The organism is Herbidospora sakaeratensis (genome assembly GCF_001570525.1).
Taxonomy (GTDB): Bacteria; Actinomycetota; Actinomycetes; order Streptosporangiales; family Streptosporangiaceae; genus Herbidospora; species Herbidospora sakaeratensis.
Genome location: NZ_BBXC01000007.1, coordinates 214,619 through 272,289 on the forward strand (window position 1 = coordinate 214,619; position 57,671 = coordinate 272,289).

General features: G+C 73.3%; 40 protein-coding genes (2 of these 40 running past the window's edge). 30 read left to right on the forward strand and 10 right to left on the reverse strand.

The genetic code is table 11. The annotated features are described in order from the left end of the window. Window positions 1-1,579: the 3' portion of an FG-GAP-like repeat-containing protein gene (locus tag AW271_RS01080; RefSeq protein ID WP_157553847.1), read on the forward strand. 1,571 nt of this gene lie to the left of the window's left edge; the window shows 1,579 of its 3,150 coding nt (coding positions 1,572-3,150); its start codon lies off the left edge, out of view; the stop codon is at window positions 1,577-1,579. Window positions 1,580-1,625: 46 nt separating this feature from the next. On the opposite strand, the gene AW271_RS01085 is transcribed toward AW271_RS01080, so the two are convergent. Next, the gene (locus tag AW271_RS01085; RefSeq protein ID WP_275935745.1) at window positions 1,626-4,781 is read right to left on the reverse strand and encodes a GH92 family glycosyl hydrolase; all 3,156 of its coding nucleotides are present in this window, start codon (window positions 4,779-4,781) and stop codon (window positions 1,626-1,628) included. A gap of 284 nt (window positions 4,782-5,065) precedes the next feature. On the opposite strand from AW271_RS01085, the gene AW271_RS01090 reads away from it, so the two are divergent. Then, window positions 5,066-6,463 (forward strand): acyl-CoA carboxylase subunit beta, encoded by a 1,398-nt coding sequence (locus AW271_RS01090; protein ID WP_245652884.1) that lies wholly within the window; start codon window positions 5,066-5,068, stop codon window positions 6,461-6,463. A 10-nt stretch (window positions 6,464-6,473) separates the two neighbouring features. On the opposite strand, the gene AW271_RS01095 is transcribed toward AW271_RS01090, so the two are convergent. After that, window positions 6,474-9,167 (reverse strand): AAA family ATPase, encoded by a 2,694-nt coding sequence (locus tag AW271_RS01095; protein ID WP_062330424.1) that lies wholly within the window; start codon window positions 9,165-9,167, stop codon window positions 6,474-6,476. Between the two features lie 15 nt (window positions 9,168-9,182). Next, window positions 9,183-10,904, reverse strand: coding sequence for a 2-isopropylmalate synthase (locus tag AW271_RS01100; protein ID WP_062330426.1), 1,722 nt, complete (start codon window positions 10,902-10,904; stop codon window positions 9,183-9,185). 315 nt (window positions 10,905-11,219) lie between these two features. Here AW271_RS01100 and AW271_RS01105 point away from each other — a divergent pair, with 315 nt between their 5' ends. The 3 genes from AW271_RS01105 to AW271_RS01115 all read left to right on the forward strand — a co-directional run bounded on the left by AW271_RS01105 (window position 11,220) and on the right by AW271_RS01115 (window position 13,972). Further along, window positions 11,220-12,173, forward strand: a complete 954-nt coding sequence (locus tag AW271_RS01105) for a UbiA family prenyltransferase (protein WP_063817815.1) — start codon at window positions 11,220-11,222, stop codon at window positions 12,171-12,173. A gap of 442 nt (window positions 12,174-12,615) precedes the next feature. Next, window positions 12,616-13,323, forward strand: a complete 708-nt coding sequence (locus tag AW271_RS01110) for a sensor histidine kinase (RefSeq protein ID WP_218007909.1) — start codon at window positions 12,616-12,618, stop codon at window positions 13,321-13,323. Then, on the forward strand, window positions 13,304-13,972 hold the full coding sequence (locus AW271_RS01115) for a response regulator (RefSeq protein ID WP_062330432.1): 669 nt from the start codon (window positions 13,304-13,306) through the stop codon (window positions 13,970-13,972). The genes AW271_RS01110 and AW271_RS01115 overlap by 20 nt, the downstream gene beginning before the upstream one ends. On the opposite strand, the gene AW271_RS01120 is transcribed toward AW271_RS01115, so the two are convergent. Beyond that, window positions 13,948-14,862, reverse strand: a complete 915-nt coding sequence (locus AW271_RS01120) for an aldo/keto reductase (RefSeq protein WP_062330435.1) — start codon at window positions 14,860-14,862, stop codon at window positions 13,948-13,950. The genes AW271_RS01115 and AW271_RS01120 overlap by 25 nt on opposite strands. 278 nt (window positions 14,863-15,140) lie before the next feature. Here AW271_RS01120 and AW271_RS01125 point away from each other — a divergent pair, with 278 nt between their 5' ends. Further along, window positions 15,141-16,574 carry an AfsR/SARP family transcriptional regulator gene (locus AW271_RS01125; RefSeq protein WP_062332914.1) on the forward strand — a complete coding sequence of 478 codons (1,434 nt, stop codon included), beginning with the start codon at window positions 15,141-15,143 and terminating at the stop codon, window positions 16,572-16,574. Here AW271_RS01125 and AW271_RS01130 read toward each other — a convergent pair. Further along, on the reverse strand, window positions 16,555-18,105 hold the full coding sequence (locus AW271_RS01130) for an FAD-dependent monooxygenase (RefSeq protein WP_062330437.1): 1,551 nt from the start codon (window positions 18,103-18,105) through the stop codon (window positions 16,555-16,557). The two genes, AW271_RS01125 and AW271_RS01130, sit on opposite strands and share 20 nt — an antisense overlap. A 147-nt stretch (window positions 18,106-18,252) precedes the next feature. Here AW271_RS01130 and AW271_RS01135 point away from each other — a divergent pair, with 147 nt between their 5' ends. From AW271_RS01135 to AW271_RS01220, 18 genes are read left to right on the forward strand one after another with little or no spacing between them, the layout of a single operon-like run. Next, window positions 18,253-19,002, forward strand: a complete 750-nt coding sequence (locus AW271_RS01135) for a 3-oxoacyl-ACP reductase family protein (protein WP_063817816.1) — start codon at window positions 18,253-18,255, stop codon at window positions 19,000-19,002. Between the two features lie 21 nt (window positions 19,003-19,023). Further along, entirely contained in the window at window positions 19,024-19,314 is a 291-nt protein-coding gene (locus AW271_RS01140; protein ID WP_062330439.1) for an acyl carrier protein, read from the forward strand. After that, the gene (gene fabZ, locus AW271_RS01145) at window positions 19,311-19,784 is read left to right on the forward strand and encodes a 3-hydroxyacyl-ACP dehydratase FabZ (protein WP_062330441.1); all 474 of its coding nucleotides are present in this window, start codon (window positions 19,311-19,313) and stop codon (window positions 19,782-19,784) included. The genes AW271_RS01140 and fabZ overlap by 4 nt, the downstream gene beginning before the upstream one ends. Before the next feature lie 4 nt (window positions 19,785-19,788). After that, window positions 19,789-20,841: an aminomethyl transferase family protein gene (locus tag AW271_RS01150; RefSeq protein WP_062330443.1), complete on the forward strand. Its 1,053-nt coding sequence runs from the start codon at window positions 19,789-19,791 to the stop codon at window positions 20,839-20,841. Between the two features lie 28 nt (window positions 20,842-20,869). After that, complete coding sequence (locus AW271_RS01155) at window positions 20,870-23,110, forward strand: beta-ketoacyl-[acyl-carrier-protein] synthase family protein (protein ID WP_062330445.1); 2,241 nt, start codon at window positions 20,870-20,872, stop codon at window positions 23,108-23,110. Further along, window positions 23,107-23,829, forward strand: a complete 723-nt coding sequence (locus tag AW271_RS01160; RefSeq protein ID WP_062330448.1) for a nitroreductase family protein — start codon at window positions 23,107-23,109, stop codon at window positions 23,827-23,829. Before AW271_RS01155 ends, AW271_RS01160 begins: the two co-directional genes overlap by 4 nt. Then, window positions 23,826-25,055 carry an FAD-dependent oxidoreductase gene (locus AW271_RS01165; protein WP_062330450.1) on the forward strand — a complete coding sequence of 410 codons (1,230 nt, stop codon included), beginning with the start codon at window positions 23,826-23,828 and terminating at the stop codon, window positions 25,053-25,055. The genes AW271_RS01160 and AW271_RS01165 overlap by 4 nt, the downstream gene beginning before the upstream one ends. Then, the gene (locus AW271_RS01170; RefSeq protein ID WP_062330452.1) at window positions 25,052-25,921 is read left to right on the forward strand and encodes an alpha/beta fold hydrolase; all 870 of its coding nucleotides are present in this window, start codon (window positions 25,052-25,054) and stop codon (window positions 25,919-25,921) included. The genes AW271_RS01165 and AW271_RS01170 overlap by 4 nt, the downstream gene beginning before the upstream one ends. Continuing rightward, window positions 25,921-26,826, forward strand: a complete 906-nt coding sequence (locus AW271_RS01175; RefSeq protein WP_062330454.1) for an ACP S-malonyltransferase — start codon at window positions 25,921-25,923, stop codon at window positions 26,824-26,826. Before AW271_RS01170 ends, AW271_RS01175 begins: the two co-directional genes overlap by 1 nt. Then, window positions 26,823-27,239 (forward strand): holo-ACP synthase, encoded by a 417-nt coding sequence (locus tag AW271_RS01180; protein WP_062330456.1) that lies wholly within the window; start codon window positions 26,823-26,825, stop codon window positions 27,237-27,239. The genes AW271_RS01175 and AW271_RS01180 overlap by 4 nt, the downstream gene beginning before the upstream one ends. Beyond that, entirely contained in the window at window positions 27,239-28,078 is an 840-nt protein-coding gene (locus tag AW271_RS01185) for an ester cyclase (RefSeq protein ID WP_062330457.1), read from the forward strand. Before AW271_RS01180 ends, AW271_RS01185 begins: the two co-directional genes overlap by 1 nt. 11 nt (window positions 28,079-28,089) lie before the next feature. Continuing rightward, complete coding sequence (locus AW271_RS01190; RefSeq protein WP_062330458.1) at window positions 28,090-28,875, forward strand: alpha/beta fold hydrolase; 786 nt, start codon at window positions 28,090-28,092, stop codon at window positions 28,873-28,875. Next, window positions 28,872-29,303: a holo-ACP synthase gene (locus AW271_RS01195; RefSeq protein WP_062330459.1), complete on the forward strand. Its 432-nt coding sequence runs from the start codon at window positions 28,872-28,874 to the stop codon at window positions 29,301-29,303. The genes AW271_RS01190 and AW271_RS01195 overlap by 4 nt, the downstream gene beginning before the upstream one ends. Beyond that, window positions 29,300-30,298 (forward strand): right-handed parallel beta-helix repeat-containing protein, encoded by a 999-nt coding sequence (locus AW271_RS01200; protein WP_245652885.1) that lies wholly within the window; start codon window positions 29,300-29,302, stop codon window positions 30,296-30,298. Before AW271_RS01195 ends, AW271_RS01200 begins: the two co-directional genes overlap by 4 nt. Then, window positions 30,295-31,233 (forward strand): ABC transporter ATP-binding protein, encoded by a 939-nt coding sequence (locus AW271_RS01205; protein WP_062332921.1) that lies wholly within the window; start codon window positions 30,295-30,297, stop codon window positions 31,231-31,233. Before AW271_RS01200 ends, AW271_RS01205 begins: the two co-directional genes overlap by 4 nt. Before the next feature lies 1 nt (window position 31,234). Next, window positions 31,235-32,413 (forward strand): ABC transporter permease, encoded by a 1,179-nt coding sequence (locus AW271_RS01210; RefSeq protein ID WP_062330461.1) that lies wholly within the window; start codon window positions 31,235-31,237, stop codon window positions 32,411-32,413. Continuing rightward, the gene (locus AW271_RS01215) at window positions 32,410-33,552 is read left to right on the forward strand and encodes an ABC transporter permease (protein WP_062330462.1); all 1,143 of its coding nucleotides are present in this window, start codon (window positions 32,410-32,412) and stop codon (window positions 33,550-33,552) included. Before AW271_RS01210 ends, AW271_RS01215 begins: the two co-directional genes overlap by 4 nt. Window positions 33,553-33,566: 14 nt before the next feature. Continuing rightward, window positions 33,567-34,511 carry a hypothetical protein gene (locus AW271_RS01220; protein WP_062330464.1) on the forward strand — a complete coding sequence of 315 codons (945 nt, stop codon included), beginning with the start codon at window positions 33,567-33,569 and terminating at the stop codon, window positions 34,509-34,511. Window positions 34,512-34,561: 50 nt separating this feature from the next. Here the strand turns inward: AW271_RS01220 and AW271_RS01225 are convergent, their stop codons facing one another. Genes AW271_RS01225 through AW271_RS01235 form a run of 3 tightly spaced genes read right to left on the reverse strand, consistent with a single transcriptional unit; the run spans window position 34,562 to window position 38,176 of the window. Beyond that, window positions 34,562-35,716: a cysteine desulfurase family protein gene (locus tag AW271_RS01225; protein WP_062330466.1), complete on the reverse strand. Its 1,155-nt coding sequence runs from the start codon at window positions 35,714-35,716 to the stop codon at window positions 34,562-34,564. A 10-nt stretch (window positions 35,717-35,726) separates the two neighbouring features. Then, complete coding sequence (locus tag AW271_RS01230; RefSeq protein WP_062330468.1) at window positions 35,727-36,617, reverse strand: hypothetical protein; 891 nt, start codon at window positions 36,615-36,617, stop codon at window positions 35,727-35,729. Beyond that, window positions 36,614-38,176: a condensation domain-containing protein gene (locus AW271_RS01235; protein WP_083975912.1), complete on the reverse strand. Its 1,563-nt coding sequence runs from the start codon at window positions 38,174-38,176 to the stop codon at window positions 36,614-36,616. The genes AW271_RS01230 and AW271_RS01235 overlap by 4 nt, the downstream gene beginning before the upstream one ends. 191 nt (window positions 38,177-38,367) lie before the next feature. On the opposite strand from AW271_RS01235, the gene AW271_RS01240 reads away from it, so the two are divergent. From AW271_RS01240 to AW271_RS01250, 3 genes are read left to right on the forward strand one after another with little or no spacing between them, the layout of a single operon-like run. After that, a complete protein-coding gene (locus tag AW271_RS01240; RefSeq protein WP_062332924.1) occupies window positions 38,368-38,625 on the forward strand; it encodes a phosphopantetheine-binding protein in 258 nt (85 codons plus the stop codon). 3 nt (window positions 38,626-38,628) lie between these two features. Beyond that, a complete protein-coding gene (locus tag AW271_RS01245) occupies window positions 38,629-40,083 on the forward strand; it encodes an AMP-binding protein (protein WP_062330472.1) in 1,455 nt (484 codons plus the stop codon). Beyond that, entirely contained in the window at window positions 40,080-41,294 is a 1,215-nt protein-coding gene (locus AW271_RS01250; protein WP_062330475.1) for a pyridoxal-dependent decarboxylase, exosortase A system-associated, read from the forward strand. The genes AW271_RS01245 and AW271_RS01250 overlap by 4 nt, the downstream gene beginning before the upstream one ends. A 7-nt stretch (window positions 41,295-41,301) precedes the next feature. On the opposite strand, the gene AW271_RS01255 is transcribed toward AW271_RS01250, so the two are convergent. Together AW271_RS01255 and AW271_RS01260 are read right to left on the reverse strand one after the other, a co-directional pair. Then, the gene (locus AW271_RS01255; protein WP_062330477.1) at window positions 41,302-42,672 is read right to left on the reverse strand and encodes a condensation domain-containing protein; all 1,371 of its coding nucleotides are present in this window, start codon (window positions 42,670-42,672) and stop codon (window positions 41,302-41,304) included. Window positions 42,673-42,680: 8 nt separating this feature from the next. Next, window positions 42,681-43,241 carry a hypothetical protein gene (locus AW271_RS01260; protein ID WP_062330479.1) on the reverse strand — a complete coding sequence of 187 codons (561 nt, stop codon included), beginning with the start codon at window positions 43,239-43,241 and terminating at the stop codon, window positions 42,681-42,683. Window positions 43,242-43,563: 322 nt separating this feature from the next. Here AW271_RS01260 and AW271_RS01265 point away from each other — a divergent pair, with 322 nt between their 5' ends. The 3 genes in view from AW271_RS01265 to AW271_RS01275 are tightly spaced (at most 33 nt apart) and all read left to right on the forward strand, a layout consistent with a single transcriptional unit that may run on beyond the window. After that, window positions 43,564-51,912 (forward strand): SDR family NAD(P)-dependent oxidoreductase, encoded by an 8,349-nt coding sequence (locus AW271_RS01265; protein ID WP_063817817.1) that lies wholly within the window; start codon window positions 43,564-43,566, stop codon window positions 51,910-51,912. Further along, window positions 51,902-57,283: a type I polyketide synthase gene (locus AW271_RS01270; RefSeq protein ID WP_062330481.1), complete on the forward strand. Its 5,382-nt coding sequence runs from the start codon at window positions 51,902-51,904 to the stop codon at window positions 57,281-57,283. Before AW271_RS01265 ends, AW271_RS01270 begins: the two co-directional genes overlap by 11 nt. Window positions 57,284-57,316: 33 nt before the next feature. Beyond that, on the forward strand, window positions 57,317-57,671 hold the 5' end (the start) of the coding sequence (locus AW271_RS01275; RefSeq protein WP_062330484.1) for a type I polyketide synthase. It continues 5,042 nt past the right edge of the window; 355 of the gene's 5,397 nt are visible here — the first part of the coding sequence; it begins with the start codon at window positions 57,317-57,319; its stop codon lies off the right edge, out of view.

A 57,671-nucleotide genomic window follows, 5' to 3' on the forward strand; every position in this document is an offset into this window, starting at 1 on the left:
CTACCTGATCGTCCAGGACCTGGGGCAGGTGCGGGGCTGGCTGAACGGCGGCGACGGCCGGAGCTGGACCTGGCGCGGCGAACTGAACGCCGGCTACGGCTACCCGCGCGACTGGGTGCGGTTCGCCGACATGGACGGCGACAACCGGGACGACTACGTGATCCTCCAGGATCTCGGAGAGGTCCGGGCCTGGCTGAACAACGGCGTCGGGCAGAGCTGGACGTGGAAGGGCGAACTCGCGGGCTACGGCTATCCCCGTGACTGGGTGCGCCTGGAGGACGTCAACGGCGACGGCCTCGACGACTACGTCGTCATCCAGGATCGCGGCGAGCTCCGCGCCTGGCTCAACAACGGCCCGGGCAAGCCCTTCACGTGGCAGGGCGAGATCAACCCGGGCTACGGCTACCCGCGTGACTGGGTGCGCCTGGAGGACGTCAATGCCGACAGGAAGGTCGACTACCTGGTCGTCCAGAACAACGGGCAGGTCCGCGCCTGGCTCAACGACCTGGGCGGCCAAGGATGGATCTGGCAGGGCCAGATCATCGGCGACGTCGGCGTCGACCGGAACAACGTGAGACTGGCCGACGTCAACGGCGACCGGAAGACCGACTACCTCGGGATCGGCCCCCTGGGCCAGATCGGCGCCTGGTTCAACGACCGCTATCCCGGCGGCCCCACCCCCGGCAACCCGGCGCCGGTCGACCCCGGCCCCCCGCCCGCCAGCCCTTCGGAGGGCTGGAACCACGTCACCCAGATCTCCGCCGGCTACGCCTATCCGCGTGACTGGGTGCGCCTGGCCGACATGGACGGCGACCACCGGGACGACTACCTGATCCTGCAGGACCTGGGACAACTCCGGGGCTGGCGGAACGACGGCGACGGCCAGAGCTATACCTGGCAGGGCGAGCTCAACCCGGGCTACGGCTACCCGCGTGACTGGGTGCGCCTGGCCGACATGGACGGCGACGACCGGGACGACTACGTCGTCCTCCAGGACCTGGGCCAGTTGAGGGCCTGGCTGAACGACGGCGACGGCACAAGCTGGACGTGGCAGGGCGAGCTCAACCCGGGCTACGGCTATCCCCGCGACTGGGTGCGCCTGGAGGATGTCAACGGCGACGGCCTCGACGACTACCTGATCCTCCAGGACGAGGGCGAACTCCGCGCCTGGCTCAACAACGGCCCGGGCCGGGGCTGGACGTGGAAGGGCGAGATCAACCCCGGCTACGGCTACCCGCGTGACTGGGTGCGCCTGGAGGACGTGAACGGCGACCGCAAGGTCGACTACCTCGTGGTCCAGGACGACGGCCAGGTCCGCGCCTGGCTCAACGACCTGGGCGGCCGGGGATGGATCTGGCAGGGGCAGGTCATCGGCGACGTCGGCGTCGACCGGGACAACGTGCGGCTCCACGACGTGGACGGCGACCGGAAGGTCGACTACCTCGGGATCGGCCCGCTGGGTCAGCTCGGCGCCTGGTTCAACGTCCGTTACCCCGGCACCCCGGACAACCCTCCGGCCCCGGCCCCCGTCCCGCCCGACGAGTGGCCGCCGCTCTGCGTGGCCAACCGCTGCCCGTGACGTGAAAAAGGGCGCCCCGCTGCCCGCGGGGCGCCCTATCGGTGGGTTACCGGAACGCCCAGGTGAAGATGTGCAGGGTTCCGTCGTCCGACGGGCCGAACGTGAGGCTCTTCAGCTTCTTCGCCGGGTTCAGCGTGATCGGCTGCGCCGCGAACACGTGCGCCGGGATCGGCTGCATCGCCCACGAGCCGCCGTACAGCCGGTAGGGGCTGGAGGCGATGATCTCGTTGCCGTACTGGGGTGAGCCGCCGCCGAAGTCGAGCAGCCAGTCGCTCAGGCCGAGTTTCGCGGTGGTCGTGGTGCCGTCGGTGTAGGTGATCGTCACGTCCGACTCGGGGTAGCCGCCGGTGCCGCTGCCGAGGAAGGCGATCTTGGTGGCGCCGGTGGGGGCGGTGACGTCCAGGGGTTTGGGGCCGGGCTGGATGTCGTCCCATTCGCCGGGGGTGCGGTTCGGCCAGGTGAAGGTGAAGCCGTTCCAGGAGACCGTCGCCCCCGGGGTGAGGCCGGCCGCGGCGAGCGCCTGGGCGGAGTAGCTGAAGTTCGCGCCGTCGACGTTGGCGCTGCCGGGCTTGGTGTCGTCGCCGATGCTGGCGTTGTTGTGGTGCCAGGCGGGGGTGCCGGGCCTGGCCACGTTCAGCCGGATGCCCGCGAAGACCTGGCCGGAGCCGATGATCGGGATGCTGATCGTGCCGAGCGGGGTGCCGGCGGGCACGGTCACCGTGACGCGCTGGGAGGCGGCTGCTCCCGCGGCGGGACTGAGGGTGCCGCTGATCGGGGCGACCGAGATGCCCGGCGGGGGCTTGGCCTCCCACCGCACCGACGCGGCCGACCTGCCGGTCGAGCGGGCGGTGATCGTGGTCTCGAAGGTCCGGCCCGGCTCGGCCGGGCCGCTGCCGGGGTTCAGGCCCAGCAGGACCGGCTTGGCGCCGTCGTTGAAGGCGGGGGGCGCGTCGGCGAGGGCCGAGCCGAACGTGGTGTTCGGCACGGTCGAGGTGGTGAAGTCGAGCCGGCCGCCACGCTGCGCGATCGACTCCGGCACCCACGCCTTCGTGGTGGCCACGCCGTTGACCTTCAGGGTCTTGACGTACCGGTTGGCGGAGGAGGGCGCGTTGACGACCAGGTCGCCGGCCGGGCGCCTGATCGTGATCGAGTCGAACAGCGGCGTGTTGACCAGCAGTTCGGCCCTGCCGGGGATGGCCGGGAACAGGCCGATCGCCGACCAGACGTACCAGGAGCCCATCGCGCCGAGGTCGTCGTTGCCGACCAGGCCGTCGGGGGCCGAGGAGAACAGCTCCTTCTGGATGCGCCGGACCAGGTCCTGGGTCTTGTACGGCTGACCCGCCCACGCGTACAACCACGGCGTGGCGGCCGACGGCTCGTTGCCGAGGTAGGCGTACGGCTGGTTCGGGCCCGCGTTGAGGACCTTGAAGAACGTGTCCAGGCGCGCGGCCGCCGCCGTGTTGCCGCCCATCGAGTCGAACAGGCCGCGCACGTTGTGCGGCACCAGCCAGTGGTACTGCGCGCCGTTGCCCTCGATGTAGGAGTTCATCGTGCCCGGGTCGAACGGCGAGCGGAACGCGCCGTCGGCCATCTTCGGCTGGATCCAGGTGTTGGCCGGGTTGAAGGTGGCCTGCCAGGCCTGGGCGCGCTTCATGAACTCGGCCGCCAGCGTGGTGTCGCCCAGGCGGGCGGCCAGCTGGGCGATGCCGAAGTCGGCGATGCCGTATTCGAGGGTGGTCGACACGTCCATGGGGACGTGGCCCTTGGCCATGAAGTCGGTGTTGCCGGGGCGCTGGTCGTAGCCGAGCTGCGGGTGGCCGATGTCCTTGGGGCCCGCTCTCCGGGCCGATTCGGCCATCGCCTTCAGGGCGGAGGCGGCGTCGAAGCCGCGGGCGCCGAAGGCGTACACGCTGGCGAGGATCGAGTGGAACGGGTCGCCGACCATGACGCCGGTGATCGCGTTCTGGTGGGACCAGCGGTCCCAGACGTTGCCGACCGACTGCGCGTTGTCGTACATGGACTGGGCGATGTCGCCGGCCACGTCGGGGGCGAGCAGGGCGAGGAGCTGGACCTCGCTGCGGTAGATGTCCCATCCGGAGAACGTCGCGTAGTGGTGCCGTCCCGGCGCGACCTTGTACGTCTGGCCGTTCATGCCCGTGTAGGAGCCGTCGACGTCCTCGAAGACGTAGGGCTGGAGCAGCGCGTGGTAGAGGTTGCTGTAGAAGGTGCGCTGCTGCTCGATGGTGCCGCCGGTGACCCTGACCTGGCCGAGCCGGGTGTTCCAGGCGGCCCGCGCCTTGGCGGCGACCTGCTCGACGCCGTCCTGGCCGATCTCGGCGGCCAGGTTGGCCTTCGCGCCGGCCAGGCTCACGTACGACAGGCCCACCCGCATCTGGACGGGTTTCGCCGGGTCGAACTCCAGGTAGGCGCCCGAGCCGGGGCCGCTCACCGAGACGTCGCCCGGGGTGACGACCTCGGCGTTGGCGACCTTCGCCTCCGAGGCGTTGCGCACGGTCGCGCCTCCCGGCGTGACGGCGCCGTCCTTCCAGGTGCCGTAGCCGACGATCGGCTGGTCGAAGGTGGCGTGGAAGTAGACCTTGTAGCGCATCGGCGGGCCGCAGAAGCCGCCCGTCTGCACCCAGCCGGTGACCGTGTCGCCGCTGATCCTCGTCTCGCCGTCGTCCACGCCGTTGACCGAGCCGCTGGTGTTCAGCAGCAGCGTGCCGGGCTTGCCGGCCGGGAAGCCGAAGCGGGCCACGCCGCCGCGGGTGCTCGCCGACAACTCGGTCTTGACGCCCGTGTCGAGGACCGAGCTGTAGAAGCCGGGCGCGGCCCTCTCGTTCTCGTGCCTGAACGTCTGGACGTAGTCGGAGCCGTGGGTCGCGGGCGAGCGGCCGATCCGGCCGGAGATCGGGATCACGGGGAAGTCCTGCGCGCCGGTGCACCCGGGGCCGGAGATGTGGGTCATCGAGAAACCACGCAGGCGGTTGTCCTCCCACGCGTAGCCGCCGCCGGCGTTCTCCATCGTGTCGGGGCTCCACTGCATCATGCCGAACGGCACGACCGCGCCGGGGAAGTTCATCCCCGCGCCGCCGCCGTGCCCGAAGTCGGCGGCGCCCGCCTTGGTGCCGAGGAACGGGTTGACCAGTGCGGCCATATCGCTGACCGGGGTCGGCACGGTGTCCGCCGCGGTGTCCGCCACCGCACCCACCGGCAAGGCCATCGCCGCCAGAAGCGCGGCGACCGTCGGTGCTGACCATATGGACAAAGGGCCCTCCATTATTCAGGTGATCACAAAGAGGAAACGGGGCTGTGAGGTGACGGGTCAATTGGCAGAAGTGGCGGTAACAAGTTGCCAACAGGCGTCTTCGCAGGTCACCGGCTTGTCTGGCCAGGGCGGCGGAGAATAGGGGTTGGCCGCCGGAGGAATGGCTGGGCACATTCGGCGAAACACTCTGAGGGAATCGGGATTCGCGGATGACCACCATGCCGATCGTCGAAATCGAAATGGATCACCGGGCTCCTGCGGCCCGGCTCGCCCGGCTGCTCGACCCCGGTTCGGCGGTGCCGCTGCACGCCGACGACGACTCGGGCGTCCAGGCCGTGTGCGGTCGGGTGGACGGTTCGGTGGTCGTCGCCTACTGCACCGACGCCACCCGGATGGGCGGCGCGCTCGGGGGAGCGGGCGCGGAGCGCATCGTCGAGGCCATCGGCGCGGCCGAACGGCTCGCCTGCCCGGTGATCGGGTTGTGGCACTCGGGCGGCGCGCGCCTGGCCGACGGCGTCGAGTCGATGCACGGCGTGGGCCGGATGTTCGCGGCGATGACCCGGGTGTCCGGGGTGATCCCGCAGATCTCGGTCGTGCTGGGTCCCGCCGCGGGAGCCGCCGCGTACGGCCCCGCGCTCACCGACATCGTGATCATGACCGAGGACGCGCGGATCTTCATCACCGGCCCCGAGATCGTGCGCAGCGTCACGGGGGAGCGCATCGACATGGCCGGGCTCGGCGGTCCCGAGTCGCACGGCCCCAAGTCGGGGGTGGCGCACCTGGTCGCGGGCGACGCGGACGAGGCGTACGCGCAGGCCCGCCGGCTCGCGGGCGTCTTCGCCCGGCCCGGGAGCTTCGATCTCGGCGCGCTCGCCGAGAGCCGCGACCTGGCCGCGCTCCTGCCCGGCTCGCCGCGCCGCGCCTACGACGTCCGGCCGCTCGTGCGCGCCATCGTGGACGAGGGGTTCCTGGAGTTGCAGCCGCGCTGGGCCGCCAACATCCTCGTCGGCCTCGGCCGGTTGGGCGGGCGTTCGGTGGGCGTGCTGGCCAACAACCCGATCCGCAAGGGCGGGTGCCTCGACACGCTCTCCGCCGAGAAGGCGTCCCGGTTCGTGCGGATGTGCGACGCGCTCGGCGTGCCGCTGGTGGTGCTGGTCGACGTGCCCGGCTACCTGCCCGGGGTCGCCCAGGAGTGGGACGGCGTGGTCCGGCGCGGCGCCAAGCTGCTGCACGCCTTCGCCGAATCGGTGGTGCCCCGGGTGACCCTGATCACCCGCAAGTCGTACGGCGGCGCGTACATCGCGATGAACTCCCGCTCCCTCGGCGCAAGCGCGGTCTTCGCGTGGCCCGGCGCGGAGGTCGCGGTCATGGGCGCCGAGTCGGCCGTCGGCGTGCTGCACCGCAAGGCGCTGGCCGCCGCGCCCGAGGACGAGCGCGCGGCCCTGAAGGCGCGGCTCACCCAGGAGCACCAGCGTGTCTCCGGCGGCGTCGACCGGGCGCTCGCGCTCGGCGTCGTCGACGAGGTCATCGCGCCCGGCGCCACCCGGTTCCGCCTCGCCGAGGCCCTGGACCGGGCCCCGCAGAGGCGCGGGCGGCACGGCAACATCCCGCTGTGAGCCGGCCGGGTCAGCCGATGCGCGCGAGCGTGGCCGGCAACTCCGTGCGGCGGGACACGTTCAGCTTGCGGAAGACGCGGGTCAGGTGCTGCTCGACCGTGCTGACGGTGATGTACAGCCGGGTGGCGATCTCCACGTTCGTGTGACCCTCGGCGGCCAGCTGCGCCACGCGGTGTTCGGCCTCGCTGAGCTGCGCGGGCGTGGCGGACGCCGGATCGTCGCGGTGGGCCAGGACCCGGGTGAGCGGCTCGGCGTGGCACTCCCTGGCCATGGCGCGGGCGCGCTGCCGGAGCATCCCGGCCCTGCGGTGCTCGCCGACGGCGTGGTAGGTCTCGGTGAGGTCGCACAGCAGGCGGGCGTACTCGAAGCGGTCGCCGCCCTCCTGGAGCGGGTCGGCGGCCTGGCGCAGGATCGCCGGGCGGCGGCTGACCTCGCTGAGGGCGGCCAGCAGGCGCAACGCCGAACCGCGGACCCGCTGGGATCGGGGTCCGCAGCGCGAGAGCTGCTCGGTCACCAGCCGCCTGGCCTCGTCTTCGTCGCCCAGCGCGATCAGGGCCTCGGCGGCGTCCAGCCGCCAGGCGATGAAGCCGGGGGCGTCCAGGTCCCAGCGCGTCATCAGCTCGCCGCACGACCGGAAGTCCCGCAGGGCCTGGGCGGGACGGCCGGCCGCCAGGTTGAGACGGCCCTTGCCCCGCAGGTAGTGCAGGCCGTACCGGGTCTCCAGCATCGCCTCGGGGACGGGCAGGCTGACCTCCGGCAGGCAGTCGTCCAGCCGGCCCATCGCGGCGCCGGCCAGCAGCAGGGTGCCGAGCGGCCCGCCCACGGCCACCCCCCAGCTCCCGGCCGGGATGATCGCCAGGGCGCGCCGCGCGTCGGCGGCCGCCGCGGCCAGATCGCCCTCCCGGAGGCGGATCTCGGCCCGGATGGCGGACAGCCGGGCCTGCCGGCTGGGCGCACGCCGGGCCTCGGCCTCGGCGACGAACGCGTCGCACCAGGGGGCGGCGCGCCCGGGGCGGTCGGTGTAGGTCAGGGCCAGCAGCGCCGTCTCCACCGTGTCCATGGTCACCTCGTCGAGGCGGCAGCCGCGCAGGATGTGCTCGGCGGCGGCCACGGTCTCGTCGCCGGGGCCGTCGGTGAGGACGTCGGCGAGTACGTCGGCGGCCTGGATCCGGCGGCCGACGCCGAGGGCCGGGACGGGCGGCACGCCGACCTCCGGCAGGTGCGGCAGGAACGCCGGGTAGAGGGTGCGGAACCACGGGCGGGCGGCGGCGAGCTCGGCGGCGGTCTCCCGGTCGGGTTCGCCGAGTTCGCGCAGCTCGCCCAGGCGGCCCAGGACGTCGAGGGCGTCCTGGGTGTGGCCGTGCCAGAGCAGCGCCTTGGCCAGGACGACGGTCTCCCCGCCGCCGAGGTGGCCCTTGTGCAGGGCGTCGGTCAGCCCGGCCAGGTGGCCGGCCGGCGTGCCGGGGTCGATCCGCCATTCGGCCCGGACCAGCGCGGTGCCGATCCTGGCCCGGCGGCGCTCGTCGTCGCAGGCGCGCCAGGCCAGCCGGAGGTACTCGATCGCCGACTCCACGCCGTCGTCGCGGAGCGCGAGCCGGGCCGCCTCCTCCAGGGCCGACAGCGCCCACGGGTCGCCCGCGTGGCCGGCCTGGGCGAGGTGGCCGGCCACGACGTCGGCCGGCGCGCCGTCGCGGTGGGCCAGTTCGGCGGCGCGGCGGTGCAGGTGGATGCGGTCGGCGGCGTCGAGTTCGGCCAGCACGGCCGCGCGGGCCGCCTCGTGCCGGAACCGGCCGCCGCCGTCGAGCAGCCCGGCCCCGGCCATCGCCTGGAGCGACTTGGCGACGACGGCCTCGCTCTCGCCGAGGCCGAGCAGGCGGCCGATCGAGCCGGGCTCGCCCAGCACCGCCAGGCCGTGGGCCGCCTCCTGGGCGCACGGCCCCAGCCTGCGCACGCACGCCAGCACCGCCTCGCCGTAGCGGTCGCCGGGGGCGCCGCCCGCCTGGAGGTCCTCCAGCAGGGCGTCGACGAGCAGCCGGTTGCCGCCGCTCAGCGTGTGCACGAGTTCGCCGAAGCGGCAGGCGGCGTCCGCGCCGAGCCGGGCGTCGACGCCCTCGCGCGACAGGTGGGTGAGGCGGACCGGACGGCAGTGCGGCTGCCGGAGCACCTCGGTGTGGAAGAGGGTGCGCAGGTGGGGGCTGTGGTCGGGGGTGCTGAACACCAGCAGGACGCCGGCGAACCTGATCCGCCTGGCCAGGTAGGCCAGGCACAACTGGGAGGCGCGGTCGGCGTGGTGCACGTCGTCGACCGTGATCACCAGCGGGCAGCGCCCGGCCAGGTCCAGCAGGACGGCGCAGAGGGCGTCCACGATCTGCGCGTCCACGTGCTCGATCGACTCGCCGCCCGCCAGCTGCCTGCGGGCGCCCTCGCCGAGCAGGCCGAGCATGGCGGCCCGCTGCTCGTCCGGCAGCGGCGCGTGGTGCAGCAGCTGGGACAACACGCCCAGCGGCAGGCCGCTCTCGGCCGGCGAACCGGTGGCCGTCAGGGGCAGCGCGCCCCGGTCGAGGGCGTGCTCGGCGATCAGGTAGAGCAGCTCGCTCTTGCCGGTCGCCACCGCGCCGGTGACCATCACGATCCGGCCCTTGCCCGCGACCGCCTCGGTCAGTGACGCCCGCAGCGTCGCCAGGCCCTCGTGTGCGTCGTCCACCGTCGTTCCCCCTTGTCAGTGCCCGGCGGCGGCCAGGTGGGCGTCCAGATGGCCGTCTCTGGCGAGCCGGTCGGTGGCCGCGCGCACGGCGGAGAAGGCCGCCGCCGCGACGTCCCTGTCGATGCCCGCGCCCCAGGCGACCGCCCCGCCGCTGCGGCACTCGGCGTAGACGACGGTCTCGCCGCCGGACCTGACCGACTGGTCGGGGGTGAGGTCGTCGTGGTCGAGCGGCCGCGCGGTGCGGTGCACGACGTCGACCCGGATGCCCCACGGGCTCAGCACCGAGCCGAGGGTAGTGACCGCGTCGGCCTGGTCGCCGCCGACCTCGAACCCGCCGTCGACGTGCAGGGTCGCCGCGAGCGGCTCGCGGCCCACCGGGAGCGGGCCGGTCGGCTCGCCGTGGTGGAGGTACTCCTCGGAGAACAGCGCGCCGATGCGGTTCGGGCTCAATTCGCCGCCGGCCGCGTCGGCGTGCCCCTGCACCCGGGCCGACAGGTCGGCCTGCAGGCCGCGCGGCAGGTTCAGGCCGTGCCAGGCGCTCATCACGTACGCCACGCCGCCCTTGCCGGACTGGCCGTTCACCCGGACCACCGCCTCGTAGGTGCGGCCGACGTCCTTGGGGTCCACCGGCAGGTAGGGCACCTGCCACGGCAGCGCGTCGGGGGTCGTCCCCGTCTCGGCGGCCTGCCGGACCCGGGCGTCGAAGCCCTTCTTGATGGCGTCCTGGTGCGACCCGGAGAACGCGGTGTAGACGAGGTCGCCGCCGTAGGGGTGGCGGGGGTGGACCGGCAGGCCGGTGCACCGCTCGACCGTGCGCCGGACCGTGTTGATCTCCGAGAAGTCGACGCCGGGGTCGACGCCGTGGCTGTACATGTTCATCGCGAGGGTGACCAGGCAGACGTTGCCGGCGCGTTCGCCGTTGCCGAACAGGCAGCCCTCGATCCGTTCGGCGCCGGCCAGCAGGGCCAGCTCGGCCGAGGCGACCGCGGTGCCCCGGTCGTTGTGGGGGTGCACCGACAGGCAGACGTGCTCGCGCCGGGACAGGTTGCGGTGCAGCCACTCGATCTGGTCGGCGAAGACGTTCGGGAGCGAGCGCTCGACCGTCGTCGGGAAGTTCAGGATGATGCCGCGCCCGCGTTCGGGCTGCCAGACCCGCATGACGGCCTCGCACACCTCCAGGGCGAAGTCGGCCTCGGTCTCGTTGAACAACTCGGGGGAGTACTGGTAGGCCAGGTCGCAGCCGGGCAGCACGCGCTCGGCGTGGCGCATCATCGTCCGGGTGCCCCGCACGGCCAGGTCGCGCACGCCCGCCCGGTCGAGGTTGAACACGGTGCGGCGGAACAGGGGGGACGTCGCGTTGTAGATGTGCACGACCGCGCGGCGCGCGCCCTTCAGCGACTCCACGGTGCGCCGGATCTGGTCGTCACGGGCCTGGGTGAGCACGGTGATCGAGACGTCGTCGGGGATCCGGTCGCGTTCGATGAGCATGCGGACGAAGTCGTAATCGCTCCGGCTGGCCACCGGGAAACCGATCTCGATCTCCTTGTAGCCGATTCCCACGAGCAGGTCGAACATCAGGAGTTTCCGCTCGGGCGTCATCGGATCGGCGAGCGACTGATTGCCGTCGCGCAGGTCGGTGGAGAGCCACCGCGGCGCTGTGCTTATGCGGTTTCCCGGCCATGTGCGATCGCTCAGAACAAGGGGGGTGAAGCCGGAATAACGCTCGGCACCCTTCATCGTCGAATTTCCCTTCCTGTGTGACTCCCGGCGGATGGATCGGGTGCGGATGGTCTGACCTGTGCGAACCCGGCGGCGCGCACGAGCTTGATATCCGGCATGGGGTTGCCTAAGGTGAACTCGTTGAAAGTTGTACGATCCCTATTGCGCTGGCCTCAAGCTAATAGGGGCCGCCGCGACCCGGCAAGAAGGGGTGTCGGCAGTTCGGGGAGATTAGCCCTGAGTGGTAAGGGGGGTATCCAAAGTTGTATTCCCGTCTGCAACTCTCGGATTAGCCCCCTTAACCGGGCCGCGATTCCGGCCAACAATCCGGTCATGGCGAGCACCTGGGTATCGGGCCGGGCGTCCGGACCCTCCACCCTCCGACGCGCGACGAGAGCGCTGCGATTCTGCGCGATAGAGGCCCGGCCGGCCGTCCTGGCCGTGTCGATGTTGCGATTCCTGACGGGGGCGACGCTGGCACTGCCGGTCGCCGCCGCTCCCGACCCGGCGAAGGTGCTGCAGGGCGCCGTCGCCTGGGTGTTGTCGATCTTCGCGATCTATGTGGCCAACGGCGTCTCGGACGTCCACGAGGACCGGGTCAACGGGTCGCGCCGGCCGATCGCCCGCAACGACCTCGACCCGCGCACGGCGACCGCCGTGGCCGCGCTCAGCGCGGCCCTGTCGCTGGTGGCGACCGCCGGGCTGCCCGCCGCGATGACCTGGGTCGTCGCGGCCAACCTGGTCCTCGGCTACCTGTATTCGGGTGCGCCGTTCCACCTGAAGCGGCGCTCCGGCGGGGCCGTCGCGGTGCTCTGCGGGTCGGGGCTGCTGGCCTACTGGGGCGGGTTCACCGTGGTGGTCAACGGGGCCGACGGGGCCCCGCCGCTCAGCCTGATCCTGTTCGCGACGGCCGCGACCTGCTGGATGACGTTCGTCGGCATCCCGGCCAAGGACCTGTCGGACATCGAGGGGGACGCCGCCGCCGGCCGGCGCACCATCGCGGTGATCTGGGGCGCGCGTACGGCCACGAACGTCATGTCGGCCGCCGCGCTGCTCCTGGCGGGGTCATTCTGGGCGGTCAGCGCGGCGCTCTCGGCTCCGTTCGCCGAGGCCGCCCCGGCCCTGTTCGCCGGAGCGGTGGCGGTCACCCTCGCGGGCCGCACCGCGGACGCCCGCGCCGCCCGGCAACGGAGGCGCAGACCTTACCGCGCCTTCATGGCGACGCAATACGTGGTTCACATTACTGTTCTGTCCTCTAATATTGGGAAGGATATGTTGCTTTTGTGACGTAAGTGAGGGATTGTAGGCTCTCGCGCGTCCCAAATCGAGAGGGACTTCGTTGGGTGCTGATTTCGGGGCGGAGAGCGATCCGGCAAGATTCGTGGATGCGTGCCGGGCCGAAATCCTCGCGGAATTCGAGTCGGAGCTGCACGCCACCGGCAACGCGCTCTCCACCGATCCGAACGCGGTTCGACAGGCTCTTATGACCGCCCAGTACGTTCTCGACGACGTAGCCGCGACACTGCGCTGCGGAAAAGTGCAGGTCAGCGAACTCTATAAGTTTCACGCCTGGGAAGTCGGCACCAGCAGAGCGGCTTCCGGAGTTCATCCGAAGGCCTCTCTTGAGGCGGGCTCACTTTTTTTCCGGTCCGCGCTCACCCATCTGTCGCGGGAAATTGCGGCCGGCTCCGACAACCCCACCGAGATCTTCGCGTTGGTCGCCACCGGCATGGAGGAGAGCCTCTCGCGCCGGGTCAGGGAGGCCTCCGAGAGTTACCACGGCTTCCTGCTGAACGAGGTCCAGCAGGCGCAGGAGGAGGAGCGCCGCCGGATCGCCCGCGATCTGCACGACCGGATCGGCCACGGCGTCAGCGTCGCGCACCAGCAGCTCGCGCTGTCGGAGCTGCACCGCGGCACCGACCCCGCCCGGGCGGCCATCAAGATCGGGGTCGCCCAGCAGGCGATCCAGGAGGCGATGGAGCACCTGCGCCAGATCACCTCGGAACTGCACCCGCAGACGCCGGTCAAGAGCATGGAGAAGGCGCTGCTCGGGTTCCTGGAGGCGATCGAGGACGACGGGGTCTCGGTCGGGCTGGAGGTGAACGGCGACGAGTCGTGGGCCGAGCCGCGCGTCCTCGACGAGTCCTTCCTGATCATCCGCGAGGCGACCAGGAACGCGCTGACCCACGGCGGGCCGACGGTGATCCTCATGCGGGTCGACGTCGCCCCCCACGAACTCCAGGCGTTCGTCCAGGACAACGGCCGCGGCTTCGAACCGTCGCGGGTCCGGGGCCGCGGCGTCGGGCTGGCCTCCATGCGGGAGCGGGCCGAGCTGCTCGGCGGCCGGCTGGTGATCACCAGTGAGCCGGGCAGCGGCTGCCGGGTCGACCTGTCCATCCCCCTCAAGAGGCAGACCCGTGAGCCCGGCGAGCTCTAGCGGGGAGATCTCGGTCGCGCTGGTCGACGACCACGCCCTGTTCCGCGAGGGCCTGCGCGAGATCCTCGAATCCACCACCGGCCTGGTCGTCGCCGGCGAGGCGGGCAACTCCTCCGACGCCGTGCGGCTCGTGCGGGACACCCGCCCCGACGTGGTGCTGCTCGACGTGGAGATCCCCGGCGACGACGTGCTGGAGACTGTCACCCGGATGCGGGCCTGCTCGCCGTCCACCCGGATCGTCATCCTGAGCATGTACGACGGCCCGCACCTGCTCACCCGCCTGCTGGCGGCCGGCATCAGCGGCTACCTGCTCAAGAGCATCCACCGGCACGAACTGCTCGCGGCCGTCCGCGGCGTGCACGAGGACCCGGGCCGGGTCGTGCTGGCCGTCTCGCGCACCAGCCTGGCCCAGGTGGAGGGCCCGCAGCCGGGGGTGCTGACCGACAAGGAGAAGGAGATACTGCAACTGGCCGCGCAGGCGCTGAGCAACCTCCAGATCGCCCGCCGGCTCGGGCTGGCCGAGGCGACCGTCAAGCGGCACATGCGCAACATCTTCGTGAAGCTCAACGCGGTCTCCCGGATCGACGCGGTCAACAAGGCGACGGCCGCGTCGCTGATCCCGGCTCAGATCAGAAGAGAGTCCGACTGATCGGCCGCCGCGGGCGGGAAGATCCGGCTCAGCTCGTCGCGCACGCCCGGCGCGAGCCGCACCTCGGAGGCGGCGAGGTTCATCTCCAGGTGCACCTCGTCGCGGGTGCTCGGCACCGGGACGACGTGGTCGCCCTGCGCCAGCAGCCAGCTGAGCGCCAGCCGGCCCGCGCCGAGGTCCAGCCGGGCGGCGACGTCCTCGACCGCACGCAGCGGATCGAGGCCGCGGCGCAGGCCGGCGGGCTGGAAGCGGGGGTCGCTGCGCCGCCAGTCGCCGGGCGTCAGCTGGTCGGCCGACCGGATGCGGCCGGTGAGGAAACCCCGGCCGACCGGGCGGGCGGCCACCACGCTGACGCCCAGCCGCCGCGCCTCGGCCAGCAGGCCGGGCTGGGCGGGCAGCCCCCACAACGAGTACTCCACCGCGAGCGCGGTCACCGGGTGGACGGCGTTGGCCTCCCGGAGTTGCCGCAGCGTCCCGTCGGACAGGCCGACGTGGCGCACCTTCCCGGCTCTCACCAGGTCGGCCAGCCCGGACATGCTCTCCTCGACCGGGGCGTCGCGGTGGGGGGAGCGCAGGTAGTAGAGGTCGATGGCGTCGACGTCGAGACGCTTCAGCGACGCCTCGCACGCCCGCGCGGTGCCGCTCCCGCGCGTGCAGACCACGATCTCCGTGCGGCGGCTCGCGACGGCCCGGCCGATCAGGCGCTCGACCTGGCCGTCGTCGTAGAGGTCGGCGGTGTCGACGAGGCTGACGCCGGCGTCGAGCGCGCGGCCGATCAGGTGGAGCGCGTCGCCGGGGTCGACCGCCCCGTAGGCCCCGGACAGCGCGAGGGTGCCGAGCCCGATATTGGAGATGACCGGCCCGTCCCGCCCGAGTCTCGTGTAACGCAATTTCACCCCATTGACAGCACCGTGTCGGCCGAAGTTCCGTCAAAAGCGTACAGTGGCGTTTCGGCCCTCGCCGGTTCCCCGGAGAAACAGGGGAATCCCCGCCGGGCGGCGGGGTGGGGGGTAACAGGGGGGTGATAGGGGTGCCGCCGCGGCGGGGTCGCTCATTAGGTTCGGAGCCAGTGGGACGCCCTGCCGGTAATCTGCGCGGAAGAGATTCTCCAAATGGCTCGAATTCATCTCTTCGTCTTTTCTCCGTGTGACGGCGATATATGGGCCCGATGAAGGACGACGGATTCAGATTCCGGGTTCTGGGCCCCATGCAGGTCCTGCGCGACGGCGCGGAACTGCGCATCTGCGCCAGCCGCGAGCTGGCGATACTGGCCAGCCTGGTGCTCAACGCGGGCCGCGCGGTCAGCGTCGACCGCCTGATCGAGACGGTCTGGACCGAGTCCGCGCCCTCCAGCGCCCGCCGCCAGATCGCCATCTGCGTGTCCCGGCTCCGCCGGGTCCTGGGCGCCGGCGTCATCGAGACGTCCAGCCCCGGCTACCTGATCCGCCCGGCCCCCGACAGCATCGACTGGTTGCGGTTCCAGTCCCTGGTGGCCCGCTCCCGTGGGGAGGCCGCGGTCAAGAACCGGGAGCAGGCGGTCCGGCTGCTGCGGGAGGCGCTCGCGCTCTGGCGCGGCAACCCCTTCGAGGACATCCGGGGCCTGCGCTACGACGTGGCCCGGATGGAGGAGTCGCGGCTGGAGGCCGCCGAGGCGTGCCTGGAGCTGGAGATCGAGCTGGGCCGCCACCACGAGGTGATCCCCGAACTGCTGGCGCTGATCGCCGAGCACCCGTTCCGCGAGCGGATCCGGGCCCAGCTCATGCTGGCCCACTACCGGGCCGGCCGGCGTGCCGACGCGCTGCGCAGCTACCAGGAGACCCGCCGCCACCTGCGCGACCAGCTCGGCCTGGAGCCCGGCCCCGCGCTGCGCCACCTGCACGAACGCATCCTGCGCGACGAGTCGGGCCTGATGCGGCAGCCCGTCCACCAGCCCGGGATGGTGGTGCCGTCCCAGCTCCCGCCCCGGGTCCTGCCGTTCGTCGGGCGGGGCGAGGAACTGGCCGCGCTCGACGCGGTGCTGCGGCCCGACCCCGACGTGGCGTTGCCCGGCACGACCGTGCTGAGCGGCCCGGCCGGCATCGGCAAGACCGCGCTGGCGCTGCGGTGGGCGCACGACCGGGCCGACTGGTTCCCCGACGGCCACCTGTACGCCGACCTGGCGGACACCGAGCCCGCCGCCGTGCTGGGACGGTTCCTGCGCGCCCTCGGCGTGCCCCGCGCCGACATCCCCGCCGACCTCGACGAGAAGGTCGCGCTGTTCCGCAGCTGGACGGCCCGCCGCCGGATGGTCGTGGTGCTCGACCGGGCCGGGGACGCCGCCCAGGTGCTGCCGCTGCTGCCCGGCGGCGCGAACTGCCGCGTGCTCGTGACCAGCACCGACCCGCTCGACGAGCTGGTGGCCCGGCAGGGCGCGCACCGCGAGTTCGTCCGGCCGCTCGCCGCCGAGGCCGCCAGGGAACTGGCCGGTCTGCTGGCCGGACCGGCCGGGCCGCAGGCCGTGACCGACCTGCTGGCGCACTCCTGCGGCAACCCGCTGCGGCTGCGGATGGGGGCCGCCCGCATGGGCTCCCGAGGGGTGTCGGTCACGACCGGCTCAGGATGACGTCGAGCGCCTTCTCCAGGTCGGCGTGGTCGCCGCCCCGGGTACGCCAGCCGACGTGCCCGTCGGGGCGCACCAGGACCGCGCCCTCCGCGCCGACGCCGTACGCCTCGGCCCACTCCGCCGAGTCGATCTCCACGACCTTCACCCCCGGAGCGTTCGCCCACCCGCTGCCCGCCGCCGTGAGCAGCGTGAACTCCGGGCCGAGCAGGTCGAGCGCGGACACGCCGGGCGCCACCCAGACGTGCGGGGCGCGGTGGCCGGGGCGGGCGGTCGGCACGTACGTCCGGTAGGGATCGGCCGGGGCGGGCTCCGGCGTGCCGTCCGGGATGACGGCGGCCGAGTCGTAGTGGAAGCCCAGCACCAGTCCCTCCGACCCGCGCCGTCCCGCCTGCCGCTCGATGGCCTCGTGCATGGACAACCGCCCGGCCATCATCTCAACGGTGATCATGGCGTTGGCCAGGCTTTCCTTGACGGTGCGCTGCGCGATCGGGCGGCGTTCCTCCGCGTAGGTGTCCAGCAGGCGCGGGCCGGCCTCGCCGCGCAGCACGGCGGCCAGCTTCCAGGCCAGGTTGTGGGCGTCCTGGATGCCGCAGTTCATGCCGAACCCGCCCTGCGGGGTGGCCACGTGGGCGGCGTCGCCGGCCAGGTAGACGGGGTCGCGGGCGAACTCGGCGGCGACCACGGCCTGCTGGAGCCAGGGCATCACGCCCACGATCTCGACCGGGTGGCCGGGGATGCCGATCGCCGAGCGGACGGCGGCCAGGCAGTAGTCCTCGGTGAAGTCGGCGGCGCTGCCGCCTCGGGCGGGGTCGTACCCGGTCTGCATGATCCAGCGACGGCGGTTGTCGACCGCCTCGATCGCGCCGCCCGGGGTGCTGCGGACGAACGACAGGGCGGCGCGGCGGCCGGGGGGCAGGAAGCCGAAGTCGGCGTCGAACATGATGCTGACCATGTGCCCGAGCGGGGGCGGGCCCTCCACGGCGATGCCGAGCCGCTCGCGGATCGTGCTGCGGCCGCCGTCGGCGGCGATCAGGTAGCGGGCCCTGACCCGGGTGGCGACCCCGCCGGAGACCACCGTCGCCTCGACCCCGTCACGCTCGATCCGCAGGTCGGTCATGGTGGCGCCGAAGCGCACGTCGGCGGCCGATTCGGCGACCCTGCGCATGATCACTTCGAGGAGGTCCTGCGAGCACAGGTAGGTGTAGGTCGGGCTCTGCGCCGCGTCCGCCGCGATGGCCGCCGCCTTGCGCAGGTAGTCGCCGGCGCTCAGCGAGGTGCCGACGCCGACCGCCAGCACGTCCTCGCGCGGCATGCCGGCCCGCTCCACCTCGTCCTGGACGCCCCACGAGCGCAGGATCTCCATCGTCCGGGTGGAGATGAGCCGCGCCTTCGGGAAAAGCGATGTGTCCGGATGTTTTTCGACGAGTAACGACGATATTTCGTGCCGGGACAACTCGATGGAGGCGGCCAGTCCCACCGGGCCGCCGCCGACGATCAGAGTCTCGAAGTGCTCGACGCGTGGTTCGTCCACGGAGCAAGAATCATATGTCTCCTAATGGGCGTCAATCCTTGGATAACTCGGTGATACAGGCGTGATATCGGGCCTTAGTAGTTTGAATCGCGAAGTCGCAGACTATTTCCGAGTGTGATTTTCGAATCCACGAATCTGGAGGCGAGGATGCTGTTTGCCGAAGGCTCCGTGGCCCTGGTCACGGGCGGCTCCCGCGGAATCGGCCGGGCCGTCGCGCTCGACCTCGCCGCCGAGGGCGCGCACGTGATCGTCAACTACGCCGGCTCCGAGGCGGACGCCAAGGAGGTCGTCGCCCTCGTCGAGGAGCGCGGCGGCGCCGCGACGGCCGTCCGCGCGGACGTCACCGACGAGGACGCGGTGCGGGCGATGTTCCGCGAGGTCCGCGCCGGCCACGGCCGGCTCGACGTGCTGGTCACCAGCGCCGGCGTCACCCTGGACCGCTACCTCGTCGCGATGAACCTGGAGCAGTTCCGCACGCCGATGGACGTCAACATGACCGGCACGTTCCTGGTCTGCCGGGAGGCCCTGCGGCTGATGCAGCACCAGCGGCGCGGCGCGATCGTGACGTTGTCCTCCACCAGCGGCCTGGACGGCGGCTTCCCCGGCCAGACCAACTACGTGGCGTCCAAGGGCGCGATCATCGCGTTCACCCGGGCGCTGTCCAACGAGGCCGCCCCCCACGGGGTGCGCGCGAACGTCGTCGCGCCCGGATTCGTCGCCACCGACATGACCCGCAGGGTGCCCGCCGAGATCAGGAAGCAGTACGAGTCCCGCATCCGGCTGGGCCGGATGGGACGGCCCGAGGAGATCGCCTCGATCGTCAGCTTCCTCGCATCCGACAAGGCGTCCTACATCTCCGGCTCTGTCGTGGTCGCCCACGGCGGCGGCCTCGGCTGAAGAACCCAACCTGGAGGACAGATGACCGTCGACGAGCTCCGCGCCAAGGCCGCCGAGCGCCGGCAGACGTGCAGCCAGATCAAGAAGATGATCGTGTCCCGCCTCGACCTCGAGGTCGATCCCGACTGGATCACCGACGACCAGCCGCTCTTCGGCCGCGGCCTGGAACTCGACAGCCTGGACGTGCTGGAGCTGTACGTCGCGATCGAGGCCGAGTTCGGGGTGGCCCTGTACGACAGCGAGATGGCCGTCTTCGGCTCCATCTCGCGCCTCGCCGACGAGGTCGACCCGCACCTGCGGGCGGGCGCATGACGATCACGGCGGCGGCCCCCGTCACCGGGCTGACCAACGACCAGATCCGCGAGGTGCTGCCGCACCGCTGGCCGATGTTGCTGCTCGACCGGGTCGGCAAGGTCGAACCCGGCGTCAAGGGCACGGCGACCAAGAACGTCACCGGCACCGAGTTGTGGTTCCAGGGCCACTTCCCGACCGAGGCCGTGCTGCCCGGCGTGGTGATGATCGAGGCCATGGCGCAGCTCGCCGGGGTCGTCTTCGCCCTGGCCGGGGCCAGCCGGATCAGCTACCTGGCCGGAGTCAGGTCGATGCGGTTCCGCCGCCCCGTCGTCCCCGGCGACCGGCTCGCCCTGACCGCCGAGCGGACCGGGGGCGGCGCCGGCTTCGCCGAGTTCCGGGTCTCGGCCCGGGTCGACGGCCAGGTCGCGGCCGAAGGAATCCTCACCATCGTCGACCCGGCGGGCAACGCCGCCGCAGGAAAGGTGTGACCAGATGACGCTCACGCACCCCGAGGGCACCGTCTACGGCCAGATGGGCGACGCCACCGTCCCGCTCCGCTTCACCGACCTGTCGGCCGAGTACCAGGTGCTCAGGGACCGGGCGGTGGCGCTCGACCTGAGCGGGCACACGCTGATCGAGATCGGCGGCCCCGGCGCGGTGGACTTCGCGCAGCGGGTGCTGGCCCGCGACGTCGAGTACCTGACCTCCGAGCGCTGCATGATGAGCCTGGTCCTCGACGACGACGGACGGGTCGTCGACCAGGTCCTGGCGTTCGGCCGGGAGGACGGGCTGCTGCTGGAGAGCTCGGTCGGCGCGGGCGCCCGCCTGCTGGAGCACCTGCGGGCCGTCGCCGACGAGGACGTGGAGATCGTCGACCGGTCGGCCGACCTGACCGTGATCGGTCTGGAGGGCCCCTACGCCTGGGGCGTGGTCGGCCGCCTGATCGACGGAGAGCTGGCCTCGTTGCCCTTCGAGGCGGTGTCGGACACCGTGTGGAACGACGTCGAGATCGTCTTCGCCCGGACCGGGTTCACCGGCGAGTACGGCTACCAGATGATCGTGCCGATCGAGTCGGCCGCCGACCTGTGGAACGCCACCCTGGAGCACGTCACCCCCTCCGGGCAGGAGGCGCTGGAACTGGCCATGCTCGAGGTGCGCCAGCCCATTCCCCGCCTGGAGACCACCGGCGACGTCACCGTGATCGAGATCGGCGCCAACTGGCTCGTCGACGTCACCAAGGACGAGTTCGTCGGCAAGGAGGCCGTGCTCGCGGCGTTCGAGTCGCGGCAGGGCCGCCGGACCGTCGGCTTCTCCGGCGGCGACACCGTGCCCGAGCCGGGCGCGCGTGTGCTGGCCGGCGGCGAGGACGTCGGCGAGGTGGTGTTCGCGGTGCGCAGCGTCGGCCTCGGCACGACCCTCGGCCTGGCCAGGGTGGAGGCCGGGCTGGCCGCCGCCGGTCTGGAGCTCACCGTGGAAGGCGCCGACGTGACGACGCTGACCAGCCCTTACATCGTGCCCAAGAGCTGGAGCATTCCGATCATCTGATCGGTTCCGCCAGGTAAGGAGATCCAGAATGGCGCTGCGGCCCGTCGTCGTCACCGGCCTGGGAGTCATCTGTGCCATCGGCCGGAACCCAGAGGAGTTCTGGCACCGGCTCACCACGGGGCAGGGCGGCCTCACCCCCGTCCAGGACCCGGCCTTTGAGGTCTTCGAGGCCCGGTACGCCGGACAGGTCCCGGACGCGTGGGTCACCGGGCAGCTGCCCGAGGCCGACACCGCCCTCGACCGCACCGCCGCGCTCGCCCTGATCGCCGCCCGCCAGGCGATCGTCCAGGCGGGGCTGACCGGTGTCGACCCCGCCCGGTTCGGGATGATCCTCGGCAAGTGCCAGGCCACCCCGGACGCGGCCGGCCACTACCAGCCCATGCACCACACCCAGGACGTGATCGCCGACCGGCTGGGCATGCGCGGCCCCCGCATCCTGGTGTCCACCGCCTGCGCGGCCGGCGGCAACGCGGTCGGGCTGGCCAAGGACAAGATCCTCTCCGGGGAGGCCGACGCCGTCCTGGCCGGCGGCGTCGACCCGCTGCTGTTCGGCACCTACGCCGGCTTCGCCGGCCTCAAGGCCCTGAGCACCGGCCCGTGCCGGCCCTACAGCCACTCCGACGGACTGAACCTCGGCGAAGGAGCGGCGTTCCTGCTGCTGGAGCCGCTCGACCTGGCGCTGGCCCGGGGCGCGGTCCCGCTGGCCGAGGTCGCCGGGTACGGCCTGTCGGCCGACGCCTACCACGCCACCGCCCCCGACCCCACCGGCCGGGGCGGGGTGTCCGCGATGCGGCGGGCGCTCGCCGACGCCGGCCTGACCACCGACGACGTCGGCTACGTCAGCGGGCACGGCACCGGCACCCCGGCCAACGACGCGATGGAGGCCAAGGTCATGCGCACGGTCTTCGGGCCGCGCGCCGGGCAGGTGCCGACCAGCAGCATCAAGTCGTTCGTCGGCCACACCCTGGGCGCTGCCGGGGCGGTCGAGGCGGTCGCCGCCGTGCTCGCCCTGCGCGACGGCCTCGCGCCGCCCACGATCGGCTTCGCCCCCGATGCGGTGCCGGGCGACCTCGACTTCGTGCCGAACGTCGCCCGCGAGTTGTCGACCGACACGGTCGTCTCCAACAACTACGCGTTCGGCGGCAACAACGTCTCGCTGGTCCTCACCACGCCGGGGGCCGGCCGGGAGTACCCGGAGCCGGCCCCCCGAGAGGCCGTGATCACCGGGCTCGGGCCGGTCAGCGGGCTCGGGGCGGGCGTGGCCGAGATCACCGAGGCCATCCTGACCGGCCGCCGGGCGCCCGGCGAGCGGCCCTCCCTGGAGGGCCGGACGTTCGCGCCCCGCTCGCTCTGGCGGCACATGAACCACCTGTCCAGGATGGCCATCGCGGCCGCCCGGCTGAGCTGGGAGGACGCCGGGCTGAAGTTGCCCAGGAAGGAACTCGACGACGTCGGGCTGGTGTTCGCCACCGGCGCCGGGTCGGCCGAGAGCACCGGCGGCTTCGACGACAGCATCGCGGCCAACCCGAACAAGCCGGCCGTGCTCAGCTTCTCCAACGTGGTGCTGAACGCCACCGGCGGCGCGGTCTGCCAGACCCTCGGGCTGCGCGGGCCGACCACGACGATCTGCAACGGCGGGGCGTCGGCGTCGATCGCGCTCGACTGCGCGGTGGAGATGATCAAGGCGGGCAAGGCCGAGGTGGTCCTGGTGGTGGCCGCCGACGAGCACGTCGGCCTGACGCCGCGGGACACGCCGGTGTCGCCGTACGACCGGGACTCGGGACGGGTGCCCGGGTCGGCGGCGGTCGCGTTCGTGGTGGAGGCGGCCGGCCACTGCGCGGCGCGGGGCGGCACCCCGTACGCGCGGGTGCTGGGCACCAGCCACGTCAGCGGGCCCTTCGACGGGCTCACCGGCCTCGCCGGGCTCACCGAACCGTTCGACCTGGTGGTCGGCGCGGCCACCGGCGGCGGCGACGACGCCGAGGAGGCCGCCTCGGTGCTGGCCGCGCTGCCCGGCGTGCCGCTGACCGCCTCGGCCGGGCTCACCGGCGACTGCCAGGCCGCGACCGGCGCCCTGAACATCGTGCTGGCCGCCCTCGCGATCAGGGACGGGGTCGCGCCCGCCCTGGCCGGGATGACCACGCCGGCGGCGGGCACACGCGCCGACTACGTGACCGAACCGGAGTTGCCGGAGCCGGCCCGGCGGGCGCTGGTGCTCAGCTCCGCGCCCGGCTCGGTGCGCGGCGCCGTCGTGCTGGGGGCGGCATGACCCCCTTCGAGGTGAGCGAGACCGACCGGCTGCTGACCACGACCCGGTCCGTACGCCGCCGCCTGGACCTCGACCGGCCGGTGCCCCGGGAGATCGTCGAGGAGGCCCTGGAGATCGCCGTCCAGGCGCCCACCGCGAACAACCACCAGAACTGGCGCTGGCTGGTGATCAGCGATCCCGCCGTCAAGGAGAAGATCGCCGAGATGACGCGGGCGTCGTGGTTGTTCCACCGCAACGACGTGTGGACCAACGCGGGGCGGCGGCGGAACACCGCGCAGGCCCGCCGCAACAACGAGTCGGTGATCGCGCTGGACGAGACGATCGCGCGGGTGCCGATCCTGGTCATCCCGTGCGTGCTCGGCCGCCCTCCGGACATGGAGGCGATCGACGCCGCCTGGCGGGAGCGCATGTCGACCAAGCCGCCGGAGGACCCGGGCCACCACGTCCGGCTCGGCCCGATGCGGGCCAGCATCTTCTACGGCTCGATCTTCCCCGCCATCTGGTCCTTCCAGCTGGCGCTGCGCAGCCGCGGCCTCGGCAGCACGATCACCTGCATGCACGTCCCGCACGAGCGGCAGGTCGGTGAACTGCTGGGCATCCCGACCGGGGTGACGCAGGTCTGCATGATCCCGGTCGCCTACACGGTGGGCACCGACTTCCGCCCGGCGGACCGGGTCGGCGCGAAGGAACGCACGTACTGGGAGAGGTGGGAGGCATGACCGATGTCGTGATCGTCGGAGGCGGCATCGCGGGCGCGTCGGCGGCCTGCCGGTTGTCGGCCGGTGGGCTGGAGGTCGTGCTCCTGGAGAAGCAGCAGGCCTACCACGACCTGGTCCGCGGCGAGTGGCTGGCCCCCTGGGGCATCCGCGAGGCGCAACGGCTCGGCGTCTACGACTGCTTCGGCGCGGGCGGCGCCTGGGAGATCCGGGAGTGGATGACCTGGGACGAGGCGGTCGAGGACGACGAGGTGGAGGCCGTCGACATGACCGGGTTCATCCCCGGCGTCGGCGGCCCGATGTCGTTCCCGCACCACGCCGTGTGCGAGCTGATGGCCGCCCAGGCCGTGGGTTCGGGCGCCCGCCTGGTGATGGACGCCTCCCGCATCCAGGTCACCGCCGGACCGCAGCCCGTCGTCACCTACCGGACCCCCGAGGGGCGGCACGAGATCCGCCCGAGGATGGTGCTCGGCGCGACCGGCCGGGGCTGCACCGTCGGGCGGCAGATCGGCGTCACCATGCGCAACTCCATGCACCACTGGGGCGGCGGCATGATGGTCGAGGGCCTGGACGCCTGGCCGGCCGACGTGCAGGCCATGGGCACCGAGGGCGACGTGATGTTCATGGTCTTCCCGCAGGGGTACGGCCGCGCCCGCCTCTACCTGAACTTCCCCGCCGAGAACAAGCTGCGCTACCGCGGCGAGGGCGGCGTCGAACGGTTCCTGGCCGCCTTCGAGCTCGACTGCCTGCCCGACCGGGGCAAGGCCGTCACCGAGGCCGTCCCGGCCGGGCCGCTGTCGGTGTGGCCGTCGGTGTCGAGCGTGCCCGAGGGGCCGCCGCTGGCCGAGGGCGTGGTGCTCATCGGCGACGAGGCCGGCAACGCCGACACCGTGCTCGGCACCGGGCTCTCCTGCGCGATGCGCGACTCCCGGACCGTCTGCGACATCCTGCTCGGCTCCGCCGACTGGTCGCCGGCGGCGTTCGAGCCGTACGTGCGGGAGCGCGAGTTCCGGCTCGACCGGCTCGCGTTCGGCGCCGACATCGTCAGCCGGCTGCACGTGGAGTTCGGCGAGGAGGCGGTGGAACGCCGCCGGCGGGCCCGCCGGTTGATGGCCAAGAACTTCGCCGCCCAGGTCACCGGCCTGCTGAACATGGTGGCCCCCGAGGATGTGCCCGAATTCGGCTTCAGCGAGTTCTTCGCGGAACGGTTGTTCAGGGAGACGGCATGACTGAGAAGAAAGTGGTGCGCGTCAACGACGTCGACATCGCCTACGTGGACGAGGGCGAGGGCGACCCCGTCATCCTGCTGCACGGCTACCCCGACTCCTCCCACCTGTGGCGGCACCAGATCCCGGCGCTCGCCGAGGGCGGCTTCCGGGTGATCGCGCCCGACCTGCGCGGCTTCGGCGACTCCTCCAAGCCGCAGGAGGTCGAGGCGTACGGCATGCAGACGATCGTCAACGACGTCGTCGCGCTCACCACCAGGCTCGGCATCCGCCGCCCCCACGTGGTCGGCCACGACTGGGGCGCCGCCATCGCCTGGATGTACGCGTTCCTGATGCCCCGCAGGATCGACCACCTGGCCGTGCTGTCGGTCGGCCACCCGGGGGTGTTCGCGCGGCCGTCGATCGAGCAGCGCGCGGCCTCCTGGTACATGCTGCTCTACCAGTTCCCCGGGGTCAGCGAGGAACTGCTGCGCCGCAACGGCTGGCGGTTGTTCAAGGAGATCATGGGCCGGGACGGCGACCACGACCGCTACCTGCGCGACATGGCCAGGCCCGGCGCGCTGACCGCCGGCCTGAACTGGTACCGCGCGAACCGCTCGCCGGAGGCGGAGCTGCGGCCCGCCCGGCCGTTCCCGCCGGTCCTGGCCCCGACGCTGGGCGTCTGGGGCGCGGGCGACCAGGCGCTGCGCGAGGAGGGCATGCTCGGCTCGGCCAAGTTCGTGAAGGGCCCGTGGCGGTACGAGCGGGTCGAGGAGGCCGGCCACTGGATTCCGCTCGACGCCCCCGACGTGGTCAGCAAGCTGCTGCTCGGCTTCCTCGGCACGGAGGACTCGGCCCAGGCCGAACGACGCCCGCGCCGGCGGCTCTGATGCTCGGCTACCTGTTCCCCGGTCAGGGCACCGTCCGGGTCGGCATGGGCGGCTGGTTGCGCCGCCGCCCGGTCGCCCGCGCCGTGCTCAACGAGGTCGACGAGCTGCTGGAGCGGCCGATCTCGGCGCTCTGCGTGCGCGGCCCGCTCGACCGGCTGGTGGCCACCGAGCACGCCCAGATCGCGGTGACCGCGTGCAACCTGGCGGCGCTGGCCGTGCTGCGGGAAGAGGGCTACGAGCCGGGCGTGGTGGCCGGGCACAGCGTCGGCGAGCTGACCGCGCTGCACGCCGCCGGGGTGCTCGGGCTCGCCGGCACGGTCCGCCTGGTGGAGACCCGGTCGCGGCTGATGTCGGAGGTCGGCGTGACCGGCGGCATGCGCGCGGTGATGGGCCTGCCGGTCGAGCGGGTCGAGGAGCTGGCCGCGCTGGCCGGGACCCCGGACGAGCCGCTCGTGGTCGGGCTGGAGAACGCGCCGGGGCACGTGGTCGTCTCCGGTGCGACGGCGGCGCTCGACCGGCTGACCGGCCTGGCCGTCGACGCCGCCAAGATCGTGTCGCTGGCGGTGGGCAACGCGTTCCACTCGCCGCTGATGGCCGCCGCCGTGCCGGGGTGGGCCGAGGCCGTCCGGGCCGCGCCGATGGCGCCACCCAGGGTGCCGGTCGTGCCCAACGTCACCGGCCGGCCCACCGAGGACCTCGACGTCATCAGGGATTCGCTGATCGCCCAGCTCACCGGCCGGGTGCGCTGGACGGACACCGTCACGGTGGTGGACGCGCTCGGGCCCGCCGTCGAGGTGGGCGACAGCAAGGTGCTGGCCGGGTTGTCCCGCCGGGCCGGCGCGCGCTGCCTGAGCATGGCCGACCCCGGCACCCTGCGCCGGCTGGCCAGGGAGCTGGCGGCATGAGCCGGTGGGGCAGCGCCATGGTCGCCTTCGCCGGGCTCACCCGGCCGCAGGACCTGCTCGGCGGCATGCGGATCGAGGACGTCTACACCCCCGCCGAACGGCTGCGCTCCGGCGCGGGCCGGTCGCTCCAGCACTGGGCCGGCCGGCTGGCCGCCAAGCGCGCCGTCCTGCGCCTGCTCGACGTCCCGGCGACGGCCGAGCACCTGGCCCAGGTCGAGGTCCTGCCCCGGCCCACCGCGGCCTGCGCCCGCACCGCCGCCTGCAACGACGGCCATCCCCCTTCCGTCCGGCTCGGCCCCGACCTCGCCGCCCGGATCGACCAGCGCATCCGGCTCTCGCTCAGCCACACCTCCGGCCGGGCCCTGGCGATGGCCGTGGCGTCGGCCGGGCTCCCGGAAGACGAGGACACGTGATGGACGCCAGGAAGATCGCCGAAGCGCATCTGGAGGCGTGGCGGAACGCCGATCCCGCCGCCGTCGCCGCCACCGCCACGATGTTCCAGGACCCCGACACCGGCGGCTGGCTGAGCGGCGACGCGCTGGCCGCGCACGCGGCGTCCGTCCTGGAGCGGTTCAGGAATCCCCGCCTCCAGGTCGACCAGGTGACGGGGGACGCGGACGCGGTGACCGTCTGGTGGACCATCGAAGCCGACCACCGCACCTCATATCTGGGCATTCCCGGCGTCGGCGGCGTCGTCAGGTTCGCCGGGACCGACCTCGTCACCGCCGAGGGACGGGTCAGGCGCTGCTTCGACCGGCTGGCCGTCGCCGAGGCGCTCGGGTGCCGGGCCGCCTTCGTCCCGGCCGCCGACGAACTGCACGAGTTCGGCGTCAGCGCGCGGGTGGCGAGCACCCGCACCGACCGGCCCGGCGCGTTCACCCTCACGTGGCTGGAGGTCCGCGACCCGGCGGAGGCCGCCGAGGTCGACCTGCTCAGCGTGGAGATCGTCAAGGGGCTGCGCGCCTCCAAGGGGTTCCTCGGGGTCGCCACCTTCGACGTCGGCGACCGCAAGTACACCCTCGCCGCCTTCGACCGGCCCGAGTCGGTGCGCGCCGTGCACGCCCGCCCGCACCAGCGGGCGGTGCGCCGGTTCTTCAAGGCCGGGCTCTGCGCCCGCGCCCTCACCAGCGTCCTGATCCCCGAGGTCGTCCGCGAGTACGCCCGCTGCGCCGACTGCGGCGCGGTGGTCAGGCCCGGCGACGGCGCGGCCTGCGGCTGCGGGTGGACGCCCGGCGACGTCCCCCTACTGTGACGGGAGCAACGATGACCGACTTCACCTTCGAGCACGCGCCGGGGGACGGCGACCGGCCGGCCGTGGTGTTCATGTCCGCGCTGTTCGCCGGCGGCTGGATCTGGGAGCACCCCTACCGGCGGCTGGCGGCGGCGGGGACGCCGGTGCTGCGCACCCACGAGGCCATCTGCGCCCTCGACCGGCGGGTGGCCGGGTCGATCGAACGGCTCGGCGACGCGCTCCTCGCCGCCTGCGACGAGGCCGGCGAGCAGGACGTGATCGTGTGCGCCAACTCGCTCGGCGGGCTCGTCGCGATCGACCTCGCCGGGCGGCGCCCCGACCGGGTGCGCGGCATCGTGGTCAGCGGCGCCCCCGGCCTCACCCCCGACCCCGACGTCGGCCTCAGCTTCGACCGGCGGGCCAGCGTGCGGCCGGTCGGCGCGGAGTTCGGCGACCGGATGACGGCCGCGCTCTTCCACGGCGAGCAGCGGTTCTTCACCCAGGAGCAGATGGACGGCGTCGGCGCCATGCTGCTGCGGCCCGAGGCGATGGTCAGCATGGCCCGCAGCATCAAGGCCACCCGCCGCTACCAGGTCAGGCCCGCGCTGGACAAGGTGAGCTGCCCGGCCGCGTTCGTGTGGGGGCGGCACGACCGGATGACCCCCGTCGATCCCTGGCTGGAGCTGCTCGCCGGCTACCCCGGTGCCGAGGTCGTCGTGGTGGCCGACAGCGGACACATCCCGATGATCGAACGGGCCGAGGAGTACACCACGGTCCTGGAGTCGTTCCTGGACCGGCACGGCCGGGTGCCGGCATGACCGCGGTCCTCGTCGGGGTGGACATCGTGTCGGCCGACCGGCTGACCCGGGCCGTCGCGCGCGGCGGCGCGACCCTCGCCCGCCACGTCGGCCCGGGCATGGAGGCGTTCCCGGTCAAGGAGAGCTTCATCAAGGCCGTCGGGGCCCGCCCGCCCGGCTTCAGCTGGCACGACTTCGAGGCCGCGGCCGAGCCGCCGCCGCCCTGGGCCGGCGAGCTGCTCGACGAGGCGGCCGCCGAACTCACCGCCGCCACCGGCCTGATCCTGACCGGCGGCGCGGCGTACGTGCTGCGCGGGGCCTGCCAGGAGGCCGCCCGGCTCCGCCTGGCCGGTCCGGTGGCGGGCGCGGCCCGCTGGGGGAGCGGCGCGGGGCTGCTCGTCTCCCTCGCCGTCGTCTACGTCGACAGGAAGGACACCCGATGTCCATGACCACGACCGTCCGGCCCGGCGGCTCGATCCAGGCCGCCCTCGACGAGGCGGGCCCCGGCGCGACGATCCTGCTCGGCGCGGGGGAGTACCCGGGGAACGTCTGGATCAGGCACGACGGGGTGACCCTGCGCGGGAAGGGGGCCGTGCTGGTCCCCGGGCCGGGGCCCCGCTCCGGCGTCCCGAAGCTGCACGACGCGGGGGAGGACGTCGTCTCGGGCGTCGTCGCGCACGGCGTCCGCGACCTCACGGTCGAGGGGCTGACGGTGCGCGGCTTCTCCGGCGCCGGCGTCTACGCCCACTCCGTCACCGGCCTGGCCGTCCGCGACGTGACCGCCGTGGACAACGCCGTCTGGGGCGTCTACGTGCGGGAGTCGGCGGGCTGCGAAGTGTTGCGGTGCCGGGCCTCCGGCAGCCAGTACGGCGGCGTCGCGGTCAGCTTCTGCGGGAGCGGCGAGGCGCTCGTCGAGGGCAACGAGACCTTCGCCAACGCGTTCGGCGTGTTCGTCGACAACTCCAGCGGGGTGCGGGTGCTGCGCAACGTCAGCCACGGCAACGCGATCGGGCTGATGCTGCTCAACCAGACGTACGAGGGGGAGCCCGACGGCGGGGTGCGCGACTGCCTGGTCGCCGGCAACGTCGTCCACGGCAACGACCTGGCCTCCGGCGGCGACGACCCCGGCGCGCTGGGCGCGGCGGGCCCGCCGATCTCGGGGGTGGGCATCGCGCTGATCGGCACCGAGCGGGTGTGCGTGGTCGACAACGACGTCCACGACAACCACCCCAGCGGCGCGTCGGTGATGGGCGCCGCGTTCGTGATGGGCTCGTCGAAGGGCTGGGGCGGCGACGACGCGGTCGCCAACCACGTGCTCTGGAACAGGGTCACCGGCAACACGCCGCTGGACTACCAGCTGGGCGTCGACCTCGGGCTCCAGACCTTCGCCGGCAACGTGGCCGCCAAGGGAGAGCCCGCCGAAGCGTTGGGATGGCGGCCATGACCAGCACGCTGACCTGCGAGAACCTCAGCAAGAGCTACGGCGGTGTGGCCGCGGTGCGCGACGTCGGGTTCACCATCGCGCCGGGGGAGGCGTACGGGCTGCTCGGCCCGAACGGCGCCGGCAAGACCACCACGATCTCCATGCTGGTCGGCCTGCTCAAGCCCGACACGGGCACGGTCGTGGTCGGCGGCGCGGACCTGTCCGCCGACCCGATGGCCGCCAAGGCGAAGATCGGCTACGTCCCGCAGGAGATCGCCCTCTACCCCGACCTGACCGGCCGGGAGAACCTGCGCTTCTTCTGCCGCCTGTTCGGCCTCCCGCGCGGGGAGGTGCGCGGGCGGGTGGAGGAGGTGCTCGACCTGGTCGGCCTCGCCGACCGCGCCGACGCCAAACTCGACACCTACTCCGGCGGCATGAAGCGGCGCATCAACATCGGCGCCGCCCTGCTCCACCGTCCCGAACTGCTGATCCTGGACGAGCCCACGGTCGGCGTCGACCCGCAGAGCCGCAAGTCCATCCTCGACGGCCTCGAACGACTGGTGGCCGACGGCATGGCCCTGCTCTACACCTCCCACTACATGGAGGAGGTCGAGCGCGTCTGCAGCCGGGTCGCCATCATCGACCACGGCTCCATCGTCGCCGAGGGCACCCGCCACGAACTGGTCGAACTGGTCGGCGGGGCCGACCGGATCGAGCTCACTCTGGACGGCGACGTCGAGACCGCGATCGACAAGCTGCGCGGCCTGGGCGGCGTCACCGAGGCGGTCCGCACCGCGGCCGGGTCGGTCCGGCTGATCGCCGAGGGCGGGCGGTACCTGCTGCCCTCGGTCATCGCCACGGTCGACGGCATCGCCGCCGTCACCGCCGTCGAGGTCGTCGAACCCGACCTCGAGGCCACCTTCCTGCACCTCACCGGCAGCACGCTCAGGGACTGACATGGTGCGATCGCTTCTCACGGTGAGCGCCCTGGAGCTGCGGACCCGGGTGCGGGACCGGACCGCCCTGATCATCGCGATCATCGTGCCGGTGGCCATGGCCACCCTGTTCGGGGTGGCGCTCGGCGGCGACGACCCGCCGCTGCGGGCCACCGTCGGCATCGTCGACCTCGACGGTGGCGAGTTCCCCGCCGGGGTCCGGCGCGAGATCATGGCGTCCACGGAGCTGGCGGGCGTGCTGACGCTGCGCGACCTGCCCGGCCGTGAGCAGGCCCAGAGCGCCCTGGACGCGGGCGACATCGGGGCCGCGATCGTCTTCCCCGCCGGGTTCAGCGCCAGTGTCGGCGCGGGCGAGGGCGGCCAGGTCGGCGTGCTGACCTCGGCCGACACCCCGCTGGCGGGGGTGGTCGCGGGCGCCGTGGTCGACCGGATCTCCAGCCTGGTGCGGGCCCGCACGCTCGCGGTCCGCGCCTCCCTGGACGCGGGCGTGCCCGCCGCCGAGGTCAAGGAGTTCGTCGAGCGCAACGGCGCGGCCGGACCGGCCCTGACCCTGGAGAACGACCCGATGGCCGGCGGCAGGGTCGACCTGTCGGTCTACTACGGCGCCGGCATGGCCGCGCTGTTCGCCTTCTTCGTGGTCGGCGCGTCCTTCCGTGGCCTGCTGATCGAACGCAAACAGGGCACCCTCGACCGGATGCGGGCCGGGCCGATCCACGGCTGGGTCCCGATCGCGGGCAAGGCCGTCGTCGGGTTCGTCCTGGCCATGGTCAGCGTCTGCGTCACCTGGGCGTCCTCGGTGCTGATCTTCGGCTCGACCTGGGGCGACCCGGTGGCCGTGTTCACCCTCCTGCTCGCGCACGTGCTGGCCGCCACCGCGATCACCATGCTGGTCGCCAGCCGGGCCAGGACCGACGCCCAGGCCGACGGGGTGATCATGGTGATCTCCTTCGTGGCCGCGTTCTTCGGCGGCAGCCTGGTCCCGCTCTACACCCTGCCGGACGTGCTCCAGAAGATCGCCCTGTTCACCCCGAACGCCTGGACCACCACCGGGCTCACCGGCCTGGCCGGGTCGGGCGCCGGGCTCGCCTCGGTGGCCCTGCCGATCGGCGTGTTGTGCGCGATCTCGGCAGCCGCCTTCGGGCTCGCCGCGACGGGCTTCAGGAAGGGACTGCTCGGATGAGACCGCACCCCGTCCTGGCGCTCGTCGCCGCCAACCTGCGCCGGCACTCCCGCGACCGGGTGGGCCTGTTCTTCATCGTGGTGATGCCGTTCGTCAGCATCGTCTTCGTCGGCATGGCGCTGGGCGGCGGCGCCGCCGCCTCGCGGCTGCCGGTCGGCGTGGTGGCCCAGGAGTCCGACCCGGTGGCCGCCGCCGTCCTGGCGGAACTGCGCGCGCACCCCGACCTGGAGATCACCACCGTCGGCGGCGAGGAGGAGCTGCGGGCCGGCGTCCGGGGCGGCGCGCTGGCCGCCGGCGTCGTCATCCCGCCGGGCTCGGCCCGGTTCGAGCTGGTCATGACGCAGTCGAGCGGCAGCGGCATGGCCGCCCGCAGCGCCGTCGACGCCTCCGTCGGCCGGGTCGCCGGCGTCATCGAGGCCACCCGCGCCGCCACCACGGCCGGCGCGACCCCGGAACGGGCCGCCGAACTGGTGCGCCGGGCGCAGGCCGCCTCGGCCGAGGTCGAGGTGGTCAACTCCGACACGGCGTCCGGGACCCCTCGGGGGTTCGCCTACACCGCCCCCGCCAACCTGCTGCTGTTCACGTTCATCAACTCCATGGCCGTCGCCGCCGCGCTCGTCGAGAGCCGCCGCATCGGCATGCTGCCCCGGGCCTTCACCGCCCCGGTGCGGCGCGGGGCCGTCCTGTTCGGCGAGGCGCTCAGCCGCTTCATCGTGGCCGCCGCCCAGGCGGTGCTGATCATGGTGGTGAGCTCGCTGCTGTTCGGCGTCTCCTGGGGCGAGCCGCTCGGCGTCGCCGCCGTGGTGGGCGTCTTCGCGCTGGTCGCCACCGGCGCCGCGATCCTGATGGGCAGCCTGGTGCGCTCGTCGGCGCAGCCGTCCGCGATCGGGCCGCCGCTCGGCATCGTGCTCGGCATGCTCGGCGGCTGCCTGTGGCCCGCCGAGGCCGCCGGTCAGACGCTCAACGCCATCGGCCACCTGTTCCCGCACGCCTGGGGGATGGACGCGCTCCTGACTCTGTCCCGGCCCGGGACGGGACTCGGCGACGTGCTGCCGGAGGTCGCCGTCCTGGGCCTCATGGCCGCCGTTCTGCTGAGCCTGTCCCTAGTTCTGTTCAGCCGACGAACGAGAACCCTCTGAGGAGGCAGCACACTATGAATTCGACCACCAAATGGCCCGCCGACATCGCGGGCGTCTACCGATACGCGACCAGGAAGGGCGCCATCGACGCTCTCGACGTGGCGGCCGGCGAGCTCGGCATCGGCATGCGCGAGCTGAGCGAGGCGGTGAACCAGCTCGTCGAGAGCCGCCTGTTACGCGCCGTCGACGGCGCGGCCCACCGGTTCATCCCGGTCGACCCGCAGGTGGCGGCCAACGCGCTGGTCTCCTCGGTCGAGCGGGAGATCTACCAGCGGCGGGAGCTGATCGACCAGATCCGGGACTTCGTCGGTCCCGCGCCCTCGCCGATCGAGTACCTGGCCGGGTCGCTGGAGGTGCGCGGCTTCCTCAAGATGGCCGGGGACGCCTGCCGTACCGAGGTGCTGGTCCTGCAGTCGGGCGAGGACGACGCCGAGGAGCTGGCGCGGGCGTACCTGCCGCTGCTCACGCGCGGCGTCACGGTGCGGATCGTCTGCCAGCACCGCAACCGGGCCGACCTGGCCACCCGGATGAAGCTGAAGCAGCTCATCGACGCGGGCGCGGCCATCGGCACGGTCAGCCACGTGCCGCGCTCCGCGGTCGTCTTCGACCGCACGCTGGTCGTGCTGTTCGGCCTGTCGGACGGCGAGACCAACGTGGCGCGGGTGCACAACGACGGCATCGTCGGGTTCCTGCTCGACCTGTTCGACCACCTGTGGGACACCGCGACGCCGCTGGAGGGCGCCGAGTCGGGCTACGCGAACGTCGCCGACGACCTGCGGCAGGCCATCGCGGGGCTGATGGCGAAGGGCTACACCGACGAGGTGGTGGCCCGCAAGCTCGGCATGTCGGTGCGCAGTTGCCGCCGGCACATCGCCACGCTGATGCGCGACCTGGAGGCCACCAGCAGGTTCCAGGCGGGGGTGCAGGCGGCGCGCACGTTTCTGGCCAGCGGCGCGTGAGGGGGGTCCGCCGCGCCGGCGGCGGACCCGTGTTCTCCTCGTGTCCTCTCTCAGCGCATCGCCGCCACGACGCCGGCCAGGCCGTGGGCCCGGTCGCAGACCAGGTTCAAGCCTCTGACCAGTTCCTCGACCGTCATGCGGGGGCTCAGGCACATCCTGATGGAGCTGTTGGCGTCCTCGGCGCTCACCCCGATGGCGGTGAGCACGGGTGAGGGTTCCTGGGAGTCGGAGTTGCACGCCGACCCGGTGGACAGCGCCACCGACGGCAGGCTCGCGACCAGGCTCTCGCCGCGCACGCCCGGCAGCACCACGTTGAGCACGTGCGGGACGCCGGCCTCCGGGTTCCCGTTGAGCCGCAGGCCGGGAACACGACGGGTGAGCAGTTCCAGCGCGGTCGCGCGCAGCAGCGCGACCCTTCCGGCGTCCTCCTCCATCCGGGCGGCGGCCAGTTCGCAGGCCGTGCCGAGGCCGACCGCCAGGTGGGTGGGGATGGTGCCGCTGCGCAGGTCGTACTGGCCGCCGCCGTAGGTGATGGGGCGGATCCGGCGGCGGATCTCCGGGCGGACGTACAGGACGCCGACGCCCTTCGGGCCGCCGATCTTGTGGGCGGACATGGCCAGGGTGTCGACGGCCGCGCCGGTCACGTCGATCGGGATCCGGCCGGCGGCCGGGGCGGCGTCGACGTGCAGCAGGGCGCCGCTCTCATGACAGATCGCGGCCATCTCGCGGACCGGCTGGATGGTGCCGATCTCGCTGTTCACCCAGGCCACCGTGGCCGTCCGGGTGTCGAAGTCGAGCTGGCCGGCGAACCGGGTCAGGTCGACCACGCCGTCGGGCCGGATCGCCATGGTCCGGATGCCGACGCCGCGTCCGCGCAGGGCGCGGGCGACCGACAACGACGACTTGTGGTCGGTGGGGCAGAACACCGCGTTGACCGGCGAGCGGTCGTCGTGGCCGAACGCGCCGAGCAGCGCGATGTTGTTGCTCTCGGTCGCGCCCGAGGTGAACACGACCCCGGCCGGGTCGCCGCCGAGGAGCCGCGCGACCGATTCGGCCGCCCCGTCGACCGCCCTGCGGGCACGCTTGCCCAGCAGGTGGGGGGACGACGGGTTGCCGAACTCCTCGCGCAGGTACGGCAGCATCGCGTCGAGCACTTCGTCGTCCACCCGGGTGGTGGCGCAGTTGTCCAGGTATATGACGTCCATGGATCCGTCCTCAACTCCGGAAGGTGCTGACCGTCACCAGCTTCGAGTAGATCTCGTCGGTGGACATCTCGCCGCTGCCGCCGGGGTCGGCGATCACGACGGTCATGCCGGTGAGCCGGTAGAGGCTGAGCGCGATCTCGACGCCGGTCCGCACCGGGGCCAGGCACTCGCCCGGGGCGAAGATCACGATAGTGCGGTAGCCGGCCTGGTGCACCTCCGAGATCATCTCGGTGATCTCGCCGGCGCAGCCGGTGACGCCGCAGCTGATCAGGGTGCGGTAGTTGCCCGATTCGTCCAGGAACGAGACCTCGGTGTCCTTCGCGCCCGACTCCAGCACGCGCTTCTCGAGCCTGCCCTGCTTGACGAACTTGTCGGCGGCCTTCTGGAAGCGGTACTTGAGCCAGGTCTCCGGGAACGCCAGCGGGTGTTTGCGGCTGGGCAGCACGCTGCCCGCGTCGAGCCCCGCCTCGCGCAGGACACGCTCGTATCCCTCGGGCAGCCCGGTGAAGCCGTCGAGGAACTCGGCGCGCAGCTGACTGGCGGGACGGCCGCCGGTGGGGACGTACTGCCAGTCGTTGATCAGCAGCAGCAGCCTGGCGTCGTCGACGACCTTCGCGTACGACGTGACCAGGTCGACCGAGAGCCGCCAGGTGTAGCCGGGGAAGATCCCGACCCGGCCGGCGATGCGGTCGCGCATGACGGTGGACGACTGCTCCTCCAGGACGCCGGGCACGAGCCGGCCGGTGCCCTCCTCCTCGAACAGCATGAAGTGGCCGCCCATGACGACCAGGTCGTCGAGGTTCGCGGTGGCGAGTTCGCGGTCGATGGCGGTGCGGAGGTCCTGCTCCGAGGCGACGAGCTGGTCGACCTTGCTTATGGTCTCCGTGAACAGTTCAGTCATGATCGAACTCCGGGTTGTAGTAAGTGGCCCGCCAGGGTGCTCAGCGGCGTGGGGCCGGTGAGCTGGTCGAGGGTGACGCCCGCCCACCCGAGGTCCCGGAGCAGGGCGAGCACCCGCGGGATCCGCAGCACCCTGCCTCCGGCGTCGGCGTAGTTCCGGGCCGGGTCGACGCCGGCGAGTCCGTTCGCCCGGCCCACGGCGGCCGCGAGGGCCGCTGCCGCTCCCGGTTCCGGGACGTCGCGTGCGTCGGGGATCCGTCCGGGCGGCGGCGCGGGGGCGAAGCCGGCCAGCGCGGCGATGTCGCTGACCCGCAGGCCGTCCGGCGTGTCGTCGTAGGTGAGGATCGTGGTCTCCAGGGTGCGCAGGAAACGCTCGACGGCGTCCGCGTCCATGACCGAGGAGCTCGCGTGCAGCGCGACCACGACGGAGTCGAGCCACTGGTCGACGCGGACGTAGGTGTCGGCGCCGTGGGCGTCGGCCGCCGGTTGCCAGGTGATCCTGCTGCGACGGGCGCGCGACTCCAGGGTGGGCTGCTTGATGAAGTTGAACTCCGACGCCAGCCGGACGCCCTTCCCGGCCAGCAGCTCGACCACCGCGTCGTACGGGACGTGGGCGTGCTCCCGCGCCTGCTCGAACCGGTCGGCGACGCGGGCGAGCAACTCGGCGAACGGCGGGTCGTCGCGCACGTCGACGCGCATCAGCATCGGGGAGAACATGCAGGTCAGGACCTCTGCGTACGGCCCGCTCTCGCGGTTGCCGGTGAACGTCAGATGGTCGAACGACGGGCCGCCGGTGTAGGCGGCCATCAGCGCCGTGTAGGCCGCCAGGTGCACCTGCGACGGCCACACCCGGTGACGGGCGGCGATCCGCTGCGAGGCGCCCAGCAGGGCCGGGGAGATCAGCGACGCCCGCAGCGTCTCGGCGGGCGGGCCGGGCCGGCGGCGGTCGCCGAACCCGTCGGCCGGCATGGCCTCGATCTCCTTCTCCCAGTACGCCAGCGACGGCCCCGGATCAAGGGACGCCTCGTGCCGGACGAGGTCGGATGGGCGGTGCCGGACCGGTTCGACCGCGGTGGGCCGCCGGGCCACCACGCCCGCGCAACTGGCCCACAACTCGCGCTTGAGCTCGGTGACCGTCCACATGTCGGCCGCGAGGTGGTTCAGCACCACCACCGCCCGCCGGGGCACGCCCTCGTCGGTGATGACGACGACCCGGATCGGCCATTCTTCGGCGAGGTCGAACTCGGCCGTGCCGAGCCGCTCCACGACCTCGGCGGGCATGGCCGTGCCGTCGTTCTCCGAGGACAACACGACGAGGGGACACGGGCCGGGCGGGCGGACGACCCGGTAGGGGTCGCCGTCGAGGTCGAAGTGGTAGGTGGTGCGCAGCGTCTCGTGCCTGCGGACCGTCTGATTGAGAATCGCCCGGCAGTTCTGCACCGTCAGGCCGGCTGGAATCTCTAGATTCAGAATGATATGTGTATTGTGGCGAGCGCGCGGCGGCAGTTCGTGGTAGCGGAGCCAGATGTAATGCTGGCCCCAGCCGAGATTCGTGTTCATCGGCGACCCGGCCTCCTGCGGTTGAACGTTTCAGCCTACCCAGGCTAAATGAGAAGACGGCCGCCGTCGTGACCGGCCGATGGCAGCTTGTTCTCGGGAAAAAGCTGCCAGATCCCTTCGTTGACAGTGGTCGCGGAATTCAATGACGCTGAACGAGGTAATTCAGCGCAGGGATTTCGAGGAGACCCGTGATGGAAATACCTCACGAGTTCCAGACCATTCTTCGCCGGCATCTGCCCTACGCCGGGCCGGGTGACCTGGCCCCCGGTGACGATCTCACCGCGCTGGGGCTGGATTCGATGGGGGTGGTGCAGTTGCTGGTCGATCTGGAGGACGGCTACGACCGGGAACTGCCCGACGACATCCTCGACGAGGAGACGTTCGCGACGGTGGGGTCGTTGTGGGCGCGGTTGTCGGCGCTGCTCGACGCGGCGCGGGCCGGGATCTGAGCCGTGCCGACCCGTCTCGACGACCTGCTGCGGTCCGGCGCCGACGACCACCCGGCGCTCACCTACAAGGACGTGACGCTCACCTATCGCGAGCTGCGGGACCGGGTCGCGCGGGCGGCCGGGGCGCTGCGCGGGCTGGAGCCGGGCGCCCGGGTCGCGATCTACGCGGAGAAGCGGCTCGAAACGGTCGTGGCGATCTTCGCGGTGGCGGCGGCCGGCGGGGTCGTCGTCCCGATCAACCCGCTCTTCAAGGCCAGGCAGGTCGAGTACGTGGTCGACGACTGCGGCGCCGTGCTGCTGCTCACCACACCCGAGCGGGCCCGCACGCTGACGGTCCCGGCGCCCACGTCCATGATCGACGACCTGGACGCGGGACCGGGAGGCGTGACGGCCCCCGCCGCGCGGGTCGCGGCCATCCTCTACACCTCCGGCAGCACCGGACGGCCGAAGGGCGTCGTGCTGAGCCACGGCAACCTGCTCGCGGGCGCGCGGAGCGTCGCCGGGTACCTCGGCCACACCGCCGACGACGTGGTGCTCGCGGCGCTGCCGCTGAGCTTCGACGCCGGCTTGAGCCAGCTCACCACCGCGTTCCTGGCCGGAGCCCACGTGGTGCTGGTCAACTACCTGCTGCCCCGCGACGTTGTGCGGCTCTGCGCCCGGCACGGGGTGACCGCGCTGACCTGCGTGCCGCCGCTGTGGACCCAGCTCGCCACCCAGCGATGGCCGGTCGAGGCGACCCGGAGCCTGCGCTACTTCGCCAACACCGGCGGCCGCCTGCCCGCGACCACCCTGGCCCGGTTGCGCGAGACGTTCCCCCAGGCCACCCCCTTCCTCATGTACGGCCTGACCGAGGCCTTCCGGTCCACCTACCTCGACCCGGCCGAGATCGACCGGCGCCCCGGATCGATCGGCAAGGCGATCCCCGGCGCGGAGGTCCTGGTCGTCCGGCCCGACGGGTCGGTCTGCGACCCCGGCGAGGAGGGGGAGATCGTGCACCGGGGACCGCTGGTGTCGCTCGGCTACTGGAACGACCCCGCCCGCACCGCGGCCCGGTTCCGGCCGTTCCCGCCCGGCGCCGACGAGATCGCCGTCTGGTCGGGCGACGTCGCCTACCGCGACGACGACGGCTTCATCTACTTCGTCGGACGCACCGACGACATGATCAAGACCTCCGGCTACCGGCTGAGCCCGACCGAGGTGGAGGAGGCGGCCTACGCCACCGGCCTGGTCACCGAGGCCGTCGCGGTCGGCGTGCCCGACGAGGACCTGGGCGAGCAGGTGGCGCTGCACGCCGTGCTCACCGCCCCCGCCACCACTCCCGACGAGCTGCGCCGGGCGATGGAACGCGACCTGCCCCGGTACATGGTGCCGCGCCGGTTCATCCTCGCCGCCGCGCTGCCCCGCTCGGGGAACGGCAAGTTCGACCGCGCCGAACTGCGCCGCCGGGCGATGACATGACCGGGCAGGGCCACTGGGAAGGTCACCGGGACGGGCGGCTGACCGTCGGCGGCATCCCCGCCGGACTGCTCGCCGCCCGGGTCGGCGGCACGCCGTTCTTCGCCTACGACCGCGACCTGGTCACCCGCCGGGTCGCCTCCCTGCGTGCCGTGCTGCCCGCCGGGATCGAGCTGAGCTACGCGGTCAAGGCCAACCCGATGCCCGCCCTGCTGCAGCACCTCAGCGGGCTGGTCGACGGCTTCGACGTGGCCTCGGCGGGCGAGTTGCGGCACGCGCTCGACACGCCGGTGCCACCCGCGCGGATCGGTTTCGCCGGGCCGGGCAAGACCGTCCAGGAACTGACCCAGGCGGTCGCGGCCGGCGTGACGGTGGAACTGGAATCGGAGACGGAACTGGCCCGGGTGCGCACGATCGGCGCCGCCCTCGGGGTCCCGGCCCGGATCGCGATCCGCGTCAATCCCGACTTCACGGTGCGGGGCTCCGGCATGCGCCTGGGCGGCGGGCCGCAGCAGTTCGGCGTCGACGCCGAACGGGTGCCCGACATGCTCGCCCAGCTGGGCGACGACGTCGACTTCCAGGGTTTCCACGTCTTCGCGGGCTCGCAGAACCTGCGCGCCGACGACATCTGCGAGGCGCAGCGGCGCACTGTGGACCTGGTCGCCGGGCTCGCCGAGGTGTCGCCGCCCATCCGCTACCTCAACCTCGGCGGCGGCTTCGGCATCCCCTACTCGCGCCGCGACCGGCCCCTCGACCTGGGGCCGATCGGCGACAACCTGGCCCAGCTCCTGCGCGAGCGCATCACCCCGCTGCTCCCGGAGGCCCGCGTCGTCCTCGAACTCGGCCGCTATCTGGTCGGCGAGGCGGGCGTGTACGTCACCCGCGTCGTCGACCGGAAGCAGTCCCGCGGCACCACCTTCGTGGTCGTCGACGGCGGCATGCACCACCAGCTGGCGGCCTCGGGGAACCTCGGGCAGGTCATCCGGCGCAACTACCCGATGGCCGTGGCCGACCGCATGGGCGAGCCCGCGGACGCGCCGGTCACCGTGGTCGGCCGCCTGTGCACCCCCCTCGACCTGCTCGGCGACCGCGTGGAACTCCCGAAGGTCGAGATCGGCGACCTGGTCGTCGTCTTCCAGGCCGGCGCCTACGGCCTCACGGCGAGCCCCACGGGCTTCCTCAGCCATCCGGCGCCGGTCGAGATCCTCGTGTGAGACCCGCTCACTCCGGCAGGGGCACGGTTGCGGGGAACAGCGACGGCGCCAGGGTCGCGTGGTCGGCGTCCCACAGATCCTTGAGGCTGGTCTCGGGGGCCGTCGCGGCGACCTGGACGCCGAGCGCGATCGTGCGCAGCATCCCCGCCATGCCCTCGGCCGGGATGATCGTCGGGTCGGCGAGCATGAAGACGCTGGTCCGGCCGTTGGCCACCGTCACCCTGACCCGGAACGGCTGGCCGTACTGCTGCGCCAGCGGCGTCCACGACAACTCGGCCGGGGTCTCGGCGGTGGCGTCGGACGGCCGGCGGTCGAGCTGCACGTAGTTGAACCAGCAGCGGAACAACTGGTTCACCCAGCAGTCGTGCGCCAGGTCGTCGCCGCGCTGCGCGGCGACCTCCGCGGCGAGCGCGGCGATCCGGTCGACGTCGTAGGAGGAGTAGCGGTACGCCTTCGCCCCGGCCCAGTGCAGGCGCTTGACGTGCTCGCCCAGGGGCGCCCCCGGGTCGACCGTCGCGACGACCGGGATGAGCTGGTTCATCGTGCCGATCACGTGGTGGTGCTCCGGTGAGAACCGGTTGGAGGCCATCAGGCTCATCGTCACCGTGTCGACGCCGGTGTGCCGGGCCAGCCCGGCGGTGACCAGCGCCATCACCAGCGCGGGCGCGGTGACGCCGAGCCGCCTGGCGGCCAGCGAGGCCAGCCCGCCGAGGCGGTGCGAGTGCAGGGTGGCCTCGATCCGGTCGCGCTTCACCTTGGCCGGCAGCGTCGGCAGCGGGTCGGCCAGAACGTCGCCGAGGGTGCGCCGCCAGTACCGTTCGGACGCCTCGTGCCGGTCCCGCCACCGCTCGGTGCGCTGCTCGCGGGCCAGCTCGCTCGGCGTCGGCCCGAGCTCGGCCACCGCCCCGGGGTCGCCGATCAACGCGCTGAACTGGTCGGTCAGGTGGTTGATCGACCAGACGTCCATGATCAGATGGGAGAAGGACAACGCCAGGAACACCGCCGACCCGTTGGTGGTGATCATGCGCCCGCGCCAGAGCAGGCCGCCCTCCATCGCGAACGGCACCGCGCAGAGTTCGTCCTTGGTGTCCTCCGGGTCCTCCCAGTCGCGCACCACCCGGTCGACGCGCTCGATCGGCAACTCGGCCGACTCGTGCACACGCTGCACCGGCTGCCCGTCGACGACGTGGTAGGTGGTGCGCAGCGGCTCGTGCCGGTCCATCAGCACCCGCAACGCGTTCTCGACCCGGGCCATCGGCAGGCCGCGCAGGTCGCAGACGATGGGGAGGTTCGCGTCCTGCATCCAGTCGTCGGGATAGCGCTCGATCTCGCGCCAGCTGAAGAGTTGACCGTGGCTGAGGGGGGCGTCGGCGGGCATCGGTTCTCCTAGCTGTTCGGGACGGACTGCCGTCCATGCCACAACACGTAGATGGCGACGGCGACGGCGATCTCGGCCATGGTCCCCAGCGTGACCAGGCTCGCCACGTCGGGATGGATCAGCGGCAACCCCCGCAGATCCTGCATCAGGCCGAACCCGATCAGGCCGGCGTAGGAGCCCGCGAAGGTCCACGTGAGCCGCACCCTGACCAGCGGGGACCGCACCCGGTCGGTGCGGCGGGCCAGCGGCCGGAGCACCGCGGCGGACACCACGACGACCGGCGGCGCCAGCGCCGCCAGCGGCAGGGTGACGTCCCCGCCGACGGCGAGTGCGGCCGCGCCCCCCGCCAGGGCGAGCGCGGACCCCCACGTCAGCGCCGACACCGGTTCCGGCTCGGTCCGCCGCGCGACGACCAGGAGCACGCAGACCACCAGACCGGCCGCCCAGACGGCGACCACGAGCGCGTCGGCCCCCCGGAGCGCGAACAGCACGCCGCCGGCGACCGGGCAGATCGCGGCCGAGGCGGCCCAGATCAGCGCCTTTTTCGCCGGATCGAATGGCGGGCTCATGTTTTCGGACCCGGCCTCTTCTCCCAAAGAGTTCTCCTGAAGGATGAATTTCGATTTCGGCTGAGAATAGCGCGTCGTACCAGGATCAGAGCTCGCGCGCGCTCGTGTCAAGGCGCTTCTCCTGGGCGGCGTTGGCAGCAAGCTACTGGCAACAAGGTGCCAGCACGCGATCGTGGCCCGGCGCGGGGAGCCGCCCGTAGGGTCGCAGTAACTTCCAGCGGTGCCCATTTGAATAACGCTAGTGCCCGTCATTTTCTCCGAATGGATTTTAGAGAAACCGGCGAGAAGTGCCGGTGACGCCCGAGTCTGAGGTGGCGCATTCATGGTTCAGGACTCGATTCAGTCGGACGCCCGGCGCGATTCGTCGGTCGAGCCGATCGCTGTGGTGGGCCTTTCCTGCCGGCTTCCGAAGGCGGATACCCCCGAGCGATTCTGGCGGCTGCTGCGGGACGGCGTGGACGCGGTGACCGAGGTGCCCGCCGGCCGGTGGCCGGACGCCGGCGCCCCCGGCCGGGGCGGGTTCGTCGACGACGTGGACCGCTTCGACGCCGCCTTCTTCGGGATCTCCCCGAACGAGGCCGCCGCGATGGACCCGCAGCAGCGGCTGGTGCTGGAACTCGCCTGGGAGGCGTTGGAGAACGCCGGGGTCGCCCCCACCGCCCTGCGGGACGCGGCGGCCGGGGTGTTCGTCGGCGCGATCTCCAACGACCACGCCGCCCTGCCCGGAGAACCCGGCCGGCACACCTACATCGGCGCCAACCGCGCCATGATCGCCAATCGCGTCTCGTACTTCCTGGGGCTGCGCGGTCCGAGCCTCACGCTGGACACCGGGCAGTCGTCGTCGCTGGTGGCGGTGGAGCTGGCGTGCGAGAGCCTGCGCCGGGGCGAGACCGGCCTGGCCCTGGCGGGCGGCGTCAACCTGAACCTGCTCGCGCGGACGACCGCCGCCATCGGCAGCTTCGGCGCGTTGTCGCCCGACGGGCGCTGCCACACCTTCGACAGCCGCGCGAACGGCTACGTCCGGGGCGAGGGCGGCGCGCTCGTCGTGCTGAAGCCGCTCGCGGCGGCGCTCGCCGACGGCGACACGGTGCACTGCGTGATCCTCGGCGGGGCCGTCAACAACGACGGCGGCGGCGACGGCCTGACCGTGCCGAGCGCCCGCGCCCAGCAGGAGGTCATCACGCTGGCCCGCCGCTCGGCCGGGGTCGGGCCCGCCGAGGTCCAGTACGTCGAGCTGCACGGCACCGGCACGAAGGTGGGCGACCCGATCGAGGCCGCCGCCCTCGGCGCCGCCCACGCCGGATCCCGCTCCTCGGACGATCCGCTGCTGGTCGGTTCGGTCAAGACGAACATCGGCCATCTCGAAGGCGCGGCGGGCGTCGCCGGCCTGGTCAAGGTCGTGCTCAGCCTGAAGAACCGCGAGCTCCCGCCCAGCCTCCACTTCGAGAGCCCGAACCCGGACATCCCCCTCGACGACCTGGCCCTGCGGGTCGTGCGGTCGTCCCGCCCGTGGCCCGCTCCCGGCGACCGGCTGGTCGCCGGCGTCAGCTCGTTCGGCATGGGCGGCACCAACTGCCACCTGGTGCTCGCGGAGGCCCCGGCGAGCGCCGGGTCCCCGGACGCCGCGCCCCCGGGCGTCAGCGGGGGACTGCCCTGGGTGATCTCCGCGCGGTCGGCCGACGCGCTCCGGGCGCAGGCCGCCCGCCTCCGCGACCGGATCGACGGCGAACCGGCGGTCGAGGCCGCCGACGTGGCGTTCTCGCTGGTCACGACCCGGGCGCAGCTTGAGCACCGGGCGGTCGTCCTCGGCGACCGCCAGACGCTCGACGCCTTCGCCAATGGACGGCCCGACGAGTCGGTGGTGAGCGGCTCCGTCGTCTCCGGCCGGCGGGCGTTCGTCTTCCCCGGCCAGGGGTCCCAGTGGGCCGGGATGGCCGCGGACCTGCTCGACGGGTCGCCGGAGTTCGCCGCGCTCGTCGCCTCCTGCGACGCCGCGCTCGCGCCGTTCGTCGACCACTCCGTCGTGGACGTCCTGCGCGCCGCCCCCGACGCCCCCGGCCTCGACCGGGTCGACGTGGTGCAGCCCGCGTTGTGGGCGGTCATGGTGTCGCTCGCCGGGTTGTGGCGGGCGAACGGCGTCGAACCCGACCTGGTCCTCGGGCACTCGCAGGGCGAGATCGCCGCGGCCACCGTCGCCGGGGCGCTGAGCCTCTCCGACGGGGCGCGGGTCGTGGCGCTGCGCAGCCGGGCCATCGCCGGGATCGCCGGTCGCGGCGCCATGATGTCGGTCGCCGCGCCGCTCGACGTCGTCGAGGCGGCCGTCCGCCCGCTCGCGCCGGAGGTGGGCGTGGCCGCGTTCAACGGGCCGCGCTCGGCGGTCGTGTCGGGGCCGCGCGCGGTCCTCGCCGAACTGGGGGAGCGGCTCGCCACCGACGGGCACCGGGTCAAGCTGCTGCCGGTCGACTACGCGTCCCACTCGCCCGAGGTCGAGAGCGTCCGCGACGAGGTGATCGCCGCCCTGGCGCCGATCAGGCCGGTGCGCTCCGCGATCCGGTTCGTCTCCACCCTCACCGGCGAGCCGATGGACACCTCCGGGCTCGACGCCGGGTACTGGTACCGCAACCTGCGGCAGCCGGTCAGGTTCGCGCAGGCCACCCGGTCGGCGCTCGGGCTGGGCGCGGCCCTGTTCGTCGAGTGCAGCCCGCATCCGGTGCTCGGGGCGGGCGTCGCGGAGACGGCCGAGGCCGCCGAGCTGGACGTCGCGGTCGTCGGATCGCTGCGGCGCGGCGAGGGCGGGCCCGGCCGGTTCACGCGGTCGCTGGCCGAGGCGTACACCCTCGGCGCGCCCGTCGACTGGGCGGCCCGGCGCGAGGCCGGGGCCCGGCAGGTCGACCTGCCCACCTACCCGTTCCAGCGCCGCCCGTTCGGCTCGGCCGCGATCGTGGCCCGGCCCTCTTCCGTGTCTCCTTCCGTGTCTCCTTCCGGGCCGGCCGGGTTGTCGCGGCGCGAGCTGCGCGACCTGGTGCTCGCCACCGCCGCCGACGTCCTCGGGCACCAGGACGGCACGGCCGTGGAGCCGCACCGGACGTTCAAGGACCTCGGCTTCGAGTCGGTGGCCGCCGAGGACCTGCGGGCCAGGCTGCGCGCCGCGCTCGGGACCCGGCTGCCCACCGGGCTGCTGTTCGACCACCCGACCCCCGACCGGCTGGCCGACCACCTGTACACGCTGACCGGCGGCGGCACGGCCGCCGCCGCCCCGGCCGAGGCCGCCGGGACCGACGGCGACCCGATCGTGGTCGTCGCGATGGGCTGCCGCTACCCCGGCGGCGTGACGACGCCCGAGGAGTTGTGGCGGCTCGTGCACGCCGGGGCCGACGCCGTCGGCGTGTTCCCCGAGGACCGGGGCTGGGACCTCGACGCGCTCCTGGCCTCCAGCGACACCCGGCACGGCGGCTTCCTCACCGGCGCGGACCGGTTCGACGCCGGGTTCTTCGGGATCAGCCCGCGCGAGGCGGTCGCCATGGACCCCCAGCAGCGGCTGCTGATGGAGGTCTCCTGGGAGACCGTCGAACGGGGCGGCCTCGACCCGGCCACCCTCGACGGCACCCCCACCGGCGTCTTCGTCGGCGCGATGTCCTCCGACTACGGGCCCCGCCTGCACCAGCCCACCGGCGTCGCCGATGGCCACCTGCTGACCGGCACCGCCCTCAGCGTCGCCTCCGGCCGGATCGCCTACACGCTGGGCCTGCGCGGCCCCGCGATCACGGTCGACACGGCGTGCTCGTCGTCGCTGGTCGCGATCGTGCTGGCCATGCAGGCGCTGCGGCGCGGCGAGTGCTCGCTGGCGCTGGCCGGTGGTGCGACCGTGATGTCCAACCCCGGGCTGTTCGTCGAGTTCAGCCGGCAGGGCGGGCTCGCCGCCGACGGCCGCTGCAAGGCGTTCTCCGACGGGGCCGACGGCACCGGCTGGGCCGAGGGCGTCGGCATGTTGCTGCTCGAACGGCGGTCCGACGCGGTCCGGCACGGCCACCCGATCCTGGCCGTCCTGCGGGGCGGCGCGATCAACCAGGACGGCGCGAGCAACGGCCTCACCGCGCCGAGCGGCCAGGCCCAGCGCGACGTCATCCGCCAGGCGCTGGCCGACGCCCGCCTGTCGCCCGCCGACGTCGACGTGGTGGAGGCGCACGGCACCGGAACGCGGCTCGGCGACCCGATCGAGGCCGAATCGATCATCGCCGCCTACGGCGCGGACCGCGATCCGGAGCGGCCGGTCTGGCTCGGCTCCCTGAAGTCCAACGTCGGGCACACCCAGGCCGCGGCCGGGGTCGGCGGCCTGATCAAGATGATCAAGTCGCTGGAGCACCGCACGCTCCCGCGCACCCTCCACGCCGACGAGCCCACCACCCACGTCGACTGGTCGGAGGGCCGGGTCCGCCTCCTCACCGAACCGGTCGATCTGCCGGGCGACCGCCCGCTCCGGGCGGCCGTCTCCAGCTTCGGCATCAGCGGCACCAACGCGCACGTCATCCTGGAACGCGAGCCGGAGCCGGTCGCTCCGAGTTCCGCGAGCTCCGCGCGCTCGGAGCTGGTCTGGGTGTTGTCGGCGAAGACCGAGAGCGCGCTCCGGGAGCACGCGGCGCGCCTGGCCGCGTTCGCCGAGGACGCCGCCGACGACGATCTGGCCGCCGCCGGCCCGCTGCTGGCGCGCCGGACCACCTTCGCGCACCGCGCCGTCGTGGTGGCGCGCGACCGGGCCGACCTCCTCGGAGGACTGGCGGCCCTCGCCGCCGGCACGCCGCACGGGTCCGTGGTGACGGGCGTCGCCGCGCGCGCGGCGCGGCCGGTGTTCGTGTTCCCCGGGCAGGGGTCGCAGTGGGCCGGGATGGCCGTCGAGCTGCTCGGATCGAGCGCCGTGTTCCGGGAGCACCTGACCCGGTGCGACGAGGCGCTCAGGCCGTACGTCGGCTGGTCGGTGGCCGACGTCCTGCGGGAGGCCGAGGGCGCGCCGAAGCTCGAAGGCTCCGACGTCATCCAGCCGGTGCTGTTCGCGGTGATGGCCTCGCTGGCCGGACTGTGGCGGTCGGTCGGGGTCGATCCCACGGCCGTGGTCGGGCACTCGCAGGGGGAGATCACCGCGGCGTACGTCGCGGGGGCGTTGTCGCTGGCGGACGCGGCCAAGGTCGTGGCGCTGCGCAGCACGGCGCTGATGAAGCTGGGCGGCACCGGCGGCATGCTCGCCGTGTCGCTGCCGGCCGACCGCGTCGACCTGACGCGCTGGGAGGGCCGGTTGTGGCCCGCCGTGTACAGCGGCCCGGCCAGCACGGTCGTCGCCGGCGACCTCGACGCGCTCGCGGAGTACGCGGCGGAGTGCGGCGAGGCCGTGCGGACCCGGCCGGTCGCGATCGACTACGCCGCGCACACCCCGCACATCGAGGCGCTGCGCGCGGAACTGCTGGCCACGCTCGGCGACGTCACGCCGCGCCCGACCGAGGTCGCGTTCTGCTCGGCCCGCGACGGCGCGTTCGTCGATCCCGCCGAGCTCACCGCCGACTACTGGTTCACCAGCCTCCGGACCCCGGTCCGGTTCCAGCAGGCCGTCGAGGCGTTCGAGGGCGACCACGTCTTCATCGAGGCCAGCCCGCATCCGACGCTGACGGGGCACGTCCAGGACACCCTGGCGGCGGCCGACCGGCCGGGCGGGGCCACCGGCACGCTCCGGCGTGACCAGGGCGGCCTCGCGCGGTTCCTGACGGCGGTCGCCCACGCGTACACGCTGGGCGCCGACATCGACTGGACCGCCGCGCTCGCCGTCGGGCCGGGCCGCCACGTCGACCTGCCCACCTATCCGTTCGAGCGCAGCCGCCACTGGCTCGACGGCGACGCCCCGGCGGGCCTGGGCGCCTCGGGGCACCCGCTGCTCGGCGCGGTCGTGGCGCTGGCCGGTGACGACGGTTTCCTGCTCAGTGGACGGTTGTCGCGCGGCGGCGCGCCCTGGCTGACCGACCACGCCGTCGACGGCGAGGCGATCCTGCCCGGCACGGCGTTCCTGGAGTTCGCGCTGGCCGCCGCGGCCGCCGCCGACTGCGAGGAGGTCGAGGAGCTGACGATCGAGGCGCCCCTGCCGCTGCGCGGCGCGTGGTCGGTCGAGGTCCAGGTCGCGGTCGCCGGCGCCGACGAGCGGGGGAGGCGCGGGTTCACGATCCACGCCCGCCCGGCCGGCGACGCCGGGAACCCGTGGACCCGGCACGCGTCGGGCACGCTCACGCTCTCCGCCCCGGCGCCCTCCGGGCCGCCCACCTGGTCGCCCATCTGGTCGCCCGGCACGCCCGTGGACGTCGCCGACGCCTACCAGCGCCTCGCCGACCACGGCTACCAGTACGGCCCCGCCTTCCAGGGCCTGCGCGCCGCCTGGCGGTCGGGCGAGGACACCTACGTGGAGGTCGCGCTGCCCGAGCCGCTGCGCGGAGAGGGATACACCCTCCACCCGGCGCTGCTCGACGCGGCCCTCCACCTCCTGGTGCTGGAGGCCGCCGACGAGGCGCGCGACCCCGGCACGCTGCTGCTGCCCTTCTCCTGGACCGGGGTACGGGTGTCCGCCCGGGGCGCGGACGCGCTCAAGGTGCACCTGTCGGGCGACTCCCTGACGGTCTACGACGCGAGCGGACTCAAGATCGCCGAAGCGGACGCGCTCCACCTGCGCCGGGTGGCCCGGGGCGCGACGCGGCCCGCCGCCGAGACGTACGGCGTCGACTGGGTCGCGGTGGAGACCCCGGCCGCCGACCTCGGCGACCAGCGCTGGGCCGTCGTCGGGCTCGACGCGTTCGCCGACGAGATCGGCGCGGCGCTGGACGAGGCCGGGGTGGTCGCGCCCCGCGGTTACGACCTGGTGTCGGTCGCGGAGACGTCCGTCACCGGCGTGCCCGCCACCGTGCTGGCTCCCGTCTGGGCCGACGACGACGACCTGCCCTACGGCGCGCACGACGCCCTGAACCAGGCGCTCAACCTCATCCAGGCGTGGGTGGGCGACGAGCGGTTCTCCGGGTCGCGGCTGGTGTTCGTCACCCGGGGGGCGCGCAGGTCGCCGGCGGCCGGCGCGCTCTGGGGGCTGGTGCGCTCCGCGCAGTCCGAGCATCCGGGGCGATTCGTCCTGTTCGACGTGGAAGAGGGCTTCACCGCCTGGGGTTCGGCCGCGGCCGCGGTGGCGGCGGGCGAGACCCAGCTCGTGACGGAGGACGGCGCGGTCCTGGTGCCCCGCCTGGCCCGCCGGCAGATTTCCGGCCATGGCGAAGGGCTGGGCACGGGCACGGTCCTGGTCACCGGCGGCACCGGCGGGCTGGGCCCGCTGGTCGCCCGGCGGCTGGTCGGGCGGCACGGCGTACAGGACCTGCTGCTGGTCTCCCGGCGCGGCCCCGACGCGCCCGGCGCGGCCGAGCTGCGCGCCGAGCTGGAGGCCGAGGGCGCCCGCGTCACCGTCGCCGCCTGCGACGTCTCCGACCGGTCCCGGCTGGCGGCGCTGCTGGCCGGCCACCGGATCACCGCCGTCGTGCACGCCGCCGCGGTCCTGGACGACGTCACCGTCGAGGGCATGTCGGCCGGCCGCCTGGACACCGTGTTCGCGCCGAAGGCCGACGCCGCCTGGCACCTGCACGAACTCGTGCCCGAGGCGACAACCTTCGTGATGTTCTCCTCGGTGGCGGCCGTGCTCGGCAACCCCGGCCAGGGCAACTACGCCGCCGCCAACGGCTTCCTCGACGCGCTCGCCGCGCACCGCCACGCCCTGAACCTGCCGGCGGTCTCCGTCGCCTGGGGCCTCTGGGACACCGAATCGGGCATGTCCGGCACGTTGTCGGAGGCCGACACGGCCCGGCTGGCCCGCGCGGGCATCGCCCCGATGAGCGCCGAGCAGGGTCTGGAGCTCTTCGACGCGGCGCTGACCGCGCCGGAGCCCCTCCTGGTGGCCGCGACCTGGGACCGCGCCGCGCTCCGCGCGAAGGCGGCGGCCGGCGAACTGCCCCCGCCGCTGCGCGGGCTGGTCCGCGCCCCGAGCCGGAGTGCGGCCAAGGCCGCCGAGCAGGCGACGGCCGGACGGGCCGGCCTGGCCGACAGCCTGGCCCACCTCACCCCGGACGACGCCCGCGCCCGCCTGATCGACGTCGTCCGCGCGCACGTCGCCGCCGTCCTGGCGCACGGCGCCGCGAGCACCATCGGCGTCGACCGTTCCTTCAGCGAACTCGGCTTCGACTCCCTCACCGCGGTCGAGCTGCGCAACCGCCTCAACACCGAGAGCGGGTTGCGGCTCTCCCCGACGCTGATCTTCGACCATCCCACCGTCGAGGCCCTCGCCGACCACCTGTTCCAGACCCTGGCGCCCGCCGCGCCCTCCGCCGAAGACACGCTGCGGGCCGCGCTGGAACAGGTCGCGTCCATGGTCGCCGCCGCCAACGGCGACGGGGACTCCATCCGCGACAAGCTCGTCGCGATCCTGCAGAGCGGCCTGGAAACCTTCGGGGCCGCCCCGACCCCGAGGCTCCGAGGGCGGCCGAACGGCACCGCGCACGCGGCGGAGCGGCTCAGCTCCGCCTCGGACGAGGAGATCTTCGCCCTGCTCGACGACCGGGCCAAGGCGTCACCCCTGAGGTCCTCACCGGAAAGGTCCGAACATGGCGACTGAGGACAAGCTGCGCGAATATCTCAAGCGCGCGATCGTCGAGTTGGCGGAGACCCGGCAACGGCTCAGCGACAGCGACGACCGCCGGCACGAACCCATCGCGATCGTCGGCATGGCCTGCCGCTACCCGGGCGGGGTCACCAGCCCGGAGGAGTTGTGGGACCTGGTCGCCGCGGGCACCGACGCCATCGGCGAGATGCCGGCCGACCGGGGCTGGGACGTCGAGGGGATCTACGACCCCGACCCGGAGGCGATGGGCAAGACGTACTCCCGGCACGGCGGATTCCTCTACGACGCGGGCGACTTCGACACCGCGTTCTTCGGGATGAGCCCGCGGACCGCGCTGGCCACCGACCCGCAGCACCGGCTCGCGCTGGAGACCTCCTGGGAGGCCCTCGAGCGGGCCGGCATCGACCCGGCCACGCTGCGCGGCAGCCTCACCGGGGTCTACGTCGGCAACATGTACAGCGACTACTCCTCGCGGTTCACCGACGGGGCGGTCCCGGAGTCGGTCGAGGGCACGCTGCTGGTGTCGAGCGCGCCCAGCGTGCTGCCGGGGCGGGTGTCCTACACCTTCGGGCTGGAGGGCCCGTCGATCTCCGTCGACACGGCCTGCTCCTCCTCGCTGGTCGCCGTCCACCTGGCGGTGCAGGCGCTGCGGCGCGGCGAGTGCACGATGGCCCTCGCCGGAGGCGTCACCGTGATGGCCACCCCCGACTCCTTCGTCGAGTTCTCCCGCCAGCGCGCGCTGGCGGCCGACGGACGGTGCAAGTCGTTCTCCGCCGACGCCGACGGCGTCGCCTGGGGCGAGGGCGCCGGCATCCTGCTGCTGGAGCGGCTGTCGGACGCGCGCCGCAACGGCCGCCGCGTGCTGGCCGTCATCCGCGGCTCGGCCGTCAACCAGGACGGCGCCAGCAACGGGCTCACCGCCCCCAACGGCCCCGCGCAGGAGAAGGTCGTCGAGCAGGCGCTCGCCGACTCCCGGCTGGACACCCGCGACATCGACGCCGTCGAGGCGCACGGCACCGGCACCCGGCTCGGCGACCCGATCGAGGCGGGCGCGCTGCTGGCCACGTACGGACAGGGCCGGTCCAAGGAGGGCCCGCTCTGGCTGGGCTCGGTGAAGTCGAACATCGGCCACTCGCAGGCCGCCGCCGGGGTGGCCGGCATGATCAAGATGGTCATGGCCATGCGGCACGGCGTGCTGCCCCGCACGCTGCACGCGGAGAACGCCCCCGCCGAGCTCACCGAGAACATCCAGCTGCTGACCAGCGCCCGCCGCTGGTTCCGCGAAGGCCACCCGCGCCGGGCCGGCGTCTCCTCCTTCGGCATCGGCGGCACGAACGCGCACGTCATCCTCGAAGAGGCCCCCGAGCAGCCGGAGCCGCAGACCCGGGCCCCCGCGGTCGCCGGCGCGCCGCACGCGTGGCTGCTCAGCGCCCGCACCGCGACGTCGCTGCGCGAACAGGCCGCCCGGCTGCACCGGCTCGTCAGCGCCGACCCGGCGACGGCCCCCGCCGACGTCGCGCACGCGCTGGCGTCTCGGCGGGCCCGGTTCGAACACCGCGCCGTCATCGTCGGCCACGACAGGGAGACCCTGCTCGCCCGCCTCGGCGGCCGCCAGGACGAGTGGATCACCGGCACCGCGCCCGACCGCCCCCGGCTGGCGTTCCTGTTCACCGGGCAGGGCGGCCAGCGGGCCGGCATGGGCCGCGAGCTGGCCGCCGCCTCGCCCGTCTTCGCCGCCGCGCTCGACGAGGTCTGCGCCGCCCTCGACCGCTACCTCGACCGGCCGCTCCGCGAGGTCATGTGGGCCCAACCCGGCACGCCCGACGCGGCGCTGCTGAACAAGACCCGCTACACCCAGCCCGCCCTGTTCGCCTACGAGGTGGCCGCCTACCGGCTGCTCGAATCGCTCGGCGTCACCCCCGACTTCGTGGCCGGCCACTCGGTCGGCGAGTTCGCCGCCGCGCACGTGTCCGGCGTCTGGTCGCTCGCCGACGCGGCCCGGCTGATCGCCGCCCGGGGGCGGCTCATGCAGGCCCTGGACGTGCCCGGCGCGATGGTCGCCATCGAGGCGGGCGTCGACGAGGTGCGGCCCGGGCTGACCGGCCAGGTCGGCCTCGCGGCCGTCAACGGGCCCGCCTCGGTCGTCGTGTCGGGCCCCGAGGAGGCGACCCTCGCGGTCGGGGCGCGCTGGCGCGAGCGCGGCCGCCGCACCCGGCGGCTGCCGGTCAGCCACGCCTTCCACTCCGCGCTGATGGAGCCCATGCTCGCCGCGTTCGAGGCCGAACTCCGCACCGCCCTGTTCACCGAGCCGCAGTTCCCGGCCGCCACCAACCTGGGCCCCGACGCCTCCTGGACGGATCCGTCGTACTGGCTGGACCAGATCCGGCACGCGGTGCTGTTCCAGCCGATGATCGCGCGGCTGGAGGCGGAGGGCGTGCGCGCCTTCCTGGAGGTCGGGCCCGAGGCGGTGCTGGCCGGGATGGCGCACGACTGCGTCACCGGCACCGGCACGGTGATCGCCTCGCTGCACCGCCGGCAGCGTCCCGAGCCCGACGCGCTCGTCGACTGCCTCGCGCGGGTGGCCGTCGCCGGGGTCCCGGTCGACTGGGCGGCGCTCTCGGGCGGCGGCGCGCACGTGGAGCTGCCCACCTACGCCTTCGACCGCGAGCGGTTCTGGCTCAGCTCGCTCCTGCGCACCGGCGACGTGACCTCGGCCGGGCTGCGCGACGCCGGCCACCCCCTGCTGGGCGCGGCCGTCGACCTCGCCGACGACGGCACCACGATCCTCACCGGCCGGCTCGCCGCCTCGTCGGTGCCCTGGCTGGGCGAGCACGTGATGCTCGGCTCGGCCGTGCTGCCCGGCGCCGCGCTGGTGGACCTGGTCCTGGACGTGGGCGGCCGGATCGGCTGCGACGCGATCGAAGAGATCATGTTCGAGGCCCCGCTGGTGCTGCCCTCGCGCGGCGCGGTCGACGTGCAGGTCGTGCTCCAGCACGCCGACGGCCCCCGCCCGATCCGGGTCTACTCCCGGCCCGCCGGCGAGCCGGAAGCCGTCTGGACCCGGCACGTCTCCGGCCTCGTCAGCGCCTCGCCCGTCCCGGTGACGGCCGCCTGGGCCGGCGAATGGCCGCCCGCCGACGCCGTCCCCATCCCCGTCGACGGCGGCTACGAGCGGCTGGCCGACCTCGGCTACGAGTACGGCCCCGCCTTCCAGGCCGTCCGCGCCCTCTGGCGGCACGGCGAGGACCTGCTCGCCGAGGTCGCCCTCGACGACGACCAGGACGTCGCCGGGTACGGCGTGCATCCCGCGCTCCTGGACGCGATGTTCCACCCCCTGCTGCTGGCCGACACCGCCGCCGCCGGGGAGCTGCGCCTGCCGTTCGAGTTCCGGGGGGTGCGGCTGCTCGCCGCCGGGGCCCGGCGCCTGCGGGTCCGGCTCTCCTCCATCGACGCCGAGGGGTGCGCCGTGCACGCGGCCGACGGCCTGGGGCAGCCGGTGTTCTCGATGGACTCGCTCCGGGCCCGGCCGGTCCCGGCCTCCGCGCTGGCCGCCTCGACCGGCCCGGCGCCGCACGGGGTCGACTGGGTGGAGGTCAGCGTGCCGGCCGGGAACGGCTCCGGGTTCGCGTTCGTCGACCCGGCCCACCTGCCGTCGCTGGAACCCGTGCCCGAGTTCGTGGTGGCCACCCTGACCGCCGGCGACGGGAACGTGCCCGCCGCCGTGCGCGACCTGACCGGCCAGGCGCTCGACCTGATCCAGACCTGGGTGTCGGGCGACCGCTTCGCCGGTTCCCGCCTGGTGTTCCGCACCCGCGCCGACGACCTGGCCGGCGCCGCCGTGCTGGGGCTGGTGCGGTCGGCGCAGTCGGAGCACCCCGGCCGGTTCGTCCTGCTGGACGCGGAGCCCGACTTCACCGACTGGAGTTCGGTCGCCGCCGCCGTGGAGGCGGGCGAGTCGGAGCTGACCGCCCGCGACGGCGCGCTGCTGGCCCCCCGGCTGGCCCGCCGGACCGCCGGACCCGCGACCGGGCTCGGCGACGGCACGGTGCTGGTCACCGGCGGCACCGGCGGCCTCGGCAGCCTGGTCGCCCGGCGGCTGGTCGAGCGGCACGGCGTGCGGGACCTGCTGCTGGTCTCCCGGCGCGGCCTGGACGCGCCCGGTGCCGGGCTGCTCGTCTCCCACCTGGGCGGGTACGGCGCCCGGGTGACGGTCGCCGCGTGCGACGTGTCCGACCCGGACGCGCTGGCCGCCGCCCTCGCGCTCATCCCGCCCGACCGGTCGCTCACCGCCGTCGTGCACACGGCCGGGGTGCTCGACGACGCCACCGTCGACGGGCTCACCCCCGCCCGCCTCGACACCGTGCTCGCGCCCAAGGCCGACGCCGCCTGGTACCTGCACGAGCTCACCCGCGACCTGCCGCTGTCGGCCTTCGTGTTGTTCTCCTCGCTGGCCGGCGTGCTCGGCAACCCGGGACAGGGCAACTACGCCGGCGCGAACGCGTTCCTGGACGCCCTCGCCGCGCACCGCCGCAAGGCGGGCCTGCCCGGCGTGTCGATCGCGTGGGGGCTCTGGGAGACCGAATCGGGCATGTCCGGCACGCTGACCGAGGCCGACACGGCCCGGCTGGCCCGCGCCGGCATCGCCCCGCTCACCGAGGAGCAGGGCCTCGACCTCCTGGACGCCGCGCTCGGCAGCCCCGAACCGCTCGTCGTGGCGGCCCGGTGGGAGACCGCCGGGTTGCGGGCCAGGGCCGAGGCGGGCGACCTGCCCCCGATCGCGCACGGCCTGGTCCGCCTCCCGCGCCGGGTCGCCGCCGGCGGACCCGCGGCCGGACCGGGCCCGTCGGGCGGGCTCGGGGCCCGGCTGGCCGGGTTGTCCCAGCCCGACGCGCTGCGCCTGCTCAGCGACACCGTCCGCGCCCACGTCGCGGCCGTCCTGGCGCACGGCAACGCCGCGAGCGTCGGCCTCGACCGGGCCTTCAGCGAACTCGGCTTCGACTCGCTCACCGCGGTCGAACTCCGCAACCGGCTCAACGCCGAGACCGGCCTGCTGCTTCCGGCCACGCTGGTCTTCGACCACCCGACCGTGAACGCGCTGACCGACTACCTGTTCACGAGCCTCGCGCCGGCCCCGAACTCGCCGGTGGAGATTCTGCGCGGCGCGCTGGAACACGTCGAATCGATGATCACGGCGGCGGCCGGGGACGCGATCAGGAACAAGGTCGTCGCGATCCTGCAGAACGGCCTCAACCGCTTCACCGCCGCCGACGCCGCGCGCGAGTCCGACGACGCGGACGACGTGGCGGGCCGGATCGACTCGGCCTCCGACGAGGAGATCTTCGCGCTTATCGACAACGAGCGGTGACCCGTGGCCACCGGAAGTGAGAAGGCGGGATCGATGAGTACTGAGGACAAGCTACGCGACTACCTCAAGCGCGCGATCATCGAGCTGGAGGACACCCGCGAGCACCTCGCGGAACTGGAGGAACGCCGGCACGAGCCCATCGCGGTCGTCGGCATGGCCTGCCGCTACCCCGGCGGGGTCACCAGCCCCGAGGACTTGTGGGAGCTGGTGGCCGGCGGCGTCGACGCGATCGGCGAGTTCCCCACCGACCGCGGCTGGGCCGCCGACCTGTACGACCCCGACCCGGAGGCGGTGGGCAAGTCGTACACCCGCCACGGCGGTTTCGTGTACGACGCGGCCGACTTCGACGCCGCCTTCTTCGGCATGAGCCCGCGGACCGCGCTGGCCA

Coding starts and splice junctions, on each gene's coding strand:
- AW271_RS01165 (WP_062330450.1), top strand. CDS start 23,826: ATGACCGATGTCGTGATCGTCGGAGGCGGCATCGCGGGCGCGTCGGCG.
- AW271_RS01260 (WP_062330479.1), bottom strand. CDS start 43,241: ATGAGCCCGCCATTCGATCCGGCGAAAAAGGCGCTGATCTGGGCCGCC.
- AW271_RS01135 (WP_063817816.1), top strand. CDS start 18,253: ATGCTGTTTGCCGAAGGCTCCGTGGCCCTGGTCACGGGCGGCTCCCGC.
- AW271_RS01225 (WP_062330466.1), bottom strand. CDS start 35,716: ATGGACGTCATATACCTGGACAACTGCGCCACCACCCGGGTGGACGAC.
- fabZ (WP_062330441.1), top strand. CDS start 19,311: ATGACGATCACGGCGGCGGCCCCCGTCACCGGGCTGACCAACGACCAG.
- AW271_RS01265 (WP_063817817.1), top strand. CDS start 43,564: ATGGTTCAGGACTCGATTCAGTCGGACGCCCGGCGCGATTCGTCGGTC.
- AW271_RS01200 (WP_245652885.1), top strand. CDS start 29,300: ATGACCACGACCGTCCGGCCCGGCGGCTCGATCCAGGCCGCCCTCGAC.
- AW271_RS01105 (WP_063817815.1), top strand. CDS start 11,220: ATGGCGAGCACCTGGGTATCGGGCCGGGCGTCCGGACCCTCCACCCTC.
- AW271_RS01180 (WP_062330456.1), top strand. CDS start 26,823: ATGAGCCGGTGGGGCAGCGCCATGGTCGCCTTCGCCGGGCTCACCCGG.
- AW271_RS01195 (WP_062330459.1), top strand. CDS start 28,872: ATGACCGCGGTCCTCGTCGGGGTGGACATCGTGTCGGCCGACCGGCTG.
- AW271_RS01190 (WP_062330458.1), top strand. CDS start 28,090: ATGACCGACTTCACCTTCGAGCACGCGCCGGGGGACGGCGACCGGCCG.
- AW271_RS01215 (WP_062330462.1), top strand. CDS start 32,410: ATGAGACCGCACCCCGTCCTGGCGCTCGTCGCCGCCAACCTGCGCCGG.
- AW271_RS01110 (WP_218007909.1), top strand. CDS start 12,616: ATGGAGGAGAGCCTCTCGCGCCGGGTCAGGGAGGCCTCCGAGAGTTAC.
- AW271_RS01090 (WP_245652884.1), top strand. CDS start 5,066: ATGCCGATCGTCGAAATCGAAATGGATCACCGGGCTCCTGCGGCCCGG.
- AW271_RS01155 (WP_062330445.1), top strand. CDS start 20,870: ATGGCGCTGCGGCCCGTCGTCGTCACCGGCCTGGGAGTCATCTGTGCC.
- AW271_RS01185 (WP_062330457.1), top strand. CDS start 27,239: ATGGACGCCAGGAAGATCGCCGAAGCGCATCTGGAGGCGTGGCGGAAC.
- AW271_RS01170 (WP_062330452.1), top strand. CDS start 25,052: ATGACTGAGAAGAAAGTGGTGCGCGTCAACGACGTCGACATCGCCTAC.
- AW271_RS01255 (WP_062330477.1), bottom strand. CDS start 42,672: ATGCCCGCCGACGCCCCCCTCAGCCACGGTCAACTCTTCAGCTGGCGC.
- AW271_RS01220 (WP_062330464.1), top strand. CDS start 33,567: ATGAATTCGACCACCAAATGGCCCGCCGACATCGCGGGCGTCTACCGA.
- AW271_RS01150 (WP_062330443.1), top strand. CDS start 19,789: ATGACGCTCACGCACCCCGAGGGCACCGTCTACGGCCAGATGGGCGAC.
- AW271_RS01100 (WP_062330426.1), bottom strand. CDS start 10,904: ATGAAGGGTGCCGAGCGTTATTCCGGCTTCACCCCCCTTGTTCTGAGC.
- AW271_RS01270 (WP_062330481.1), top strand. CDS start 51,902: ATGGCGACTGAGGACAAGCTGCGCGAATATCTCAAGCGCGCGATCGTC.
- AW271_RS01175 (WP_062330454.1), top strand. CDS start 25,921: ATGCTCGGCTACCTGTTCCCCGGTCAGGGCACCGTCCGGGTCGGCATG.
- AW271_RS01140 (WP_062330439.1), top strand. CDS start 19,024: ATGACCGTCGACGAGCTCCGCGCCAAGGCCGCCGAGCGCCGGCAGACG.
- AW271_RS01235 (WP_083975912.1), bottom strand. CDS start 38,176: ATGAACACGAATCTCGGCTGGGGCCAGCATTACATCTGGCTCCGCTAC.
- AW271_RS01240 (WP_062332924.1), top strand. CDS start 38,368: ATGGAAATACCTCACGAGTTCCAGACCATTCTTCGCCGGCATCTGCCC.
- AW271_RS01230 (WP_062330468.1), bottom strand. CDS start 36,617: ATGACTGAACTGTTCACGGAGACCATAAGCAAGGTCGACCAGCTCGTC.
- AW271_RS01125 (WP_062332914.1), top strand. CDS start 15,141: ATGAAGGACGACGGATTCAGATTCCGGGTTCTGGGCCCCATGCAGGTC.
- AW271_RS01205 (WP_062332921.1), top strand. CDS start 30,295: ATGACCAGCACGCTGACCTGCGAGAACCTCAGCAAGAGCTACGGCGGT.
- AW271_RS01250 (WP_062330475.1), top strand. CDS start 40,080: ATGACCGGGCAGGGCCACTGGGAAGGTCACCGGGACGGGCGGCTGACC.
- AW271_RS01160 (WP_062330448.1), top strand. CDS start 23,107: ATGACCCCCTTCGAGGTGAGCGAGACCGACCGGCTGCTGACCACGACC.
- AW271_RS01210 (WP_062330461.1), top strand. CDS start 31,235: ATGGTGCGATCGCTTCTCACGGTGAGCGCCCTGGAGCTGCGGACCCGG.